Below are 57,671 nucleotides of genomic sequence, written 5' to 3' on the forward strand. Positions count from 1 at the left end.
TTGCTTCGGTGGTTCGAATCCACCTCCGCCCATTAAATAGGTATTGATTTTTCGATATTTATTTTGTATAATTAAAAAGCATCGTCGCGGGGTGGAGCAGTCTGGAAGCTCGTCGGGCTCATAACCCGAAGGTCGTAGGTTCAAATCCTGCCCCCGCAATTATGCCCAGATAGCTCAGTTGGTAGAGCAGAGGACTGAAAATCCTCGTGTCGCTGGTTCGATTCCAGCTTTGGGCATTACAACTTCATAGTTGTATGGGATATTAGCTCAGTCGGTAGAGCACTTGACTTTTAATCAAGTTGTCCGGGGTTCGAATCCCCGATGTCTCATTAAGTTGCGGAAGCCGAGAGGTTTCCGCTTTTTAGTATTCTAAAGTTTGCTAAAAAAGAGGTTGCTGCACATTCACACAGCAACCTCTTTTTAGGTTAAAGTATATGTTGTTGAAAGTCGAAGATCAGTTTGATTTTGTCGGAATGAACTGTGCAATGCGTCCGGCGAAATCAGCGATATTCTGAGTCTGAAGGATCACACGGCCAGGACCGGTAAGCTTTGTGAGGAAGAGACCTTCGCCGCCGAAGAAGATGTTTCCAAGGCCTTTGATCGTCTCAACTTCATATTTTACGGTTTTCTCGAACGCAACGATATTTCCTGTATCAACTTTGATCACTTCGCCCGGTGCAAGCTGTTTCTCGACAACATCGCCGTCGATTTCGAGAAAGGCCATTCCGGAACCGGAGATGGATTCAAGGATGAAGCCTTCGCCGCCAAACAGTCCGGAAGTAAATTTCTTTGTGAAGGTGACATCAAGATTTACAGAATCCTGTGCGCAGAGGAATGCACCTTTCTGGCAGATCATGCCGCCGTTTTCTGCCGCGTCGATCGGAAGAACCTGCCCAGGTACAGTTGACGCAAATGCGATCGTGGCACCCGGAGCATCCGCACGGTAGGTAGCCATAAACATGGATTCACCGGCAAACATGCGGCCAAGACCTTTCATAAATCCGCCGCGTGTGTTTGTGGACATGGAAATCCCTTCAGACATCCAGGACATTCCGCCGGACTGTGTGTACATAGTTTCGCCTGGAGCATCAAATTTGATCTCAACTGCAGGGATAGTTGTGCCAATAATTCTGTATTTCATAGGATCCTCTCTTTCTGGCGTATTGAACGATGAAAATACGCTTGTATTGCTGTATCCAAAAGATACACAAGGGTGAACAAATATATTATATCATACTCTGCCGATAGTTACAAAAGAGATACTGGAATGAAATTTACAGTGAAAAATCCTGTTTATGAAAATAACAAAATGATAACATGTTTACAGTTTCCTTAAATGTGGGGGTGCTCGCTTGTGTGAAAAAATTATGGATGATAAAATATCGGTAACAAGTTCAGTGACAGGCGAGTTCAGTTTTGGAAAAAGAAGGTGGCAAGGTGAAAAAGATTTGGATGATGACGGCAGCTTTAGGACTAGGAATCTGGCTGACAGGGTGTTCGCCGGCTTTTGTTCCGGTAGAAGATCCGAGTGAGCCACAGACAGAGGAACGAAATAGTCCTGAAACGGAAAAAGAAGATCAGAGGGAAAATCTGGCCTTTCAGCCACTTTCGGAGGAAGAACGTCGGTGGATCGTAACAGAATTGGAATCCTTTGATGGAGATCATAAATTTTCGGATATGGATCCGGAAAAGGCAGCATCCTGCGGCGGAGAGATCCGGGATGCGTATGATTTTGTTGGACGGGAGACGGAAAATGGTTGCGGGTATGTCCTGGGATTTCGAAAAGGCAAGGAGGATCCGCTGAAAGATCTCAGCATTTACAGCATTGATGATGTGATCGAGGCTGAAAAGTGGAACGAGGACGAAAGTATTTTTGAAAAAGTATATACTTTCGAAAATGTTTATGAAATGTATTACACGGAAGCAAAGGATGTTCTGTTTTTTGTTCCGAGCGGAATAGAAGGACCGGAAGAACTCAGAAAAGCGTTTACATATAGCCTCTGTGACGGTGACGAGGGGGTCCGGTATCTGGAGACTGTAAAGGAGCGCGGTGTGCGGATGTCACCACCGGAGGACGGCGGATATCTTACCGTCCGAAGATTTGAAGCTGCAGAGGTACTGGAGGAATATATTCCTTTGACTGAGGATCAGGAGAAAGAGATCACCGGCTTGAATGAGATCATTGATCCGGTAATGTATGGAATAGATGGGATCACATATGCGGCAAGCCAGGAAATTTATGAGTCAGAAAACCCGGATCCGGATGAGATCACGGTTCCGGCATTAAAAATTGCAGAGGAAAAATGTGAATTTCAGACGGTCGGAACGGAAGACATGAAAGAAATTACAAGTGCGGAACTTGAGGTGGTCCCGATTTCCAAAGAGCTGGAGAAAAACACCGATTTGGCGCGCAAAGATTCTGCTGACTCGGAGGTCGTAGGGATTTCCGAGATGCTGCAGGATCCGGAATTGTTAAAAAGGCTGGAGGAGATCCTGGCGGGGGCATCTTTTGATGAAGCGAAAGAATGTCCGTATAACGGGATCCTGACGCTGACAAAGGCGGATGGGACACAGGTAGTGGTGAGACTGGCATCGGACGGATGCGATTCGATGGTTTATGGCAGCTATAGCTTTTATCAGGCAGCCGGGGGTGAAGTCGCGGAAATTTGGGATATGTTTCCGGAGGTAAAAGCGGAGATTGTAAAGTAAGCCGGCGTTTGTAGTATTGACATTTCTTATGGAATACAGACAGATATTAGACTGGGTGAACAAAGAAGACTGGAGTGCATTATTGGATGTAGGACAGTCGCAGATTGAGAAACTTCTCTCGGAGCAAAAAGAAAAAAATATTTTATAACGAATGCGGATGCGAATTTGACGGACAACTCCCAGTTCATTTGCAGGCGGATGGGAAACAGGAGAATAAAAATTTTGAATTACAGAAAAGAAAAACAGCCGGGACTTTTAGAACGGCTGACAGAATATGCGGGATCGGATGCGTATCCATTTCATATGCCGGGACATAAAAGACGGGAGATTCCGGATGGGATCCCGGGGGGATTTCCGGACCCGTATGGGATCGATATCACGGAGATCGATGGGTTTGACAACCTGCATCATGCGGAAGGAATTTTGAAGGACGCCATGGATGAGGCGGCTGCGATCTACGGGGCGGACCGGTCCTGGTATCTTGTGAATGGGAGTACATGCGGGATTTTAAGTGCAGTTTTTGCGACTACGGAAAACGGCGGAAAGATCCTGACAGCGAGAAACTGTCATAAGGCGGTGTACCATGCGATCTACCTGAACCGGCTGGAGGCGGAGTATCTGTATCCGGAGGAGATCACGGAATTCGGGATCAATGGAGGAATCCGTGCGGAGGACGTGAGAAAAGCGCTTGAAAAGGATGCGATGCGCTGTGCGGGAAATTCGGGGGATGTGAGAGGAAAAAACACGAAAATCCAGGCAGTGCTCATCACATCCCCAACCTATGAAGGCGTGGTGTCGGATATCCGGGCGATCGCGGATGCGGCTCATGAATACGGGATCCCATTGATCGTCGATGAGGCGCATGGGGCACATCTGGAGTATGCAGATCAGTGTCACAGCTTTCCGAAATCGGCGTTGGAATACGGGGCTGATATCGTGATCCAGAGCCTTCATAAGACGTTGCCATGCTTTACACAGACGGCAATCCTGCATGTGAAGGGAAAGTTTGTGGATCAGGACAGAGTTTCGAGGTATTTGTCCATGTTTCAGACGTCCAGCCCGTCATACCTTTTTATGGCTGGGATGGAGCGGTGCATCCGGTATATGGATGGGGACGGAAGAAATGGGATGGTCCGGTATGAGGAAAGACTGGAGCACTTTATGGAGCGGATGGAAGGACTTCAGGTACTTGAGGTTCTGGACCGGGAAATCTGTGGGAAATATCGGACTGTGGCCGGATGGGATCCGTCGAAGATCGTGGTTTCCACGATGCGCGCAGAGGATTTTCACGGGGAAGAGCTGGCGGAGACACTGCGGAGAAAATACCATCTTGAGATGGAGATGACAGCGCCGGAGTATGTGATCGCGATGACGTCGCTGATGGACACGGAAGAAGGATTTGAGCGGCTTGGAACGGCGCTGCTGGAGATTGACGGGGCATTGAGACACTGCGTGGAGCCTGAACAGCAAAAAGAAAAAGGTGAGTCAAAGGAAAAAGAAAGATGTGAGACTCCAGAAGTCACGGAATCCAAAGTTTTGCACCCGGTCAGGAGAATGCTCATCTGCGAGGCGATGAATGGCGATACGGAGCGCACAGCGCTTCAGGATACGGTCGGGAAGGTATCTGCGGAGTTTGTGTATCTGTATCCGCCGGGAATCCCGATCATCGCGCCGGGAGAGGTCTTCACGGATGCGATCGTGGAGAAGATCATGGCGTATAAGGCAGCAGGGCTTCTTGTTCAGGGACCGGCTGATCCGGATGCGGACGTGATCTTAACATGTCAGACGCCAGGGCTTGTTCATAAAGGATGCTGATGAGTATGCTGCTGGGGAAGGAAATCGTTAGTGATTCAATTATTTTTCCAAGCAGGAACAGGAATTCTTACATCGTATAAGTGGAGACGCGGATCCCGTGAAATTATCGAGCGAGGATGGAAACAACGGTTGCACGGGACCTCTGATTTTGATACAATGAAAAGATAGAACCTGAAAAGTGGTTGTAAAAGTTCGATCGAAAAGTCTTATCTGACAGGGATAAAAATTATAATACAGAAGGCTGAGAGAAACAAATGGGCAGGATATATTATCTTCTTGGAAAGAGCGCGACAGGAAAAGATACACTGTATAAGGAAATCCTGAAACGGAGACCAAAGCTGCGGACGGTGACGATGTATACAACAAGACCGATCCGGGAAGGCGAGACGGACGGAGTGGAATATTTCTTTACCGGTCGAGAGGAGCTGGAGAGGCAGCTGGCTTCCGGAAAGGTGATCGAGTCGAGAACTTATCAGACGATCGCCGGTCCATGGACTTACTATACGGTGGATGACGGGCAGTTTGATGTTGCCGACGACGAGTCCTGTCTTATGATCGGGACACTGGAATCTTACGAGAAGATGTGTGCCTATTTTGAAGCGGGAAAGATGGTCCCGGTCTATATCGAGGTCCCGGACGGGATCCGGCTTCTCAGGGCCGTCAAACGCGAGGAAAACCAGAAAAAGCCGAATTATCGGGAAGTCTGCCGGAGATACCTTGCAGACGAAAAAGATTTTTCAGAGGAAAATCTGGAACGCTTGGGAATTACGAAGAGATATCAGAACACGGATATGGAAATGTGCCTGGAAGAAATCCTAAGGGATTTGGATAAATAACTTTTTATAGGCGTTATTTTGTGGTAAGATAAAATGGAAACACCGTTAGCGGGAACAGTTAAATGTTCTGTTCGAACCGGGAAGCTCCGGCGTAAAAAGCACTGCCGGAACCAACAGGATGAGGAGGGATGCGGCTATGTCAGAAGAAAAGATCATGGGATTTGAAGAGATCCTCGGGAATGAGATGGTGAAAGATCACTTTAAAAAGGCGATCCAGAACCATAAGATCTCACATGCTTATATCCTGACGGGAGAAGCCGGCATGGGAAGAAAATCGATCGCGAATGCGTTTGCGATGACACTCCTGTGCGAAAAAGGCGGAAGTGAGCCGTGTATGATGTGCCATTCCTGCAAGCAGGTGATGAGCGGAAATCATCCGGATCTCATCTATGTGACGCATGAAAAGCCGGGAAGTATCGGCGTGGATGATGTGCGGGAACAGATCAATGATACGATCATGATCCGTCCGTACAGCAGTTATTATAAGATCTATATCGTGGATGAGGCGGAAAAAATGACGGTCCAGGCGCAGAATGCCCTGTTAAAAACGATCGAGGAGCCGCCGTCCTACGCGGTCATCATTCTGATCACGACGAACCAGGAGGCGTTTCTTCCGACGATCCTCTCCAGATGTGTCCAGATGAAGTTAAAGCCGCTTAAGGATTTCACGATCAAGAGTTACCTGACCCAGAATCTCCATATCGCGGAGAAGGATGCGGATATCTGCGCTGCATTTGCGAGGGGAAATCTCGGAAAGGCGATTCATCTGGCTTCGTCGGATGAATTCAAGGAACTTTTCCAGAAGGTCATGGTTCTCGTGAAAAACGTGGGAACTATGGATATTTCGATGCTTCTGGATTGTATCCGGGAGATGAAAGAGCAGAACTTTGATATCGGCGAGGTGCTGGATCTGATGCAGCTCTGGTACCGGGACGTGCTCATGTTCAAGGTCACAAAGGACATGAACCTGCTGATCTTCAAAGATGAATATAAAATGATCAATGAGACGGGAGAAAAAGTCGACTATGCCGGTCTGGAAGCGATCCTTGCGGCGATCGACACAGCGAGAACACGTTTGAACGCAAACGTAAATATGGAATTGGCGATGGAATTACTCCTGCTGACCATGAAGAACCCGTCATAAGGAGCAAAGAATGACGAAAGTAATTGGAATCCGCTTCCGAAAAGCGGGAAAAGTGTATTATTTCAGCCCTGGTGAGAATGAGATCAAGACCGGCGACCATGTGATCGTCGAGACAGCCAGAGGTGTGGAATATGGATATGTGGTGCTTGGAACCCACGAGGTGGATGACAAGAAGGTGATCCAGCCGTTAAAGTGCGTGATCCGTATGGCGACACCGGCGGATGAGGAGACGGAGCGCCGCAACAAGGAGAAAGAAAAAGAGGCCTTCAAGGTATGCGTTGAGAAGATCAAGAAGCACAATCTCAGTATGAAGCTCATTGACACGGAGTATACCTTCGATAATAATAAGGTGCTGTTCTATTTTACGGCAGACGGAAGAATCGATTTCCGTGAGCTGGTAAAGGATCTGGCGTCCGTGTTTAAGACGAGGATCGAGCTTCGCCAGATCGGTGTCCGCGATGAGACAAAGATCGTGGGCGGAATCGGTATCTGCGGAAGACCGCTTTGCTGTGCGTCCTATCTTTCTGAGTTTATTCCGGTATCCATCAAAATGGCGAAGGAACAGAATCTTTCCCTGAACCCGACGAAGATCTCCGGTGTCTGCGGAAGACTGATGTGCTGCTTAAAGTACGAGGAAGATACTTATGAGGAATTAAACGGAAGACTTCCGAATATCGGCGACTATGTGACAACAGACGACGGTTTAAAGGGCGAGGTCCACAGTGTGAGCATTCTGCGCCAGCTTGTGAAGGTCATTGTGACTGTGAACAACGATGAGAAGGAGATCCGTGAATATAAAGTGGATCAGTTAAAATTCCGCCCGAAAAAGAGACGGGAAAAGCAGTCCACGAACGATGCGGAGCTTAAGCAGTTAGAGGCTCTTGAGAAAAAAGAAGGGAAATCAAAACTCGATGACGATTGAGTTAAAGGAAAATGAGCGTCTGGATGATCTTCAGAGAAATGGACTGCAGATCATCCAGAAGACAGATGGGTTCTGCTTTGGTATGGACGCGGTTCTGCTTTCTGGTTTTGCTGCTGTAAAGCCCGGGGAGCGGGTACTGGATCTTGGAACCGGGACGGGGATCATTCCGCTTCTTCTTTCCGCAAAGACGGAGGGAGAACATTTTTCAGCGCTTGAGATCCAGGATGAGATTGCCAGGATGGCGGAGCGGAGCGTAAAATTAAACCATCTGGAAAATAAAATTGAGATCGTACATGGAGATATCAAGGAAGCCAGCCGGATTTTCGGAGCGGCTTCCTTTGATGTCGTTACGACAAATCCACCGTATATGAATGACTCCCACGGGCTTAAGAATCCGACGGAAGTGAAGGCGATCTCGAGACATGAGGTCCTCTGCACGCTGGAGGATGTAGTGCGGGAAGGCGCAAAGGTGCTGAAGCCCGGCGGAAGAATGTATATGGTGCACCGCCCCCACAGGCTGATCGAGATCTTAGGGACGATGAAACAGTATAAGCTGGAACCGAAACGGATGAAACTGGTGCACCCGTTCCGGGATAAGGATGCGAATATGGTCCTTATTGAAGCGGTTCGCGGCGGCGGGGCCTGGATGAAGGTGGAAGCGCCGGTGATCGTTTATAAGGAGCCGGGAGTGTATACGGATGAGATCTATTCGATTTACGGGTATTAAATTGTTGAGGGGGGTTCTTTTGGCGGATGAGCCGGAAAATGTCAGAAATTTTCTAAACGAAAAGCTCCGGATAATGTAGGAATAGTCGCGGATCTTGCCAATCCGGAATGGAATCATCCGTAAACTCGCGTTACGGAAATATTGAGATAAAAAGCTGTCGGTGAAAAAGCAGCATCGGGCAGCAGGAGGAATTGGTCATGCAGGGAAAATTATATTTATGTGCAACGCCTATCGGGAACCTGGACGATATCACGCTGCGGGTGTTAAATACATTGAAAGAGGTAGATCTGATCGCTGCGGAAGATACGCGGCACAGCATCAAGCTTTTAAACCATTTTGACATCAAGACTCCGATGACCAGTTACCATGAGTTCAACAAGGTGGAAAAGGCGAGAGTTCTCGTTGAGAAGATGAAGGAAGGCACGAATATCGCACTGATCACGGACGCCGGGACACCGGGAATCTCGGATCCGGGCGAGGAGCTTGTAAAGCAGTGCTATGAGGCCGGAATCGAGCTGACTTCTCTTCCGGGACCGGCAGCGTGCATCACGGCGCTCACGATCTCCGGGATGGCGACAAGACGGTTTGCGTTTGAGGCGTTTCTGCCGTCCGATAAGAAGGAAAAGCAGAGAATTCTGGAAGAATTAAAGTCAGAGACCCGGACGATCATCCTCTATGAGGCGCCGCACCGTCTGGTACGGACCTTGGAAGAGCTTCTTGAGGCGTTAGGGGACCGGAGGATCACGATCTGCCGGGAACTCACAAAGAAGTACGAGACGGCATTCCGGACCACGTTTCAGGGGGCGTTAGATCATTTTGAGACGGAGGAACCGCGGGGCGAATGTGTCATCGTGATCGAGGGAAAGAGCCCGGAGGAGATCAAAAAAGAGAAGGAACAGACATGGGAAGCCATGTCGCTCACGGAACACATGGACGTCTACCTGTCACAGGGAATCGAGAAGAAAGAAGCGATGAAGCTTGTGGCAAAGGACCGCGGAATCGGGAAACGGGATGTGTACCAGATGTTGTTGGAAGAGCAGGAATAGGGATTTCGAGAAGAAGATGTGTCGCTGGTTATTGAGTGTGATGACGGGTGGTACGTCTTCTTTTTTACGAAAAAAATATAGACAAATAACGAAAAAATAACAAATATCTTAATAATGAAGCGAGAAAATAAATAGTGATTGAAAAAATGGGGGGGAATGATATAATTCAAGTAGATGAAACGGAAACAATCAGCATAGCGGGGGGCGATCTATATGAAGAAAAAAATGTGGTTAACATTATGTAACTTAGGCGTTTCAGTAGTATTTTTATTATCGTTATATAGCTATACAAAGGGTATGAGAATGTTTTCGCTGGGATTAGCAATGGCACTTCTTATAGAAATAGGTATCAGAGGGCTTATTGAGCAGAAATTTGCGCAGGAGGGCGCTGAGGTAAATGGAAATAAGATTTATCATGTATCTGAAATATTAAGATATGCCTGCGCTATTATTTTGGCAATAGCAGTGTGGCGCAGTTAGTTTAAATGACAGTGATTAAAATAATAGTTTTAATATAAAATGCTTCTTTTTCCCAAAGCAATAATGCAGTTGGGAAGAAGAAGCATTTTCTCATATTTATCTGTGGAGTTTTGTGTCGTTTCGGAGTATGATTTAAGAAAATGGTTCTTCTGAACGATAAAATCTGAGGTGTTTTATGCTTAAGATAACGATTCTTCTCTTAGGGCTTTTCTGGTGCCTGAGACTTTGGATAGAGGGGCGGGATGCGGCGAAAAGCCGCGCGACCCTGCGTCACGTGGTGCATGTAAACGGCACACGAGGGAAATCTACGGTCTGTCGGCTGATCGAGGCCGGCTTGCGGGCAGGCGGTTTGCGGGTATTCTGCAAAACTACAGGTACGGATCCGATGACAATAGATGTTTCCGGCAATGAAGAGCCTCTGCACCGCAGAGGCAAAGCCAATATTAAAGAACAGGTCGGCATTCTGTGCCGTGCTGCCGCCCAGAATGCGGAAGTTCTGGTGATCGAGTGCATGGCATTGCAGCCCGAATATCAAAGATGTGCGCAGCATCGCATTTTGCAGGCCGATGTGGGCGTGATTACGAACGTGCGGCACGATCATGCCGATGTGATGGGGGATAGTCTTCCGGAAATTGCGGATACGTTGAGCAACACGATTCCCAAGGGAGGCGTTTTATTTACGGCCGATGAGGTCATGGCAGCCCGTCTCAGGAGCCATGCGGAGGTGCTGGGCAGCCGCTTCGTTCTGGCACGTCCCACTGGGGATGAGCCGGATTTTGATTTTGCCGAAAATATTTCCCTGGCGCTAGCTGTATGTGAAGATCTGGGCGTTTCGCGGGAAACAGCTCTTGCGGGCATGGCACATTATAAGCGCGACCCTTATGCGCTGGCACTATATAAGATGGGGCAGGGGATTTTTGTGAATGCCGTTTCGGTAAATGATTCTGATTCCACCTGCATCGTATGGGAAGATCTGCAGAAAAAACTTGGAGAGAAGGCCGGAAAGCTTATTTTGATCGTATGCAACCGGGCTGATCGGGGAAGCCGCACCCGGGATATGCTGACTGTATGTGAGAGACTGGCTCCGGCCGAGGTCTGGCTGGCAGGTTCGCATAAAGACTATATGACTGCCAAACTGCACCGGTTCTTGCCTGATTGCGCCGTGCGCAGTTTTTCACAGGCTGACGATATGCCTCTAAACGATACAGAACCAGGTACAGTGCTGTTTGCAGTCGGCAATTTGTATGGAGCGGGGCGCAAACTGATCGCCCGTGTCCGCGAGGAGGGAGAGCCTTATGTATAATCAAATCATTCTGTTAGGTGTAGTGGTGAGTATGATCTTTACCGAGATTACCGGGCTTTCGGCTGGACTTATCGTACCCGGTTATCTGGTTCTGGCGTTACATAGCCCCGGTCGTATTGTTACTACGCTGATTATGGCATCCGTGAGTGTGCTTTTATGCCGTCTGGCATCGCAATGGCTGATTTTATTTGGTCGACGCCGGTTTGCCTTTCTGATCCTGCTGACCTTTGTGCTGAATTGTGTACTTTCCGCATGGAGACTGCTTCCCTTCAGTGTGATTGGCATTTTAATGCCAGGTATTCTGGCGCGGGAAATCGATAGACAGGGATTCTTCGATGCCTTTCTGGCAATTGCCGCCACTACGCTTTTTACGGCGCTGATCTTACTGCTTATCGGGCAAAAGCTGCCCGGCGTGTGAAAGGAGGCGTTTTCGCATGAAAAGTTTGCAAAAACGCCGAAGCACGGCACTTATCCTGGCTGTGGCCTGGCTGGCCGTCTGCCTTGTCCTTACATTGGCGATGGGACAGACGAAAGCCACGGAAGACTATGAGATCAAACTTTTGGCTGCCCAGAAGCTGCAGGGCTGGATGGATGATATCCGGGATTATAAGCTGGAAGCAGGACTTTCCCTCACTCCTTATGATACGCACAAGACCGGAATGATCGGCGATGAATATACGCCAATTACCACCAGCCTTGGCTCGGAGGAGGCGAAGCGGACCACAGCAAACCCGGACATGGGCGCACTGCTGGTGCAGATGCTCACCGAGGCCGGGGTAAAGTCCGGCGATACCATCGGCGCGGGCTTTTCGGGTTCCTTTCCAACGTTGAATCTGGCTGTGTTGGCCGCCGGTGAGGCGATGAATGTGAAGGTGATCTATATCGCTTCCATGGGAGCGAGCACTTTTGGTGCAAACCAGCCGCAGTTTACCTTCCCGGACATGGTCTGCCGCCTTTATCTTGACGGCAGGCTCCAGACACCTCCGGCTCTGATCACACCGGGCGGTGATTATGACTGCGGAGGTGAAATGTTTGAGGAGGAAAAAGAGGAGGCACTTGCCCGCATTGCGTCCTATGGCGTGGCAGATATCATGCAGGAGCGCGATTTCGCGGCAAACCTGAAGGCGCGTGAGGACCTGTATGAGACGTTAGGTCCCATAAGCTGTTTTGTCGGTGTGGGCGGAAACATTACGACCATCGGCCTGGAAGAGGACAAGATGAAGGCCGGTGTGATGGTTCCCTATACGGTTACCAGTGTGCGCAGTGATGACGGACTCTTGCAATATTATAATGCACATGGTCTGCCGGTTCTGCATCTTTTAAACATCAAGCAGCTGGCTGCCCAGTACGGTCTGCCGTTTGATCCAGAGATGATCGTCCCGCCAGGCCAGAGTGCCCTGTATTACCACACGGTATATCCACATCTTCCGGCTCTGGTCGGGGTCCTTGGGGCTGTGTGCATATTAGTTTTTGCCTTTAAAAGGAGATCCATGAGTGATGACAGGTAATATCAAACTGGCGGGTTTCGAGATCCGCAAAATAGACCGCAAAGAAATGATGATCGGTCTGGCGTTGATCGCGCTGAGTTTTTTAATGCCGGTTTTATTTACGGTACAGAACTTTCAGGTGCGGGAGTATATGCATCTTGCGTTGGAAAAGCAGGAGAAGACCGATCTGATGGTGGCTGCTTTACGCCTGGTGATGTTAAATGCCCTGCGCGCTGCTCCGCATTATATCGGAGCATATTATATTGCCGAGTCGGTGGAACTCTACCGGAGAGGGAAAAAAAGTTGGATACCCAATGCATGCATGATTTTACTGATCCTGCCGCTTGTATATGAGGGCATTGGTCTGGTGCACGGTATTCGTTACGACTTTGGTTTGCCGGCTCTGCTTCTGGGTTCATCCGTGGTGCTGTTTCGGCGTCTGGATTATCAATATATATCATTAACCAAAAAGAACCTGATGCTGCTGATTTTTACTATAGCTTTTCAGTTCCTGGACATCATGCCGCTGATGAGCGGTCTGCCCGTGGGACGCGGTGAGATGAGTTCTGATATCAAGCTATTTGCTGATGTGCTGGAGGCCAATTCTCTCTTAAATGCCATCGGTGCGGTGGGAATTTTAGTTGTGACCCTGTTTGCAACGATTATTCTCCTGCAGCTGCGGGATGAAAATAATCTTCTGCGTCTGTCGGAGGAAAAAGAAAAAATGCAGACCGTGCAGAGTCGTGCAGCACTGCTGGAAATGAAAAACCGTACCTACCGGGAAATGAAGTATCTGGTGCACGATTTAAAATCGCCTCTGACCAGTACTCAGACTTTGGTGGGAATTTTAAAAATGCAATGCGAGGTTGACGGAAGAAACAGGGAAATCGAATATCTGAGCCGCATTGAAAGCCAGATGGATCGGATGAGCAGCATGATCTCGGAAATCTTATATGAAAACAGATGCAGTCCCAGCGACACCAAGCACATTTTAGATATGGCACTTGCGCAGATATCGGTAGAGGATTACGCATCTAACGTGCATATTGACAATGAGGTACCGGAGCTTCAGGTAAGCGTAAACAGTATTTTGTTTACGCGCGTGTTAGTAAATCTGATCCACAATGCTGCACTGGCGGTTGAGAAGGGGCGGGAGCTTGCCATTTGGATCCATGTACGGGCCCGCCTGGTGGATGACTTGCCGTTTATCACCTTTTCTGTTTCAGATAACGGCTGCGGTATGACCGAGCAACAGCAGGCCACCATGTGGGAACAGGGAATTTCCGGCTTTGGCTCCAGCGGCCTGGGACTTGCCTTTGTGAAACAGACCGTGGAAGCCATGGACGGCTCGGTGATATCGGAAAGCCAGCCGGGCAAGGGCACACGGTTCATCATATTTTTACCGGAGGTAGTAAACCATGGAACGAAAGATCACGATACTTTCCATTGACGATGAAGAAAATATACGCTTTGCTTTAGGCGAGCTGTTTCATTTTCAGGGCTGGGAGGCCTGCAGTGCCCCAAATGTTAAAAAAGGCCTGGAGCAGTTTCGTTTACACAAACCTGACATTGTATTAATCGATTATCACATGCCCGGTATTAACGGCGTGGAAGGAGTGCAGATGTTGCGTGCACTTTCACATACTGTGCCAATTATCGTGTTTACAATCGATGAAAGTCAGGAGGTGGCCGACCAGTTTCTGCAGGCGGGTGCCAGTGATTTTGCCTTGAAGCCCATCAAGGCTCCGGATATTATCAGCCGCATCAAGCTGCATTTACGCCTTTTAGAACGAGAGCATCAAAAACAGGCACCTTTGGACAAAGGCTTAAGCGAGGCCACGATGCAGCTGGTGCTGGATTCGTTAAAAGAAGGTGAGGATTACATGACAGTAAATGAGGTGGCTCGCAGCAGCGGTCTTGCATATCAGACGGTATACCGTTACCTGCAGTATCTGATTCAGAATAAGAAAGTGGAAATGGTGAGCATTTACGGCAAAGTCGGCCGCCCGCGCCAGTTATTCCGCTGGGTTGAAAATATGTAAGCGATCTACAATAAAACGAAAAAAGTTTTACCTTGAGAAAACGAGGTAAAACTTTTTTCGTTTAATATGAAACCCAATTTAATTGATCAAAGGACATTATTACATTTTTGAGAAAAATATGAGAAAAAATAGACTTGAATAGAGTGATTTTGTATAATTTACACAGTTCCTACAGAACTTCGACACAGTTTCTACATAAATGTTACTATTATCCTGGGGATCAGCTTTCACCCCGACTTGAGATGTGATGGTAAAGCTTTCGCTTACTAATAAAAGACACCATAAAACAGAGAGGAGTTGCCGATGGGCGGCGAACCTCTCAAACAAAAGGAGGATGACAATGAAAAGATCAAATCGTCTGGTTGCAAGATCGGCAGTTGCACTCAGTCTGGCAGCTTCGTTGACTGCCTGCGGAACTGCTTCCTCAACGACAACGACAGCGGCGAGCAGTGAGGCTGCTACCGAGACAGCTTCCGAAGCAGAAGCTGCTTCTACGACCGAAACCGTTGGTGAGGATGTCTGGCTGCCTTACAACGAAAACCTCGAGAAGAAGCGTGATGACCGTGACGCTACCGGTAAAAACGGCGCGGTTGCTTCCTGTAACTGGTACGCCAGCAAGGCAGGTCTGGAAATTCTGAAGGAAGGCGGAAACGCCTTTGACGCAGCGGCTGCTGTAGCCTACACTCTGGGCGTGGCTGAGCCGTACTTCTCCGGTCTGGGCGGCGGCGGATTTATGACTATTTACAGTGCCAAAGATGACAAGGTGAGTGTCCTTGATTTCCGTGAGACTGCTCCTGCAGCTGCTAATGCACAGATGTGGTTGGATGAAAACGGAAAGATGGAGCAGTTCAGTCTGGACGGCGTGAATAATCTGGGTGACAAGAGCGTGATCGGCGGTCTGTCGGTAGCTGTACCTGGAGAAGTTGCTGGTTTTGAGTATCTTCTTGATAACTACGGTTCTGATGCCGTAAGCCGTCAGCAGATCTTCCAGCCTGCTATCGACACAGCCAACAACGGCTATGTAGTGGGAGTTACCTTTAAGGAAGAGCAGGACAGCGAGTATACCGGTATTGCCGCAAACGAGACTTTGAGCAATATCTACCTGGATGAGAGCGGACTGCCGTATGAGGTTGGTGATGTGATCAAAAACCCGGATCTGGCAAAGACCCTGCAGTTGATCGCTGATGGCGGTAAAGATGCTTTCTATACCGGCGATATGGCACAGGCTATGGTGGATGCTGTTGCGGCTTGGGGTGGCAATATGACCATGGAAGACCTTGCAAATTACGAAGTAAAGGTTCGTGAGCCTGTCGTTGGTCACTATAAAGATTACACTATCTACTCTTTACCACCGGCATCTTCCGGCGGTACACACCTGGTTGAGATCCTGAACATTCTCGAGAACTACGACGATATGGACAAGATTGGTGTAAACAGCACCGAGTATGTACATCGTTTCTCTGAGGCTTTTAAGATCGCCTTCGCAGACCGCGCGCAGTATATGGCAGATACTGACTTTGCTGATGTTCCGCTAGCTCAGCTGACAAGCAAAGACTATGCTGCAGAGCGTTATAGTGAGATCACTGACAAGAGCGGCAGCTATGTGGCTGTAGAGCCGGAAGAGTTAGAGCATTATGCAACTACAAGCTTTTCCGTTGTTGACCAGTGGGGCAACATGGTAGCCTGCACAAAGACTATCAACTACGGCTTTGGTTCCAAGGTTGGTGTTCCTGGCTATGGATTTATTATGAACGACGAGATGGATGATTTCTCAGCTGATCCTGAGAGCGTAAACTGCGCAGAAGGCGGAAAACGTCCGTTATCCAGCATGAGCCCGTCTATCGTTTTATATCCGGATGGATCTCCGTACATGACAATCGGAAGCCCGGGAGCTACCCGTATTTTCCCGACGATCGCTCAGGTTATCGAGCGCATGATTGACTACAATATGGATATTCAGGACGCGATCGATTGTGCACGTATCTACGACAACGCATCTGAAAATATCTGCTATGAGTCCGGCGGTGTGAACCCGATCACTCCTGAGGTTGCTAAAGAACTGCAGGATCGCGGACATGAAGTTACCGATAAGGGAGAATGGCAGCTGTTCTTCGGCGGTGTACAGGGAATCTCGATCGGTAAGGACGGAACACTGCGCGGTGGTGCGGATCCTCGCCGTGATGGTAAGGCTCTGGCATATTAATTTTCATTTCCAGTAATACATGAATTATCAGTGCTGCCCGCTTCCCGATAACGGGGCGGGCAGCCGTAAAATAAGAAAAGGAGATATACGATTATGAAGAAACTTGGTATTTTTATTGCGGCTAGTGCTTTGACATTATCTTTGGCTGCTTGCGGCTCCGGCGCTTCCAGCACAACAACTACCGCAGCGGCTGCAGAAACCACAGCAGCAGCTTCCGCAGAAACTACAGCGGCAGCAGGTGCTGCAACTGAACTGACTGAGATCAGCGCAGGTATGTGCTCTACTCCGGCTATCCTGACCAGTATTGGACAGAGTGCTGATGTAGACATTGCAAATACACTTTGCACAAAGGCTGGCATTGAAGTAACAATGAATAAGAACATCACAGGCGCAGATCTTCCGGATGACTGCAAAACTCTGATCCTTGCAGTCGGTGGATCTTCCAAGGGACTTGGTGCTGCCGGTATCGATGCTGACCAGGAGCTTGCACGTACTGACGCTCTGATTTCCGCTGCAAAGGAAAAAGGTATCATTGTTCTTGCTCTGCACACTGGCGGATCCGCTCGTCGCGGTACCTTATCTGACAGCTTTATCACTCCGGCTTTCCAGGGCTGCGATGCTGCTATCGTAGTTTCTGAGGGGGATTCCGATGGTCTGATGTCTGGTATCTTATCCGGCAACGGAACTCCTGCAATCTATGTAGATAACACTGCAGGTACTCTTGACGCTTTAAAAACTGCATTTGGTCTGTAAATCTGAGTTACTAAACAAACAAACAAACAAACTAACCTGCGGCCTGGCTGAACGGGCCGCAGTGATTTTGAAGAGGAGAACATCATTATGACACCTTACGTGATCACTTTTATTGTGATGGTCGGTGTTTTCATGATCGGCTGCTTTGCATTCAAACTGCCTGTTGGCGTATCAATGCTGATAGCAGCGCTCTGCGGTGCTCTTGAGGGCGGCCTCGGCACCGAGACTATCCGTATGATGGTAGAGGGCGAGTTCGGTTATGTAGATACCATTCTGACTATTGGCTGTGCCATGATTTTCATGAAGGTCATTGAGGGATCCGGTGCTCTGGATGCTTTAAGCAGCCTGATTATTGAGAAATTCCATCGTTTCCCTGCTGTTTTACTGGTTTTAATCATGCTCATCATCATGTTCCCCGGCATGATCACCGGTTCTTCCACTGCAGCAGTTCTTTCAGCAGGTTCCATTATGGCTCCGGTTCTTGCATTAATGGGAATTGATGCCGTTACCTCAGGCTCCATTATCGCTATGGGTGCTCTGCTTGGTATGATCGCACCTCCTGTAAATACCGCTGCATTAATTATCTGCGCAGGTATCGATGTTCCTTATGTTGGTTTTGAGGGTCCGCTGGCCTTAATCACTTTCCCGTTAGCGATTCTGTTCGTGCTTTTACTCGGCTACAAGCAGGCACGCCACATGGACTATGAAAAACTGAAACCTGCTCTTGAAAAGCAGGATGCGATCCGCAAGCAGTACGGTGTGCGCATCTACATTCCGTTACTGGTTCTGGTTGCTTTAATGGTTATCTTTAAGGTTCTGAAGTTAGGCGAAGACATCGGTATGCCACTCATGTTCCTTATCAGTGCTGCCGTTGGTCTGTTCACCGGAAAGAAGATCAATGTACTGACTGCTGTACCGGAAGCCATCCGTACCGCAGCACCTGTTATGGGTATTCTGATGGGTGTTGGTATGTTCATCGAAGTAATGACAGCGACCGGCGTTCGCGGTCTGGTAGTTATCAGCTGTCTGCGTCTTCCGAGCACATTGTGGCTCTTAGCCTGCGCGATCAGTATTCCGCTGTTTGGTGCAGTTTCCTCTTACGGCGCATGCTCGGTTTTAGGCGTTCCGTTCGCTTACATTTATGCTTCACTTTTAGGCGGAAATTCCGTTGTGGTCTTAGCTGCTATCAGCCTGATCGCTGCTGTGGGTGATATGATGCCTCCTACCGCTTTAGCGGGTCTGTTCGCTGCACAGGTTACAGGTGTAGAAAAATACACTAAGATCCTGAAGCGTTGTATTGTGCCTATCATCATTCTGCTGGTTTACGCTTGTTTCTTCCTGGCAAATTCAAAACTGATTGCCGGACTGTTTTAAAGGAGGGACTGAATTATGAGTATTATCACGATCATTTATTTAGCCATCGCCCTTCTGGTTTTTGTAAGCACACTGTACAACATGATTTTTAAGGAAGAACGCCTTGTTGATCAGATCAACGCAGCTATGATTTTAATTCCTCTGCTGCTGCGGATCTTCCTGATCAAGTAAGGAGGGTGAATGAAAATGAAGAAAACGTATCTGTCCGCCGTTGCCGTTCTGGTTTGCGCGGCTCTCGTTGGCGGTATTGCCGGTACGAGCTTTTATACCAAGCGCCATTTCAAGGAAGACATCGTGACTGGTCCGAATGTGACCGAGGTATTTAAGCTGAGCCGTTATAATCCAAACCTGGAAGGCACCATCGGCGATTCCGATGTATATGTACTGAAAGGTGAAAAAGAGGGAGGTTCCCTTGTTGTTCTGGGCAGCACTCATGCCAACGAACCTTCTGGTCATATGGCCGGCATTATTCTGGAAGAGAATGCAAAGGTTGAAGCGGGAACCATTTATGTGATCCCGAACATCAACAATTCCGCTTTGACCCACAATGACCCGCTGGATGGTTCCCCGCAGTACATGCACTTCACCACAAAAAATGGTGAGACCAGAACATTCCAGTATGGCTCCCGTGCAACCAACCCGATCGATCAGTGGCCGGATCCGGATATTTACACACATAAGTCTTCCGGTCAGACACTTTCCGGTTCAGAGACTCGTAACCTGAACCGCTGCTATCCGGGAGTTGAGGATGGTACTTTATCTGAGCAGGTTGCTTATGCGGTAACCAACATGATCAAGACCTTAGATATTGACATGGAGATCGACCTGCATGAGTCCAGCCCGGAGTATGCCGTAAACAATGCTACCGTAGCTCACGAGCGCGCTTCTGCTATTGCATCTGAGGGCGTTCTGAATCTGGAGTTAGAGGGCATTTCCATGAGTCTGGAGCCGTCTCCGGTTTCCTTGCATGGTCTGACTCACCGTGAGTTAGGTGATTATACCAATACTTATGCACTGTTAATGGAAACTGGTAACCCTAGTCAGGGTCGTCTTCGTGGCTATACAGATGAGGATCTGGTAAAGACAGGTGAAGATCCTTGCTATGTGATCGCCTATGATCTGGGGCTTCTGTATGTTGACTACAGTTCCGGCAACTTCCCAATCGAGCTGCGTGCTGGTCGTCATCTTGCTGGTATCAGCGCTTACATCGATGCGTTCAACAATAACAGCAGCGAAGATAAGCAGATCATTGTGAAAGGTATTCCGACCTATGACGAGATGATCAACAGCGATTTAGGTGATTTCCTTCTGTAAAAATTTTATACAGACCCAATGAAAACCCCGGTCTGCAGTGCATGAACATTGCGGACCGGGGTTTTTGTTACGCAAATTTTGCCTTTAATGTTCGGATCGCCGGGGACTGTACGAGGATCGTGTAGGCTACGCCGCCGAGGACGATCCCTGCGATGGTCTGCATGGACAGGGTGAACATTTCACCGAAGGCAACAACGGTGCCGTAGAGCGGGATCTTTACGAGCGTGTAGCCGATAATATGGGCGATGCCGCCGACGATAGCACCGACGAGCCAGGAATATTTAAAGTTCGGCAGAAGCTTGTAGGCAATCGTTCCGGCGATGAACGCCCAGAGACCTTTTAATACCATGGTCGGGAGAACCCATACCGCGTAGCCGCCGAGAAAATCGGAGAGACCTGCGCCGATGGCACCGGCGAGGACGCCGCGTCTTGTGCCAAATAAGCAGACGGTCAGGATGATCATGCAGTCGCCGAGGTGGGTGTAGCCAAAGGCGGAAGGAATTTTAAAGAAATAGGTTCCGACAAATACCAGAGCGCTCATTAAGCCAATGATGGAGATATCGAGGGTGGTGTCCTGGTGTGAGTGATTTTTCATAGGGGTGTCCTCCTTGAATACAATAATTTCAAATTTTTAATAAATTTAAATGATTCAAACACATGCAACAAAACTCTGTGATATGCAGATGAAAAACTTTTGGCAGGCATGAATGAAAACGATTTGGCTTTTCGAAGTCGAAATTTCAGTGACACAATTTAAAAAATTGCTGTAACATTTACCCCCTGTTTCTGCAGTGGATACAAAAACTTCTATTTCAATCCCATAAATTTAGCTGCGTTATGATAGAAAATGTTCTCCAGTCCTTCATCATCCACGCCGCAGGCCATGATCTTCTGGATCTCAACGGTCGGGGCATGGAACGGGGAGTCGATGCCGAACATGACTTTCTCATGGCCGACGGTGTTGTAGGCGTTGGCGATCTGGACACTCATGGAGGTTCCGGAGGTCTCAAGCCAGATATTGTCGTATTTTTTTGCCATGGTGATCGCTGCATCGACGTAAACACCGTGGGCATGTCCCATATGGATCATGACGATCGGGAGGTGCGGGTGGCGTTCAGCCAGAAGTCCGATCTGCCACGGAAGAGAGAATGGCGGATGACCGGAATGGATGAATAATGGTTTGCCGTATTTTTCACAGATCTCAGCCACCGGATCCACACACGGATCATCGGCACAGTAGCCGTCAAAGAGGGACTGGAGCTTCGCACCGGCGAAATGTTCGTCGCGGATATAGTGCTCTAAGGCATCGTAAGCCGGTTTTCCTTCGGCACAGTTGATCCACATGAGCGGGATGATCTTATCCGGGTGAGCCTTGAAGGCAGCAACGGTCTCTTCATTTGTGTGCGGGCCGTCGGAACAGAGGATCGTCTTTTCAATATTGAATTCTTCCATCTGTTTTAAGAGAAGGTCTGCATTAAAGTGGATATTGAACGGACTGCCGAAGGTGCCGATATGGCTGTGGGCATCGATTTTTTTAAATTTGCTGAAATCGCTTGTAATACTCATAATATCGCTCCTTTTATCTCAGTCAGATAAGACTCCCACTTTTTCTGGTGGTGAGCCATAGCAAATTGTCGGGAAAATTTCGCATGCGGTAAATATGTGATTATCATATCTGAGATATGGCATTGTTAAAATATCCAATTTTAAATAATTTGACCAGTCCAGATGCGGCAAATACTGAGCTTAAACAGGTGAAAAGGCGTCATTCCATCTTTTTTTGCGTGGAACCACAAGGGTACTGAATGGTTGCAGGTTTACTTAAGCAGCCGGCGGTGAGAAGGAAAAACAAAAATTCACTTGACAAAAAAGCAGACATCTATTACCATTAGAATCAAACATTTTGAATATCAAACTATTTGAAATTAAAAACTAATGCGGGGAAAAGAATTTCTTCGCATCAATGAAATGGCAGGATTTAGAAGATGATGACAGCCAGAATTGCTGGAATCGGCGCGTATGTGCCGGAGAATTTGATTACGAACGACGATCTGGCGAAGATCGTGGACACGAATGACGAGTGGATCCGGACACGGACCGGAATCCGGGAACGCCGGATCTCCTCCGGAGAGGGAACGCGCCATCTGGCGGCGAAGGCGGCTGAGCGGGCGCTTGCAGCAGCGGGAGTTGCCCCGGAAGAGCTGGATATCATCATTCTCGGGACTTCGTCCCCGGACCGGAATTATCCCAGCGATGCCTGCAGTGTTCAGGCGGCCATCGGGGCAGTGAATGCAGTTGCCTTCGATATCTCGGCGGCATGCGCAGGATTTATTTTCGCCATGAATATCGTGGAAGGATTTTTTAAAGCCGGAATTTACAAGACGGCGCTGATCATCGGGGCAGAAACCCTCAGCAAAGTGACAGACTGGAGTGACCGCGGCACCTGTGTCCTCTTCGGAGACGGAGCAGGGGCAGCCGTTTTAAAAGCGGAAGAGACCGGAATCATCGACATGATGATGGGAGCGGACGGAACAAAGGGTGATGTCCTCGCCTGCACGTCCAGAACCGTTGGAAACTTCCTCACAGGGACAAAGCCGGAGCTCGGGTTCATGACCATGGACGGACAGGAGGTCTTCAAGTTCGCGGTGCGGAAGGTGCCGGAGAGCGTCTTGGAGCTTCTTAACCGGACAGGGACAAAAAAGGAAGATATTAAATATTATGTCCTCCACCAGGCGAACGAGCGGATCATCGAGGCGGCAGCCAGACGCCTGAAGGAGCCAATGGAGAAATTCCCGATGACCATCGGTCAGTTTGGAAATACATCAACGGCATCGATTCCGTTACTGTTAGACGATATGATCCAGAAGGACATGTTGAAGCGGGGCGACAAGATCATCATGTCAGGCTTCGGAGCCGGAATGACCTGGGGTGCAGTGCTCATGGAGTGGTAGATATCTGATTAATCCGGAAAGTAGGAGAAGTTATCTACATAATAAGAAATAATTTAAAAAAACAAAAAAATGCAAAAACCCATAAAATACAAATAATAAGAACATTTAAAGGAGATCAAATCATGTTAGAAAAAATGAAAGAAATCATCGCAGAGCAGTTAAGCACAGACGCAGACAGCATCACAGAGGCAACCTCCTTCAAGGATGACCTTGGAGCAGATTCCCTTGACTTATTTGAGCTTGTTATGGCTCTTGAGGATGAGTATTCCGTAGAGATCCCAGCTGAGGACCTTCAGAACCTCGCAACGGTCGGCGATGTTATGAAGTACTTAAAAGATAAGGGTGTTGAGGAATAGTCAAACCGAATAAACCAGAGTCAAAACGCGTCTATGACGCGTTTTGCTGATATAAAGATAATTCCGGGCAATACCCGACAGATAGATTTCAGGAAGTGAGAGCAATAAAAATGAAGACAAGAATTACAGAAATGCTGGGAATCGAATATCCGATCATTCAGGGCGGTATGGCCTGGGTCGCTGAGCATCATCTTGCTGCCGCTGTTTCTGAGGCAGGAGGTCTTGGCCTCATCGGCGGCGCAAACGCGCCGGGAGAGGTTGTCCGTGAAGAGATCCGTAAGGCGAAAGCACTGACAAAGAAGCCGTTTGGCGTTAATGTCATGTTAATGAGCCCGTATGCGGATGATGTGGCGAAGGTGGTTGTTGAAGAGGGCGTGAAGGTCGTTACGACAGGAGCCGGAAATCCTGCAAAGTACATGAAGATGTGGAAGGAAGCAGGGATCATCGTGATACCGGTCGTTGCTTCTGTGGCTCTTGCGAAGCTTATGGAGCGCGGCGGCGCTGATGCTGTCGTTGCAGAGGGAACCGAATCCGGCGGACATATCGGTGAGGCGACCACCATGACTCTCGTTCCGCAGGTCGTTGATGCGGTATCCATCCCGGTCATTGCAGCAGGCGGCATCGGTGATGGAAGAGGAATTGCGGCGGCTTTCATGCTGGGCGCTGAGGCAGTCCAGATGGGAACAAGATTTGTTGTCGCAAAGGAATCCATCGTTCATGAAAATTATAAGCAGAGAATCATTAAAGCAAAGGACATCGATTCTGCGGTAACAGGAAGAACCCACGGACATCCGGTCCGCTGCCTGAGAAACCAGATGACAAGAGAGTATAACCGACTTGAGGCAGAAGGAAAATCCTTTGAGGAGCTTGAGTATCTGACACTTGGAACCCTCAGAAAAGCCGTTCAGGAAGGCGATACCACAAATGGAACCGTCATGGCAGGTCAGATCGCAGGTCTTGTAACGAAAGAGCAGACATGCAAGGAAATGATCGATGAGATGATGGAGCAGGCAGATAAGCTGCTTGGCGGATGTCAGAAGTAAGGAGAATCATGGGAAAGACAGCATTTATTTTTCCGGGACAGGGCGCGCAGGTATGCGGCATGGGCCAGGATTTTTATGAAAATTCGGAGACTGCAAAGGCAGTATTTGACCGTGCGACGGAGCTTTTAGGCTTTTCCGTTCCGGAGTTATGCTTTGAGAAAAATGACCGTCTGGACATCACGGAGTATACGCAGGCGGCAATGGTGACCACTAGCATTGCCATGATGAAGGTGATGGAGGAGCGGGGCATCCATGCGGATGTGGCGGCTGGCTTAAGCCTTGGCGAGTACTGCGCACTGGTGGCAGCAGGCGTTATGACGGCGGACGACGCGATCCGCACAGTCCGGGAGAGAGGAATTCTCATGCAGGAGGCAGTTCCGGCTGGAGTCGGCGGAATGAGCGCTGTTCTCGGCATGACGGCAGATGAGATCAATGCCGTTGTGGACGAGATTCCGAATGTGCAGGTCGCAAACTACAACTGCCCGGGTCAGATCGTGATCTCCGGTCTCAAGGAGGCGGTGGAGACCGCGGCGGTGAAGTTAAAAGAGGCAGGTGCAAGACGTGTGATCCCGCTTAATGTCAGTGGACCGTTCCACTCCTATCTTTTAGAGGAAGCCGGGGAGAAGCTTGGAAGGTTTCTGGAGAATATTCCGGTATCTGAGCCGGTGATCCCGTATGTGGCGAACGTGACAGCTGCTTATGTGACAAAGGCAGAGGACGTAAAGCCGCTTTTGACACGTCAGGTATCTTCTTCTGTCAGATGGCAGCAGAGCGTGGAGACCATGCTGGCGGACGGTGTTGACCGGTTTATCGAGATCGGACCGGGAAAGACGTTAGCTGGATTTATCAGAAAGATCAACAGGGAAGCGACGGTCATCAATATTGAGAAATTTGAGGATCTGGAGAAGCTGAGCTAAGTGATCGAAAGAGAAATTAGTAAATAATGTCGTCAGAGACAAAAATCTGGCGGCTGACTGATAGAAACACGGAGGGAAACATGAATTTAACAGGGAAGGTTACTCTTGTGACAGGCGCAAGCCGCGGAATCGGCCGTCAGATTGCTCTGACACTGGCTGGATACGGCGCGACCGTCATCGTCAACTATAACGGTTCCGCAGCAAAAGCAGAGGAAGTCGTAAACGAGATCACAGCAAACGGCGGAATGGCGGAGAGCATGCAGTGCAGCGTCAGTGATTTCGAAAAATCCAAAGAAATGATCGATGGGATCGTAAAGAAATACGGCCGTCTCGACATTCTTGTGAACAACGCCGGAATCACAAAAGACAACCTGATCATGAAGATGTCCGAGGACGATTTTGACGCAGTTATTGCCACAAACTTAAAGGGCGCATTCAACTGCATCAAACATGTCTCCCGCCAGATGTTAAAGCAGAGAGGCGGACGGATCATCAATATCTCTTCCGTTTCCGGAGTGATGGGAAATGCAGGTCAGGCAAACTACTGTGCCTCCAAGGCGGGCATCATCGGACTCACGAAATCCGTTGCAAGAGAGCTTGGAAGCCGTGGGATCACAGCAAACGCAGTCGCACCGGGATTTATCCGTACAGAGATGACGGATGTGCTGCCGGAGGACGTAAAGAAAGCCATGGGCGAGCAGATTCCGTTAAAGCATTTCGGTGAGACAAAAGACATTGCGGAGGCAGTCGCATTTCTTGCTTCCGATGAGGCAGCTTATATTACCGGCCAGGTTCTTCATGTGGACGGCGGCATGGCGATGTAAAAGACAGTTGGAAAAAGCGCCTGTTCCGGCCACACAGCCGGACAGCGGATGTTTCGGTTATCATCTGCGCGGGGCGTGGATGATAGCATAATTAGAACAGGAGAACGAAAAGCATGAGAAGAGTTGTAGTAACAGGAATGGGCGCGATCACCCCGATCGGAAACGATGTTGAGACATTTTGGAACGGATTAAAAGAGAAGAAACTCGGATTTGGACCGATCACCTATTTTGACACGACCGATTATAAAGCAAAGCTCGCGGCAGAGGTCAAGGACTTCGAGCCGAAGGACTATATGGATCCGAAGGCGGCAAGAAGAATGGAGCGTTTCGCACAGTTTGCGGTAGCGGCAGCCCGTCAGGCGCTGGAGGATTCTTCCCTCGACATGACAAAGGAAGATCCGTTCCGTGTCGGTGTCTGTGTGAGCTCCGGTATCGGAAGCTTACAGATCATCGAGAAGGAATATAAGAAGCTTCTGGAAAAAGGACCGAACCGCGTAAATCCGCTTCTGGTGCCGCTCATGATCAGCAACATGGCAGCAGGAAACGTGTCCATCCAGTTTGGCTTAAAGGGAAAGAACATCAACGTCGTGACAGCATGCGCGTCCGGTACGAACTCCATCGGTGAGGCGATGCGTGCGATCCAGCACGGCGAGGCGGAGGTCATGGTCGCAGGCGGAACTGAGAGCTGCATCACACCGTTAGGCGTTGCGGGATTCTCCGGACTTACCGCTCTTTCCACCTCTGAGGATCCGGAGCGCGCCTCCATTCCGTTCGATCTTGAGAGAAACGGTTTCGTCATGGGCGAGGGCGCAGGTGTCGTTGTATTAGAGGAATTAGAACATGCAAAAGCCCGCGGAGCGAAGATCTACGCGGAGTTAGCCGGATACGGCGCGACAGGCGATGCTTATCACATTACTTCTCCGGCGGAGGACGGAAGCGGTGCCGCAAAGGCAATGGAATACGCAATTGCTGACGCGGGAATGAAGCCGGAGGACATCGATTACATCAATGCCCACGGAACAGCGACCCACCACAACGATTTATTCGAGACAAAGGCCATCAAGCTTGCGCTTGGCGACCATGCATATAAAGTAAAGATCAACTCCACAAAATCCATGATCGGACACCTCTTAGGCGCTGCCGGCGGCGTTGAGTTCATCGACTGTGTAAAATCCATCGAGGACGGCTTCGTTCATGCCACAGCAGGCTTAAAAGTAGACGATCCGGAATGCGATCTTGACTACACAAAGGGCGACGGCGTTTCCATGGAAGTAAAGACAGTTTTGACGAACTCTCTGGGATTCGGCGGACACAATGCGTGCCTGCTTGTCAGAAAGTTTGAGGAGTAAGGAGAACGGCGATGGAAGTAAAAGAGATCATTGAATTAATGAAGGCAATGTCAGAGAACGGCATGACCGGCTTCGAGCTTGAGGAAGGCGACTGGAAACTGAGCATGAAGCGGGAAAAGAAAATCGTTGCGGCGGCGCAGACACCGGTCGTTATGCAGGTCCCGGGACAGGGTTCCATGATCCAGACCGCGGATGTGACCGCTATGGAGCAGGTCTCCGGTGAAAATGCGGAAAAGAAAATTTCCGGAATCTCCGAGAAAGTGATCACCTGTCCACTTGTGGGTACGTTCTATTCCTCCCCGGCACCGGACGCAGAGGACTATGTAAAAGTCGGAGATACCGTGAAAAAAGGTCAGGTCATCGGAATCGTGGAAGCCATGAAGCTGATGAATGAGATCGAGAGCGAGTATGACGGAATCGTAGAGGAGATCCTTGTGAAGAACGAGGAGACGGTTGAGTATGGTCAGCCGTTATTCCGGATTCGTTAATTATAAAGATAACCGTTTGGCGGCCCGCGCATTGCCGCGCGGGCTGTGAAAGATTGGATAGAGGATAAAAATTATGTTAGGAATCAAAGAAATTCAGGAAATCATTCCCCACAGACATCCGTTTCTTCTCGTGGATTGTGTGGAGGAGCTGGAGCCGGGCGTGAGAGCCGTCGGATATAAATCTGTGACATACAATGAGCCGTATTTCGCGGGCCATTTTCCGCAGGAGCCGGTCATGCCGGGCGTCCTGATCGTTGAGGCGCTGGCACAGACAGGTGCTGTCGCGATCTTAAGCGTTGAGGAAAACAAAGGAAAGACTGCGTATTTCGGCGCAATGAATAATGTAAAGTTTAAGAAGAAAGTAGTTCCGGGCGACAAGCTCCGTCTGGAATGCGAGATCATCAAGCAGAAAGGACCGGTCGGTGTTGGAAAGGCGGTCGCTACCGTGGACGGCAAAGTCGCGGTATCTGCGGAACTCACATTTATGATCGGTTAGGACTGGTGAAGAGATGTTTCAGAAGATTTTAATCGCAAACCGCGGCGAGATCGCCGTTCGGATCATCCGGGCATGCCGGGAGATGGGGATCAAGACGGTTGCCGTCTACTCCGAGGCGGACCGGGACGCACTGCACACACTTCTTGCGGACGAGGCGATCTGTATCGGACCGGCGCCGTCCACGGAGAGCTATCTCGATATGGAGCGGATCTTAACCGCATGCGTTGTCATGAAGGCAGATGCTATCCACCCGGGCTTCGGATTTTTGTCCGAGAATGCCCGCTTCGCGGAGCTCTGTGAAAAGTGCAATATCCGCTTTATCGGACCGTCAGCTGAGATCATTAACAAGATGGGAAATAAGTCCGAGGCGAGAAAAACTATGATGGCGGCGGGCGTTCCTGTGGTTCCGGGAAGCAAAGAGCCGGTCTACACTGTGGAGGAAGGCCTTAAGACCGCGAAAGAGGTCGGCTTTCCGGTGATGATCAAGGCGTCCAGCGGCGGCGGCGGAAAGGGAATGCGCGTTTCGAGGTCGGAGGAAGATTTCGAGGCGAACTTCTTAAATGCCCAGATGGAATCCGTCAAGGGATTTTCCGATAATACCATGTATATCGAGCGGTTTGTGGAGAATCCGCGCCACATCGAGTTCCAGATCTTAGGCGACCGTTACGGAAATGTGGTCCATCTCGGTGAGCGCGACTGCTCGATCCAGAGGAGACACCAGAAGGTTCTTGAGGAATCCCCGTCAGCGGCGATCTCCGGGGAGCTTCGGAAAAAGATGGGTGAGACGGCAGTCCGCGCGGCAAAGGCGGTCGGATATGAGAATGCGGGAACCATCGAGTTCCTTTTAGATAAAGATAAAAATTTCTATTTTATGGAAATGAATACGAGGATCCAGGTGGAGCATCCGGTGACGGAGGCTGTCACGGACATGGACCTCATCAAAGAGCAGATCCGGATCGCTGCGGGGGAACCGCTCTCCGTGAGCCAGGAGGACATCAAGATCTCTGGCCATGCTATCGAATGCAGGATCAACGCGGAGAATCCGGAGAAGAACTTTATGCCATGTCCGGGCATGATCACAGATATCCATCTCCCAGGTGGCAGGGGAGTCCGTGTGGACACGGCGGTCTACAACAATTACCGGATCCCGCCGAACTATGATTCCATGATCTTAAAGCTGATCGTGCGGGACAAGGACCGGGAGTCCGCCATCGCGAAGATGCGCAGCGCCCTCGGGGAGCTTGTCATTGAGGGAATCAATACGAATCTGGATTTCCAGTATGATATTTTAAGCGATCCGGATTTTCAGTCGGGAAATGTGGATACAAACTTCATTCCGTCGCATTTTCCGGAGTATACCAAAGAATAGGATTATACCAGTTCAGCCATGCACATAGTTAGGCATAGACGTGTGTTGCAAGCTTGCTTGCATAAGCACGTTTATGACTAACTATGTATATGCGGAACGCCACGAGCTTCTTGTTTTCATGGAACATGAAAACAAGAAGACTGCATGGCTGAACGTGCAATTTTCACAGTCTTGAAAGGAGCTTTTATATATGCTAAGGGATATGTTTAAAAAAACATATACGAAGATCGATATGAAATACCGTGCGGGAGAAAAGGAATCTGCCAGAACGGCAGAGGAGGACGCGCCGGTGATTCCTGCCGGGCTGTGGAAAAAGTGCAATAAATGCGGAAAGCCGATCTACACGGACGATGTAAGGGCGAACTTTTATATCTGCCCGAAGTGCGGCGGATACTTCCGTGTCCATGCGTACCGCCGGATCGAGATGATCGCGGATGAGGGAAGCTTTGAGGAGTGGGACAAGTTCATGCAGGTCTCCAATCCGTTAAGCTTCCCAGGATACGAGAAGAAGCTTGCAGCAGCCCGTGAAAAATCACAGCTCAATGAGGCCATCGTCACCGGATCCTGCACGATCCACGGACAGAAGACCGTTGTCGGTGTCTGCGATGCGAGATTTTTGATGAGCAGCATGGGCCACAACGTGGGTGAAAAGATCACGAGAGCCGTGGAGCGCGCCACGGAGGAAAAGCTTCCGGTGATCCTTTTCGCCTGCTCCGGAGGCGCGAGAATGCAGGAGGGCATGGTCTCCCTGATGCAGATGGCAAAGACTTCTGCGGCTTTAAAGAGACATCATGAGGCGGGACAGCTTTATGTGAGTGTCCTGACGGACCCGACAACGGGCGGCGTTACGGCAAGCTTCGCGATGTTAGGAGATATCATCCTCGCGGAGCCGGGGGCACTCATCGGTTTTGCGGGACCCCGTGTCATCGAGCAGACCATCGGGCAGAAGCTGCCGGAAGGTTTCCAGAGAGCGGAGTTCCTTGTGGAGCACGGCTTTGTCGATAAGATCGTGAAGCGTGAGGAATTAAAAGAGACGCTGGCGATGATCTTAAAGCTTCATAAGAAGCCGGAGAGCGGATGTCTTGCGGACTGGAAAACGGAAAACACAGTTGACAGGGCGGCTTTTGAGGAAAAAGAGCAGAATTCTTCTGCGAAGAGAGCGCATCATGGTTCCGGAAAGGCAGCAGGAGCAATCCGCAGCGCATGGGATTCTGTCCTGCTTTCCAGAAAGGCGGACCGTCCGGTGGCTACGGATTATATCCGTGCGATCTTTGATGATTTCATGGAATTTCACGGAGACCGTTACTGCAAAGATGATGGTGCCATCGTCGGCGGAATCGCTTCCTTCCACGGAATGCCTGTGACAGTGATCGGGCAGGAAAAGGGTAAGAATACAAAGGACAACATCAAGCGCAACTTCGGAATGCCGTCCCCGGACGGATACCGGAAGGCGCTGCGTCTCATGAAGCAGGCAGAGACCTTTGGACGCCCGGTAGTGTGCTTTGTAGATACCCCAGGAGCCTTCTGCGGACTGGAAGCCGAGGAGCGCGGACAGGGAGAGGCCATCGCGAGAAATCTCTTTGAGATGTCAGATCTCACCGTTCCGGTGCTCTCCATCGTGATCGGAGAGGGCGGAAGCGGCGGAGCGCTTGCCATGGCTGTGGCGAACGAGGTCTGGATGATGGAGAATGCGGTGTACTCTGTTCTCTCCCCGGAAGGTTTCGCATCGATCCTCTGGAAGGACAGCAAGCGTGCGGACGAGGCGGCGCGGGTCATGAAGATGACCGCGGCGGAATTAAAGGAACTCGGAATTATCGAGCGTGTGATCCCGGAGCCGGAACCGGCAGACCCTGAGACGCTTCCGGAGATCGCGAAGACTATGGAGAATGCCATGGAGGAGTTCATTGAAGCGTGGACACAGCTTGACGGGAAGACGTTAGCAGAGCGCCGGTATGAGAGATTCCGGAAATTTTAGGCAGCGCTCCAGCAGCGTGCGGACCAGCATATGGTCATGTTAGAGATGGAACAAATACGGGGAGTTATAATTTAGGAGGAAATATGGAGGCAGCAATCGGTCTGAAACCATTAAAAATAGGGAACCTCGTGGCGAAGCACCCGGTGATCCAGGGAGGAATGGGGGTCGGCGTGAGCCTTTCGTCCTTAGCCGGAGCAGTCGCGAAGGCGGGAGGAATCGGAATCATTTCCACAGCCCAGATTGGATTTAAGGATCAGGATTTCGGAAAAAATCCGATGGCGGCGAATCTGAGAGCGATCCATTCCGAGCTTAAGAAAGCCAGGGACAAAGCGCCCCAGGGAATTCTGGGCTTTAATATCATGGTCGCAACGAAGGAGTACGCGTCCTATGTGAAAGAGGCGGTGAAAGCCGGAGCGGACGTGATCATCTCCGGCGCCGGTCTCCCGATCGACATGCCGAAATTTGTCGCGGAGGCGGAGATTGAGAACGGAGGTTCTGAAAAGAAAGAGCGGCGTACCATGATCGCGCCCATCGTTTCCTCTGTGAAATCTGCTCTTGTGATCTGCAGGATGTGGGATAGAAAGTACCACACAGCACCGGATTTCGTCGTAGTGGAAGGACCGTGCGCGGGCGGTCATCTCGGATTTTCCAGGGAACAGCTCACTGAGCTTGGAGCCGACACAGACCATGTAGCCGAGACATTTAATGAAGCGGCTTATGATAAGGAGATCCGCGGAATCATCGAGACGGTGAAAAGCTTTGCGGAGAAGTACAAAAAACATATCCCGGTCATCACGGCGGGGGGAATTTTTGATCATAAGGACGTTCTGCACCAGTTTGAGCTTGGCGCGGAGGGCGTTCAGGCGGCGACGAGATTTGTGACGACTGAAGAATGTGACGCGGATATTGCATACAAAGAGGCATATATCAACGCGAAAGAGGAAGACATTGTGATCGTTAAGAGTCCGGTTGGAATGCCGGGCAGAGCGATCAAAAATAAGTTTTTAGAGCGTGTTGCTCAGGGACCGGTGAAGGTGGAGCGGTGCTTCCGGTGTCTGGAACACTGTAATCCGGCGGAAACACCGTATTGCATCACGAAAGCGCTGATCAACGCCGCAGAAGGAAAGATTGATGAGGCGCTGCTGTTCTGCGGAAGCAATGCATACCGTTGTGAGAAGATCGAGACGGTGCCGGAGGTTATGGCGGCGCTGTGCGGAGAGTAAATAATTCAGAGAGGCTGTTGTGCAGATCATGTGAATCAGCCAGAATATAAATTTTCAGGAAAGCAGTTTTATAAAGTTCATAGATCCCGTATTTCTGTCATAAGATAAAGAAATTCAGGTGGTGGTTTGGCGTATCTGCGCTTCGAGTGCAGGCAGCCGAAGCGTCGCCGACTTTGACAGAAATGCGGGATTTTTTATGTTAAATATGCTCTGGGCAGGAATGATGGCAGCCGGGATCTTCTGGGCGGCGTTTCATGGAAATATGGGGGCAGTGACGAATGGGTTGCTGGATTCGGCGAAAGAGGCAGTGACACTGGGCGTCACGATGCTTGGGATCATGTCGTTCTGGTGCGGGATCTTAAAGATCGGGGAGCGGGCTGGGCTCATCGAGGCGTTGACGGAGAAGATGCGTCCGGTGATCCGGTTTCTCTTTCCGAATCTCCCGGACGGACATCCGGCGGGGAAATATATCGCGACAAATATGATTGCGAACATGCTGGGACTCGGCTGGGCGGCGACACCGGCAGGGTTAAAGGCGATGGAAGAGTTGGGGAAACTGGAGGATGAGAGACGGGAGGAAAAAGCGCCGGATAAGAGGAAAAATACGGCAGGGCAGAGCAGTCTGGCGAGACAGTCGGGCACTGCCAGCAATGAGATGTGCACGTTCCTGATCGTAAATATTTCCTCACTCCAGCTCATTCCCATCAACATGATCGCCTACCGCAGCCAGTACGGCAGTGTCAGCCCGGCGGCTATCGCAGGACCGGCGCTCCTCGCGACCATCGCCAGCACGGTGGCAGGAATCGCGTTCTGCAAGGTCATGGACCGGAAAAACGTTGATTTTTGAAAAAAAGTCTACTATAATACTACTATTATGTGGCTGAAGCCCATACTCATAAAAGAGTCCCCCGCCCAAGGCGGTTTAAACCGAGAAATATTTACTGACGCAGGCATCGGAGCCAGATGCACAGTCTATAGAGACAAATAATACAATACCAGGAAGGTTGATGCATACAGAAAGTATGCCTCTTTCTGGTATTTTTAGTTGTGTGAGGCTTTGGATATTTTTAGGTACTAAAAAACATAGAAACGGGGATAAATTCATGAAAAAACAAACAATAAAGACAATAGTGACGGCTTTGACCGCTGCTGCTATGGTATGTTCCCTGGCGGGCTGCGCCGGAAATAGTTCGGGAACAACAGAAACCTCCAACGCGGAAAAGTCGTCTGAGGCGGAGAAAACAGAAGCAGCTGCCGGGATAGAGCAGGATAATGAAAAAGATTCTGTTATCGTTGTAATGGGACCATCATCTGAGCCTGAGGTTGGATTTGACCCGGCATACGGATGGGGCGCGGGAGAGCATGTCCATGAGCCGCTGATCCAGAGTACGCTGACGGTAACAAAGGCAGATATGACGATCGGTTATGATCTGGCGACAGATATGAACGTCAGTGATGATGGCATGACATGGACCGTGACGATCAGGGACGATGTAAAATTTACGGACGGGGAACCGCTGACAGCGGAGGATGTGGCATTTACCTACAATACACTGCGGGATACCAGTTCTGTCAATGACTTTACGATGTTAGAAGAGGCAAAAGCCCTCGACAATACCACTGTGGAATTTGATATGACCCGCCCGTATTCCATATGGCCATATACGATGGCAATTACCGGAATCGTCCCGGAACATGCTTATGGACCGGACTATGGTTCCAATCCGATCGGCTCCGGCCGCTACATCATGAAACAGTGGGATAAGGGGCAGCAGGTGATCCTCACGGCAAACCCGGACTACTACGGGGATGAGCCGGAGATGAAGACGGTGACAGTTTTATTTATGGATGAGGACGCCGCCTACGCGGCAGCGCTCTCCGGGCAGGTGGATCTCGCCTACACTTCCGCGGCGTACTCGGATCAGACCGTAGACGGATTTTCCCTGTTGGCCTGCAAGACCGTGGACAACCGCGGCTTCAACCTGCCGGCGATCCCGGCGGGGGAGACGGATGAGAACGGAGTGCCGCTGGGAAATGATTTCACCAGCGATATCAATGTGCGCCGGGCCATCAACCTGGCGATCGACCGGGATGAGATGATCGAGCATGTGTTGAACGGATACGGAACAGCGGCCTACAGTGTCTGTGATCAGATGCCGTGGTACAATGAGGCAGCGGAGGTGGATTATGATCCGGATATGGCGGCAGCAATCTTAAAGGAAGCCGGATGGCTTGCCGGAAGTGATGGAATATTGGAGAAAAACGGTGTCCGCGCCGAGTTCAACATGCTCTATCCGACCGGGGATTCCGTCCGCCAGGCACTTGCGGAGGACACCGCAAACCAGTTGAAAGAGATCGGAATCAAGGTGACGACAGAGGGCGTCGGCTGGGATACGGCCTATGACCGGGCACAGTCCACACCGCTTATGTGGGGATGGGGCGCCCACACACCGATGGAACTTTACAATATTTACCACACGGCACCGGGAAAGGAATACGCGGAGTATTCCCCTTATGCAAACGAAAAGGTGAACGGATATATGGACGAGGCCCTGGCGGAGAGCGACCTGGAAAAGTCCTATGAACTCTGGAAAAACGCCCAGTGGGACGGAACATCTGGAATTACCCAGGATGGTGACCTTCCGTGGATCTGGCTTGTAAATATTGATCATTTATACTGGGTGAAGGATGGTCTGCAGGTGGCAGAGCAGAAGCTTCACCCACATGGACATGGCTGGTCGATCGTAAACAATGTCGACCAGTGGACATGGAAATAAAGAAAACGGGTCTGTGGATTGGCAGACAGGCAGTGCGGATGTGTCTGATGGTGCTTCTGGTGAGCATTCTGGCGTTTGGGCTCCTGGCGGTCTCACCCATAGATCCGCTTCAGACAAATGTCGGACAGACAGCTCTGGGCTCTATGAGCCCGGAGCAGATCGCAAAGCTGAAAAGCTACTGGGGAACAGATCTGCCTCCGGTGGAGCGGTATCTGAACTGGCTGAAAGACTTTCTCTACGGAAATATGGGAACATCCCTTTTATATCGCCGTCCGGTGGCAGAGATCATCGGGGATAAGGTCATGAATTCCATCTGGCTTTTATTCACGGCATGGTTGTTTTCTGGTATTCTTGGCTTTTTCCTCGGCGTTCTCGCAGGAAAAAAGCGCGGTGGGATCATGGACCGGATCGTGACGGGATATTCCCTGTTTGTGGCCAGCACCCCGGCATTCTGGGTGGCAATGGTGCTGCTTATGGTATTTGCGGTGAAGCTTCACTGGTTTCCCATCGGATTCAGTGTGCCCATCGGCATGGATGCCGGGCAGATCTCCATTGCGGACAGGATTCGCCATGCGCTTCTCCCGGTGGTGGCTCTCAGCATCACGGGAATTTCCTCCATCGCCCTGCACACGAGGGAAAAGCTCATCGAGGTCATGGAGAGCGACTATGTGCTGTTCGCGAGAGCCAGAGGCGAGTCGGACTGGTCGATCTTACGTCGTCATGGACTTCGGAACATTCTTCTGCCGGCCATGACGCTGCAGTTCGCGTCGGTGAGTGAGATCATCGGCGGCTCCGTCCTTGTAGAACAGGTATTTTCCTATCCGGGATTGGGCCAGGCGGCTGTGACGGCAGGACTTGGAAGCGATGTGCCGCTTCTTCTGGGGATCACGGTGGTTACAGCGGTGATCGTCGCGGCGGGAAACCTTGCGGCGAATGTTCTCTACGGCGTGATCGACCCGCGGATCAGAGAGGGGGCGAAGCGCTGATGAAGAAAAACCGCAGAATACAGAGCTTCGCGCTTCTGATCCTGGCGGCTGTGCTGTTAGCGGTCATTGCGGTGCTCGGAAGTTTCTGGCAGGAAGCTGCCATCAGGACGGATTTTACGAGAAAAAATCTGGCACCGTGTATACAATATCCTTTTGGAACGGACTGGATGGGACGTGACATGTTCGTGCGGACAGTTGCGGGACTTTCTTTGAGTATCCGGATCGGACTTCTGACGGCGGCAGTCAGCGCGGTGATGGCCTTTATATTGGGACTCAGCGCGGCGGTCTTCGGAAAGTTCGTGGACAGTGCGGTGCGGCTGCTTATCGATATCGTCATGGGAATTCCCCATATGCTGCTTCTGATCCTGATCTCCTTTGCCTGCGGGCGTGGATTCTGGGGTGTTGTCTGCGGAATCGCGTTTACCCACTGGGCATCCCTGGCGCGGCTGATCCGCGGGGAGGTCTTGCAGCTGAAGCAGAGTCAGTATGTGAAGATCGCGGAAAAGCTTGGAAAAGGGAAATTTTACATCGCGTTTTCCCATATGGCACCGAATCTTGTTCCGCAGTTTATCACGGGCCTGGTGCTCATGTTTCCCCATGCGATCCTGCATGAAGCCAGCATCACGTTCCTGGGCTTCGGTCTGTCTTCCGAGAGTCCGGCCGTCGGAGTTATCCTTTCGGAAAGCATGAAATATCTGGCTATGGGAAAATGGTGGCTGGCGCTGTTCCCGGGACTTTTCCTCGTTGGGACCGTGCTTCTGTTTCATTATATCGGACAGGAACTCTGCAGACTTTTGGATCCGGGCAGTGTTCATGAGTAAGGAGGCGGGGAAGATGAATGATACAATTTTGGAAGTTAAGGACCTCTCCGTCACCTTCACCCAGTATGAACGGGGATTTTCCAGGCGGACGATCCACGCGGTGGAGAAGATGGACCTGGAAATAAAAAGTGGTGAGATCGTCGCGGTGGTGGGATCCAGCGGTTCGGGAAAAAGTCTGCTGGCCCATGCGATCATGGGAATTCTTCCATACAACAGTGAAATGGACGGAGAGATACGGTTTCTTGGGGAGCCGCTTACGGAAAAAAAGGTCAAAAGCCTCCGGGGACATGAGATCGTTCTGGTGCCCCAGAGCGTTTCTTACCTGGATCCGCTTATGAAGATCGGGGATCAGATCCAGAACGGGAAAAAGGATGTTTCTGTGAAGGAAAAATGCCTGGCGGTGCTGAAGCGCTATGGCTTAGCCCCGGATATCCGGGGAAAATACCCATTTCAGCTCTCCGGCGGCATGACGCGGCGTGTCCTGATCTCCACGGCGGTGATGGAGAAGCCAAAGCTCGTCATCGCGGATGAGCCGACACCGGGACTTCACCTGGAGGCGGCAACCCGCGTCATGGGACATTTCCGGGAGATGGCGGACGATGGGGCAGGCGTGCTGCTGATCACCCACGACCTGGAGCTGGCGCTCCTGACAGCTGACCGGGTCATCGTGCTCTACGGCGGCAGAGTCGTCGAGGAGACAGATGCGGCGGCATTTCAGGATGAGAGGAATCTCAAACATCCGTACACGAAGGCGCTGTTTCGGTCCATGCCGAAGAACTGGAAGAAGGATGGGGAACAGCTCTGCGATATGGGGGAGATCTTAGAGGACATGCGAAAGGAATACGGCAGATGAGGCTGGAAGCGAGAGATATTTCTTTTAAATATGGAAAAGGGACGAGACAGATCCTGGATCATGTGAACCTTACGGTGGAACCCGGAGAGAGTGTGGGGATCATGGCGCCCAGCGGATACGGGAAGACGACGCTCTGCAAGATTCTGGCGGGGTACGAGAGGCCGGATTCGGGGGAGGTTCTTGTGGACGGGATGACGGTTCTTGAGCTTCGTGGCTACTGCCCGGTGCAGATGGTATGGCAGCATCCGGAACTCTCGGTGAATCCGAAGAGACGGTTGAGTACGGTTCTGGAGGAAGGCGACTGGACCTTTGAGAATCCCAGCGAGCGGGCACGGATCGAGGCGGGACTTGGGATCCGGGACGAGTGGAAAGACCGGTTCCCAGTGGAGGTCTCCGGCGGCGAGCTTCAGAGATTCTGTATTGCGAGAGCGTTGGGGCGACGGACGGAACTTCTGATCGCGGACGAGATGACGACGATGCTGGACCTTATTACACAGGGACAGATCTGGGATTTTGTCTTGAAGGAACTGAAGCGCCGGGAGATGGGGATGATTGCGGTGAGCCATTCGCCGGAGCTTCTGGAGAAGGTGTGTGACCGGGTGGTGCGGCTATGAGTCGTACAATACAGTGGTGGTAGTGGATTTGCCGATTTGGAATGCGAAACAACGGCGAAGATATTGAAAGTAGACCGTCTGCGGACAATACATTGACAAGTTTTGTAAGATTCCGTAAAATAACATTATAAAAATATTGAATAACATCATAAAAATATTGATTTTACACGGTGCAGTGGATAACTGCGCCGTTTTGTTTTACCGCAGGCGACTACGCCCAGCACGGAAATAGGGGGGAAAGCTTTGTATGAAAAAGCGTAAAAAGCTTGGAGCAGAAAGGCTGTCGGAGTTTTTCAGGCAGTTTTCTGTCCTGGTGGAGTCGGGATTATCAATTCCGGAAACATTGGAGATCATGAAGCAGGATGATACCGACCGGGAGTTCTGCCTGGCGTGTCGAAAACTGGGAGCGTTCATGACCGAGGGGAAGACCGTCGGGGATGCCATGGAAGAAACCGGGCGGTTTCCGGAACCGGCGATCCAGATGATCCGGGCAGCGGAGATGAGCGGCCAGCTTGTCAGGACGACGGCACGGCTGGCGGTCCATTATGAGAAAGAACACAGGACAGAGGGAAAAATCCGCAGCGCGGTTTTGTATCCGAAGATCCTGGTTCTGATGATGATCTTTCTAATGCTGTTCGTATTTCTGGAGATCCTGCCGACGTTAGAGCCGCTCCTGGTGGATGTGACGCTGCCGCTTCTTACAAGAATCCTCATGGGGATCAGCCATTTTCTGTATGCGTACCGCTATTTCCTGCCAGTGGCGGCTGTTATGATCCTGGCAGGATGGAAGATCCTGACGGAAAGAGTATGGTTTCGTTACAGCTATGACCGGGTAATCTGCAAATTTCCGGTGGTCGGACGGCAGATAAGGATCATCTGTACGGCAAGATTCTGTGAGAACATGTCCAGCCTTTATTCCAGTGGACTTCCGATCACATCCTGCCTGAAATATACGGAAGGAACGATCGGAAACAGGTATCTGGACCGGGAGATCAGGACGATCATGGCGCGTGTGAGCAGCGGAATGCTTTTGAGCGAGGCAATCCGGGAGAGTGGTGGATTTGAAAAGAAACTGGCGGCGGTGATCGTTACGGGAGAAGAGGCGGGTCACCTGGATAAAATGCTGGAGCGGATCGCGGGAAGCTATGAACATGAGTCAGATCTGGCGCTGAATAAGCTGGTGAACCTGCTGGAACCGGTAATGATCCTGCTGATCGGGATCTTTACCGGAATCCTGATCCTTGGAATCATGGAGCCGATGTGGAACATGTATGGAAGTATTCGATAAGGAGGGAGTGGCGGTGAGAAAGAACCGGAGCGAAGGATTTGTGATGGCGGAGGTTCTGGTGACCGTGCTGTTTGTCACGGTATTTACCTCACTTCTCTTTTCGTCTGGGGCAAGGCGCTATCGTTCAGCATTGATCTTTGCTGCTGGAACGGAAGCGAGGCTGGCAGCCGAGGCGGTGGTGCAGATCCTTGTGGAGAATATGTGTCAGGAGGAGCCGACAGGAATCCTTGAAAAATTACAGGGACCGGAGGGACTTCCGGAGACGGAGGCGGCAGTGTGGGCAGAGACTGGAAATGGGGAGAAAAAGAGGATCGAGACAGTCATCTCCTCCTATTGGAAAGAGGACGGTTCAGGACTTGTGTTACAGGCGGTCTGTACTGTAAATGACCGGAAGGAAGGTGCGTCGAGACTGATCCCCATGGCACCTGTTTTCGTGAGTACGCCGTCTTCGGCGGAACGGAGTGGGGAGGAAAAGCCATGAAAAAGAGATGGAAACGGAATGAGAATGGCTCAACACTGGTGGAGCTGATGACGGCGTTTCTGATCCTTCTTCTGGTAGCTGAGGCGATGCTTCTCAGTGTCTCCGGCTATTCAAAGACCGTGAAACGGTATCGGGAGATTTATGAGGCAGGAAACAGACTGGAACGCCATATGGGAGATGCAGAATACGGGGAACCGGCAGAGATCCATCTGGCGGTTGATGGAGAAGAATTTCTGGAATCGGGATATTTCGCGGAAGAAACGTCGGATACCGGAACCGTCCAGGTCTCGGGATTCTGGGTGTCCATGACTTCGGAAGAAGAGACAGGTGAAAGGAAAGATTAAAGATGGAGAAGGGTCATAGACGGGGGTTTACACTGGTTGAGGTTATGATCGTCATGCTGCTTTTCAGTATGCTGCTCCTTATGATCTTTCCGATGCGGCGGATGGCGGTGTGGGTACTGGATCACGCAAGGACACAGGAGCAGGCAGAAATGCTTGGGGACGCGGCATGGAGATATGTGGCGGACCGGCTGGAGACAGGTGCTGTGGAAGTGGAAGAACTGGACGGACTGTCCATGGACGCGTTTCATATCGATACGCTGAAACCGGAAATTGAGGTGGAAGAGAGCCGGTCTGGCCGCGTCCTTGTCACGGTACGGGTGATGGATGGAAAAAAGGACCTGTATGAGAGGAATGGCAGTGTGCAGACCGGAGATGGTGCTGGATACAATCCCCGGCAGCCGCGGATCCGAAGTACAGACAGCAACTCACGAACCGTCTGCGTCAGCGAGGGGGGAATGAGTTATGATAGAAAGAGGAAAATGGGATGTTGGGCATATTAGGCGGAGAAGGAAAACAGGAAAATAAGAATGAGGTCCAGGAGATGGAGAACTATGGGGCAGAGGCCGGATCTGCGGTGAAGCTCCTTGAGGAACTTTTAAATCTGGGATACCGGAAAAATGCCAGTGACATTCATCTGGAACCGCAGGAAGACCGGATGGTTGTCCGGATGAGGCTGGACGGCATGCTGCTCCATGTGCGGGAATATGACAAGGAAATGCATCAGCCGTTGGTGACGAGGGCGAAGGTCCTCAGCGGAATGGACATTGCGAAAAAGAGAGTGCCGCAGGACGGGCATTTTAAGGAGATGATCGACGGGATCTGCCTGGATGTGAGGACCAGCGTGGTCCCGACGATCTTTGGCGAGAAGATGGTGCTGAGACTCCTGAATATGAAAACGGAGATCGATCATGGCAAAACCTTTGGAATGCGTGAGAAAAATTATGAGAAGATGAAGAGGATCCTCAGAAGTCCGGGCGGGATCCTGTATCTTACAGGACCGACAGGATGCGGAAAGACTACCACATTATATATGATCCTGGAATATCTCGCGAAACAGCCGGTGAATATCGTGACCATCGAGGATCCTGTGGAGCGATATCTTCCGGGGACCAGCCAGATGCAGGTGAATGAACAGGCGGGGATTACTTTTGAAGCAGGACTCCGTGCCGTTTTGAGACAGGATCCTGATATTATCATGGTCGGCGAGACGAGGGATCCGGAGACAGCGAAAATCAGTGTCCGCGCGGCAATCACCGGTCATCTGGTGCTCTCGACTCTGCACACGAAAAGCGCGGCGGGCGGAATCACGAGAATGGCAGATATGGGTGTCGAGCCGTATCTCACGGCGGACAGTTTATGCGGCATGGCGGCACAGAGACTGGTGAGAAAGGTATGTCCGCACTGTGCGGAGACGGTGGAACTTACGGATGAGGAGCAGAAGCTGTTTGGAAGAAAGATCCGGAGCGCAAGGCGCGGACGCGGATGTGAATTCTGTCGGAATACAGGATACAAAGGGAGAACTGCGGTTCATGAGATATTTGTGATGGACCGGGAACTGAAGAAGATGACTGCGGAAAACCGGCCGGAGTGGGAGATCGAGGATTATGTGGTGAAGACACAGGGGATGCGGACCATGCGGGAAGAGCTGGCGGATCTTGTGTGCGCCGGCGTGATTTCGATGGAGGAATTTTTGCGGACGGTGGAGACGTGGTAAGACAGGTGAAAGGCAGGACGTGCGCGGCATGTCCTGTCTTTTTTGACATCGGAAAATGCTTATAAATAATGCTTTTATTGGCATCGGTGAAAAAATGGTATGGTAAAAGTGACGAAAATGCAAAAATATTTTCGTGAAACTGGCTAAATAATGGGGCTTTGGTTTTACGGATCCGATATGGATTCCGGGTATGGCCTGTGATATAGTTATGGACAAACGGAGGAACGAACCGGTTGGGGAGTTCCAGTCAAATCATAATAGATCTTTTGGAAGTCTTAAAAATCTTTGGAGGCAGATATTATCTGCTTTATCGTAAAGCCGCCGGCGGCTTTAGCCGGAATATCCAGGAGGAAAAATGAATCGAAAGAAAGTGGCGAAGTGGCTTGCTGCTGCCGGTTCTTTTGCTGTACTCACAAGCTGTCGGGGAGAACTCGTTCCCTACGCGGCGGAGAGAACGGCAGAATTTCTGACAGCAGAACCTGTGATCCTGAGGGATCGGGAAGCGGGCAGGCGGTTTCTGATGGAGACGGTATCTGCCGCAGAACGGGAAGGGCGGCAGGAAATTGTGGTAACGGGAAAAGACAGCTCGTTCGATACGCTGGTGATCGCGCAGATGTTTCCCGGAGTGGTAAATATTTCAAAGCTGGATCTGGGGACCAGGAATGTGAACGGTGAGACGGTTACGGACTGCCGGATCGGCTTTGAATGGCGGGGGCGGGCGCCGGATTCCGGGGAAAATACCGTTCCAGGAACGGGAGACAAGTTCGGGGAGAAGGAAGACCGGGCCGCATGGAGGACCGGGGATGTGGTCTCGCGGGAGATTGCGGGAAAAATATGCCGGTTTCGATGTATCGATGATGATTACCAGGACGGCAGAGGCAGTTATGGGAAACGTGCGCTGTTTCTGGCGGAAAATGTGATTCGGTCCGATGTGGACAGTACTTATGAGGAGCGGATCTTACTTCCGTTTGGAGAAAACAATAACTATAAGAAATCCCGGGTGAGAGAATGGCTGGGGGAACAGGCAGAGACTGCGGTTCCAGATGCATCTTTTGTATACACGGGAGCTTTGACGGCATTTACAGGGAAAACAGTGGATGGTGATTTTGCTGACAGCCGTCTGGATGGTCTTGAGAGCCATTTGCTGCCATACCAGGAGTGCCGGGACAGATTCTTTCTGCTGTCTTTGGAGGAAGCATACCGGTATCGGGATGAGATCTGGAATCCGGAAGGAAAGGGAAGTTCTTACAGCCGCGGGTTCTGGCTTCGGACACCGGCTTATGAGGTGGATGAAAGAGGCAGTTTTGTATATGGAAACAGGGAGTATGTTGTAGATCTTGAAAATGGATGCTTCAGACAGGCGGATGTGTCAGATGTTGGGATCGGGATCTGCCCGGCATTCTGTCTGCCGCAGGCATAGAGGGGAGAAAAGAAATGAAGAAGAGCAGAAAAAACAGAGGCAGAAAGAGCCAGATGATGTTAGCAGGGTTAGGACTCTGCATGGCGCTTGGAACGCCGGTAAGAGGAATGGCAGTTTTGAGAAGTGTGGAAACAGCGGCGGAGAGAACGGCGACGGCATCGGATGCCGTGGAAAATATTGCTGTGCTCGCTGCGGATGAGGAGATCTGGGGCGCTGATGTGGGCGATATGAGCTTTTTAAGTGGAAGAACTGGGGATGGAACAAAGGAAAAGCCGTACCAGATCACAACGAAGGAGCACCTCATTGGGCTCGCTGCCCTTGCGTCCATGGGAATGGAGGTTGGAAGGGGAGAGGGCACTTATCCGGGAAATTATAAAGGTGCCTGGTTTGAGTTAGGGAAAAATATTGATCTCGGTGGAATGAACTGGATCCCTATCGGATTCTATCACACTGGGGCGGATATGCGGGCCGGAAGAGTATCGCCGTTTGAGGGGCATTTTAGCGGAAACGGAAAAACTGTGTCCAATTTCCGCATGTACCAGCCGTCCTGGGACTTTGGGGGACTGTTCGGCGCAGTGGAGAACGCGGAGATCACAGAGCTCAAGGTAAAGCCGGGGCATGTGATCACGGTAAAGGAGAATGGGGGAATTCTCGCGGGCCGTGCGAAACATTCAGTGATCCGGAACGTGACAGTAAACGGCACATTGAGGACTACCGGTACAGCCGGTGGAGTTATTGCGGATGTCCTGGAAGACTCTGTGGTGGAAAACTGTGTTTCCGACCATGTGGCTATCGATACGGGAAGCGGAAAGGAGATCTTTGCCGGGGGAATTGCCGGACGGGCGGCAGAGTCTTTGATCGCGGATTGTGAGGTGAATACAGGGGACAGTCTGAGTGCCAGGATCCAGGGCGGCGGCTATGTGGGCGGAATCGTGGGGTTCCAGAATTCCGCGGATATTTTCAATACGCATGTGATGGGAACCATCGGCGGAAGCGGCTCTCAGTCCATCGGCGGTATCACGGGAAAATACGCTTCCGGAAAGATGAAGGTGGCACGGTTTGAGGGGACCATCGCATCTTCCGGGCTTGGAAGTGCGGCGCGCGAGGGAACTTTTATTGGAACTCATGATACTGGCTTCCACTTCCGTTATGGGGTTGAGGACGGAGCGGATGTGGCGTACCTGTTCGCGGATACGGAGGAGAAGATTGCAGCCGGTGTCTGCGGCTCAGGTGTCTTGGATGACAATCGGTTCACCTATGATGCTCATATTGGCTTCTGGAACAAAGGAGATAATTTCTACACATTGGTGCAGGGACAGAACACGAAGAAGGAGGACGAACTCTATTTCTATGAGGAACTCGAGAATGGCGTTCTCCATGTAGTGGATACCGAGTCTGCGGCGAGACAGGATCTCTATACTCCAGATCATTTCGCACCGAATTCCGTGGGACGACCGGTGAGGGGATATCTGCTGTCGGTCCTTCAGGTGGATACAGCGGCAAATTCAGGGAATTTCTATGATGTGGCGGTGTTGACGGCGAGAGGTCCGTCTGCCTACAGCAAGGAATTCCACAAAGCATACCGGGGCGCGGTGGCTGCCGGAGATACCGTTGCAGTCCTCACGGCTCCGAAGAACACGGAGACAGAAAAGTTCCAGATGGATGGTGTGCCGACCTATACAGATTCCCTGGGACGTAGAAGGAAGATGACCTATCAGACAGGCGGTTCCTACCAGTTTGTGATGCCGGAACATGATACGGAGGTCTCTGCGTTCTATAAGAAAGTGGCAGCAGGTGTGCGGGTAGAGCCCCAGGAACTTGGTTTCCGGGTGATTGAGGAGCGCACCGGGGACCGGATGAACCCGTCGATCACCACGGAAGTGAGGGATACCGCGGGGAAATTGCTGGCGAGATATTTAAACGGAAAGCTGGAGTCGGGAACGAAGGTCCAGGACGTGAAGATCCATGCTGTGGTCGATAAGAACAACGATGTCGCCGATGAGGCGGTGAGATGGAGTGTGGATGACGATGAGTTGATCATCTTAAAGAAAAATGATGATGAGGACGAGTCCGGATATACGAAAAAGAGCGCATCCATCGAGTTGAACCTGAATGCAGGATTCTTTAAGGATATTGTGGAGAAAGCGGAGACAGAACAGGCGAAGAAACAGTACCGGTACCCCATTGAGGATACGGTCTACGGAAACGGTACCCAGGGCGGACTTGCGGTTCTGACAGCAAAGACGAGACCGGCATCCAGCTTTGAGGAGAAGTCTGTGACCGCAAACTGCAGGATCCCGGTGACATTCCAGATCAAGGACCGGACGAAGATCGCAGCGGAAGGCGCGACTCTCGACAAAGCGGCATTGAATTTTATGGTGACAAGAACATTGACCGGTGACAGGAAAAAGCCGCAGGAAACGATCACGGTATCCGCGCCGCAGATCCTGTCAGGATCCTTTGCACCGGACTATTTCGATAAAAAAGATATCAGCTGGACCGTCGGCGATAATGCCATTATCCAGGTGGACGCCGGTTTTGTGGAAGAGGGAATCGCGGACGGAGATTACCGGAACGCAAAGGTGATGGCGAAAAAGGATACGAGATGGATCCTGGATCTCATAGAGGCGGATGAAGCGGCTCATAAGGAACATATCTATGAGAAACGTACTGGGTGTGGAACAAGAAGCACGGAGGTAGTGATGGCGGCAAAGGATGCCCTTGGAAATATCCAGTCGGCAGTCTGCAGCGTGAAAGTGGATTTTGTGACAGATGACAGGACTGTGGTGATGCCGGAGGAGATCAAGGTGGATCAGGGAGAGCTGGTGTTTGACCTGATACTCACGAAAACGGGATCGAGATATAACCCGGCGGTCATATGGCAGGGCGCGGATGCACAGAAGATTACGGCAAAGCTGATACCGCAGGAAGCGTTAAAAGGAAATGGGGACGGTAGCTTCGAATTTAACTGGAACGTAAAAAATGGTGCTGTAAAGGTAGAAAACGGTGCGGTATCAGTAAATACGGAGGCATTCTGGATTGCGGAGGGGATGAAGAAATATCCGTATACGGCGGAATATGAGGACGAGATCACGGTCAGAGCTGGGGCTTTGGAGATAAAGATTCCTGTGAAATTAAAGTTTAAGCTTGTGGATAAGACCTGGTCCGGCAGCTCAGGAGGACGTTCTTCCGGCGGCGGAAGAACGGGAAGTGTGCTGAAAAAGGACCAGAACACAGGGGAACAGCCAAAGGGCAGTGTCACCGGTGAGTGGAGAAAGCAGGAGGATGGAAGCTGGAAATTTGTTTCCGGCGGAAGAACGTATGCCAATGAGTGGGCCTGGATCTACAACCCATATGCGAAAGAAGGACAGGAAAAGACTTCCTGGTTCCATTTTGCGGCTGACGGCAGGATGCAGACAGGGTGGTTTCTCGATGAAAAAGATGGAAGCTGGTATTATCTCCAGAAGACAAATGACGGAAGCCAGGGGAAAATGCAGACTGGTTGGATAAAAGAAGGAGAAGCGTGGTATTACCTGGGACCGACCGGGCGGATGACGAAAGGCTGGAACTGGATCAATGGAAAATGCTACTATATGGACCAGAAAAACGGACATATGCTGGCGGACTGTGTGACGCCGGACGGCTACACTGTGGATGAGACAGGCGCATGGTGTGTCAGAGGTGCGGTACAGACGATTGGAAAGAAATGATGGCGGGGGATCAGTATGGAAGAGAAAAAAAGAAGGCGATGGTTGGCTGGATTTCTGGCAGTCATTATGACGATCACGGGAGTGGGGATTCCACTCCCGTTCCCGTCCGAGGCATCGGATGTGTGGCCGCAGAAATCGACGGCCCCGTATTACTGCCTCGATGGGGGAAAAGGCTGGAAGAAGGTCGACCGGTATGATATGTATAAGTTTGATACGATGCCGTCTCCGCTTACGGAAACGCAGGCGAAACGGTTATTCTGGGCATATCCGGACAACTGGTCGGCACTGAAGGACGCGGCAAAAAAGTTTGATCCGGGTCTTTATGCGGAGATCGCGTCTACGACGTCCAGTGCCAATATCGTAAAGTATGTGAAAGACGATGCAGGGACAAAATTTGCCTGGGTGGCTGACAATCCGGAAATTGAAGACCGCGCGATCGCTGTTATGGAGCAGGCGTCCTCCGTCGGGCTGGCGGCGGGAAAAGAAGCTCCGGATGCGATCAGGGGAGCAACTTCGGAAGATACGGCAGTGCCATTTCAGGTACTGCCTTTTTCTGACGGACCTGGCGCCCTGGATACGGAGTTTGTTCTTGGAAAAGAGTTTATCCGGGATATCGCGAAGATCGAGCCCCAGAGTGTGTGGGACAATGGATCCACAGGGGGAAACGTGGGATGGCTTGACGCATCCCAGGATAAAAATATCGCGAAATCGGTGATGGGACAAAATCTGTATGAGGTGACCTGGAGCGGAGATGCGATCCAGATCCACAATAATGGTTCGGTGACCGCAAATGAGAATGCTGTCGGAAGCAATATGACAGATGAAGAGAAATACAACAAGACAACGGTGCGGTATAAGATCACTATGAAAGGCAATTCCGGCTGGTATACGGAAGGCAGCTGGAATCCGGAATATCTCAGGGAGTGGATGGACTTTAAGGTCTGCATCAACGCGCCGGAACATCAGAGACTCTATAAGGCGGATATGAGGATCATTCCCTCTGATATGGTGTTTTATCTGGTGATTAGCCAAGATGGGGAAAGCGGAGAACCAGGAGGCGCGGGAGACGGGGAAATACCGGAATACGGCGTGGAACCCCCGACTCTCGAATTTCAGATCTATCGTCACAAGGAGACCTTTTCGGCGGATTACAATGTCAGGCTTGTAAAACATGACGATGAGACTGGAATGCCACTCAAGGGAAGCCAGTTCTATCTGTATGAAAGATTTGAGGACGGAGGAAAGATCTCAAAGACAGACGGCGAGGGAAGACTTGCGGAAAAGAACCTGAGCTTTCGTCCATGGAGCGGATTTCAGGTGTTTTCGGAAGGAACCACGAACGGAAAAGGGGAGATAACCTACAAAGATACCAGAAAGTATGCGTATGAAAAGACATACTGTGACGGACATGCCGCGCCGTCATGGGCAAATATGCCGGAGGACCAGGAAGATGGGGATTCCGGCGATGAGGACGGGAAAAAGAGTGATGCCTATGAGGAGGCCGCAGAACAGACCAGGGATAATAACAGGGCTGCGGCAAAGCAGTGGATGGAACTGGTGGAGGCCTGTGAGGCAGAGGCGGAAGGAGGCTGCCATTTTCACTGGCTGGCGGATGAGAGTGTCTACGATGAGGTACAGGAAGTATTGGAAAGCGGAGAACCGGATGGGAGAAGCCGAAAAAATGCTGGAAATGAGCGAAAGCTCCGGGCTGCATCCGAAGCCGCATTTGAGGAATCCGGCTGCAAGGCGGACTGTGAGGAGACATACCGGAAGTTTATCGGACTGCGGTTTACCTATACATGGAGGGAGATCCAGGCAAGAAACGGGTATATCCTCCACGATCTGCACTTGGATGATATCCCTGTGGAGATGATCACGACGGATTCTTCCCAGGCGGGAGCAGACGCGGAAAAGCGATCCGGAAGCAGCCGTGAGATCACGGAAAACATCTGGTATTCGGGAAATGGAATGACAGGCGGGAGTACTGTTTCGGAGAGAAAAATACCGGTGGTAAAAAGCCGCGCGGAAACAATTATGAAGAGAACGGCGTCTAACGCGGAAGCGGATACGAAAGAAGCTGCGGTTAAAGCAACGGCGTCCAATGCAGAAAAGAAAAGTATTTTTGATCGGTTTTATGGCTGGTTTATGGGAAGAAGCCGGGAAGAAGCTGATGATGGTGAAGAATCTGATGACTGGGGAGAGTTTGAAGGCGTCGGGGACTTTGAGGATATTCTGGCGGATGCAGAGGAGGACGGAATCCGGCATCTGGATCTCGGGGATTCCGAGAGGTATTCGCACTGTAATGGCGCTGAGGACTGCGGGGATGCCTGGCATGTGTATGACCATCGAACTGAGGGGCGGATCCATATCACGAAAAAAGACAGAGATCTTTTTCGGGGAGAATCGGATGATTATTCGTCCTACGGGGATGCGGAAGGAGATGGAACACTTGAAGGGGCCGTGTATGGCCTTTTTGCGGCGGAAGACATCGTTCATCCGGATGCGGAGGTGACAGGAAACGGAATTCTGACCAATACTGGCGTTGTCTATAAGAAAAATGATCTTGTGGCAGCGGCAGCAACAGATCAGGATGGAAATGCGGATTTCCTGTGTTATACGGAAGCACCGGGAGTGGAGTACGATTATACGGCCGGAAAGATCAGAAAAAGGACGGATATCTCCTGGAACGGGCCAGGAAACCTGTATCAGGAGAACATGGAGAAGAACGGAAACTGGTGGATCGGGAGACCGCTGATTCTGGGAAAATATTATATAAAAGAACTTTCCAGAAGTGAGGGATACGAGCTTTCAGTAAACGGAATGGATCAGGAGATCACCAACCGGGGAGCAGGCTTTGAAACTCCAGGATCTGTGACGGACGCAAATGGAACGGCTGTGGTCACGATGCCGGAACTCGCAGCGGCAATGGAAGGCGATGACGGAAGAGGAAAAGGATATGATGAACTTCCATTTTCGGTCACATCAGCGGGGGCAGCAGGGGAAAATGGAGATGGAGGTTATGAGATCTTTGCCTATGGTTTTCCGGAAGGAACGAAATTCTACCGCGTTGATACAGGGGAGGAGCTGGTGACAGGACCTCACGTGACGGGAACAGAAGAGGTGATTGTAAAAGATGGGGCCGGGAGAACCGTATGGAAACGGGCGGAGAGCGATACCAGTGATCTTCTCTATCAGCCGGAGCGGGATGCGGCGGGAAATATTACCGGACAGGAACCGGTGAGCCGGATAGAACCGCAGATCTTAGAGGCAGAACAGATTCCGGAAAAGATACCGATGAGCCTTTCAAATCTGTCTGTCAATGAGGAAGATGAGCGGTTTCAGGTGAAACTGGAGGACTGTGACCTTTCAGACGAAACGTCGGAGAGCTTTCTCTTCTTGAAGGCTCAGACAGAGGAGATCCTTGGAAGAAACGGGTATGAAGTTCCGGTTACGGCCGGAGGTATCCGCTCGCTGGAGGATGTGCCGGTCTATAGCCGGGGAGTAAAAAAGGGCCAGAAAGATCTCTGGGGAATGACAACAGATCCGGGAGAGCCGGCAAAAAAGACCGTGTATGGTGCAGCGGTGCAGGAAATTACAGTGCCTGTCGAAAAGAATTCCTGTGTTCTGGATCTTATGAGAAGCATTTTCACCTGGTATCAGGAACATCCCCAGTGGAACTTTTGCGGAATCGATGGGATCAGAAAAGAGGATGCTGGTTATCAGGTAACGCTGTATGCAGGTGCATCTTCTATTGGAAACCGCAGATTTTTTACCTCAAAAGTGGAAAATGGGAAAAAGACGACGGACAGTGTCTATGCGGTGTACGAGGATCCGGTAAATCTCCGCTGGGTGTATCAGGAATATAAAAATAGCGGAAACTTCCGGTTCCAGATCGACAGACAGTATGTGATGGGGTCCGCCGGAAACAGAAGATATTATCTCGATGCGACTCTGACACCGGCTCTGATGCCGGGAACAGATGGAAAGCTGACAGAGATCATGCATCAGGTCATGGTTTATCATAAAGAGGGAGAAGAGGTGATCGATTATCTGTCGGGAGATCCGGCACATGGATACCGTGTTCCGCTGACGAGAACGGAAGATAAGATCGAGGTCACAACAGAAAAAGAGCTCGTGGAAAAAGATGTGGAGATTCAAAGCGTAGTGAGGGAGAAGACTGGTGTATACAGAATTCAGGTTCGGACTTCCGGAAAAGATTCGTTCGGAAAGGACTTTACCGATGGAAAGACGAGTCTCACCTTAAACTTTATCGTAAAACTTCCGGAAAAAGATCATGTCCTGACGGAAAAGGAGATCCAGACGATCGGAAACGCGAATGTCTGGGGATATCAGGAAGGAGACCGGATCGGTTATGCGGAATACCTTGTGAAATTCTCGGGGGCAGCGCTTGCTGTGTCAGTCTCAAAAAATCAGGACCTTTCAGACACTTACATCACTGCGAAGCGGTTGGTATACCGCGGTCAGGATAAGATCAGCGAGGATGGAGATACGGGGCTCACGCCTGTTCTTGTACTGGAACGGCCGGTAAAGCAGAAGATACGGGTAGAGAAAAAGACGGATGACGAGAAAAACATCGGAAATTTCCGGTTTAAGATCTATCTGAAGTCCAATCTGGAACGGATCTTTTGCACAAGAGACGGAGAGATCTTCTGGGTGGATAAAAACGGGAAAACGGTGCAGATCGAAGAATACCAGAAAAATTTCCCGGAGCTGGTCCAGAAGGTCTATACGAAAAAGACGGACCGCCAGGTACTGGAGACAGTGGGGCGGAAGATAGATCCGGACCATGGGGAAGCCGGGACAGTTAAAGGGTATAACTATGAGAAATTCTTTGCAGCTATCCGGACGGCAGACACGGATTGCTGGAAGAGAAGGGGATTCCTGTGGAATACATCATTTAAACCGTTTGTGGCCAGCCTCATTACCGGAAAGCAAAATGAGATCAATACCTCGGAATACGCGAAGGAGAATGCAAAGCGCTCGGACGCAGTCCGGCAGTTTGCCATTGACTGGTATCTGAAAGCGGAGCAGGAACAGATGAAACAGGGAGAAAACTCATATTCGGATGAACAGTATGATCATGCGCTCTATCTTGCGATCCAGAAAGCGGAGGACTATCTGCAGCCGTTTTTCAAGTATGATCTGGGAAAAATCTATGCGATCGCCTGGGACAGCGAGGAAAAGGGCGGGCTTGACGGGGATAGGACAACTCTGGCGGTCCGGAAGGAAAACGGACAGGCACAGGAAGAGGCAGCGTCAGCGGTGTCGAAGTATCTTCCTTACGGCGAATATGTAATCGTGGAGGAGCAGCCCCATGCACCGGAGCTGTTTGACTTTAAGAATAGGCATTATGAGATCGATGCGCCGAAGGAGATATTTCTTCCGGTGGCAGGCGGACAGATTGAGGCTGGAGATGACTGGAAGGAGAAGTATGTATACAGGGCTGCAGATTCTGCGTGGGATCTTGCAAAAAAATATCTGATACGTTTTAACGAGGAGTGGGCGGAAAATCAGAAACAGGAACTTCGGGAGTATGTGATATGTGCCCACAGCAATGATGGGGATTTTGAAGTCTATCCGTATGGACTTTCTGAGAAAAAGAGAGCAGGTCATTACGAACCTTACGGGAATGAGACGGTAAAGCAGTACTATCATTATCGGTCGGACAGTGAAAATGGAGCGAAGAGAGAGGGAAAGGAGACGATGACAGGTGTAAAGACTGCCTATGACGGGGAATATGCGCCGATGCTTATTCCATGGAGTATTGTGGATCCGAATCAGGAAAAAGAGGGTACGCTCTGGACCGGTTATGGGGAAAAGACATTTTTGAACCGAAAGTATTTCTCAAATCTGAGAATTGAGAAGCTTGACGCAGAAACTGGAGAGCCGATCCTTCATGATGACGCGGTATTTGGAGTCTATCGGGCGGAAAGAAATGAGGCGGACGACGGGGATGGTGCCGTGCGATGTTATACGGCGGATACGATGATCCTTGGAAGCCAGTATTTTCTTGAGGCGATGGGGGCAAAGGAGATCCGGCCATTTGCGAGAAAGGCAGCCGGGGCCGGAGAGCTGTTCTATGGAACGGTCCCTGCCGGAACACCGATCTGCCAGGAGAGTGATCTGGTAAGCTTTACGGATAAAAATGGGCTGCAGACAGGAACACTCATGGCGATCCCGACGATCCGGGATATCGAGGAAAAGGGGATTCTCCAGGCAGTTGGATACGCAAAAACACCGAATCCGCTTCCCGCGGGGGTTTATGTGCTGGCAGAGGTGAAGCCGCCGGCCGGGTATGTGCGTTCAGGACCTGTGGCAGTAGAGATTTACAGTGACCGGATCCTGTATTCCGGAGGCTGGACAGAAGGAAAAACGGCGGCAGCAGTTTACGGGTACGAACAGGATCCGGATGGAATCCACCCGGAAAATGTCACGGATACTGCCAGAATATATGCGGAAAATACCGCAACAATTCTGGAAATTTCAAAAACAAAGACAATAGACTTAACTCGTGGAATGAAAGTATCAGGGCGAGTGGAAGGAACGATATCGGAACTTCGTGCACAGTACGGGCTTGAGAACCTTGATCTTGCCTATAATCATGCAGGTACATACCAGGGATTTGGCTGGAAAAAGGGGACTCTGGAGATGCTGGAGCAGAGGAAACGCGACGGAGAACGGGTGGAGATTGTCTATGAGAATGGAATCTTTCAGGGTTACGGTTATGTGACGAGAAAACTGGAGACGACAGATCATCAGAATCCGTATGTAACAGGAGCCAAGCTTGCACTTTATGATGCGATCCGGGTCAAGCAGACCGGGGATTCACAGGATCATGCATTTGAAGGTGTTGAGGTCACGAGGGACAGAAACGGAAATGTGACAGATATTGTCGTAAAAGAGGGATATGCCGGAGAAAAGCTGGAATTTTCCCGGGACAGAGCGTCAGTAGATGAGATGCGGGGAGAAGATACCTGGGAAATCAAGACAGTGAAGCGAAGGGATACACCGGTCTTATTCTATGATCTTGGAAATCTTGATGTGATAAAAAAGGGAAAAGACGGGACTTTCTACGGCTATGACCGGGAAGGACGGCAACAGAAGATCACCTTTGATACAGAATCGATCTATGCGTTGAAAAACGGACAGCCGGTATTTGAAATATCGGGAGGCGATTTTACAAAACTTGTGTATGACCGGAAATCGAAGGTATTTACTGCAACGGATCCGGAGACCACACTGTTTCATCTCGATGGATCTTTGTGCAGGGATGCGGAGGTTGATGCCTACACAGGCCTGGCATATGTGAAGAAGACAGAAATCGGATCGAATGGAAGAGAACAGCAGGTATTCTATGTATGGCCCGTGGTAAAGGAAACAGACACCGCGGGAAATCTGACTGGAAGAAGAAAAATACTGACGGGAAGACCGGCGGAGATCATGGAAGGAAGTGAGAATGCCTATATTACGGGAACATGGAACACGGAAACAGGGGTTTTTGAAAAATGGATGGAACCGGTTCTCGATGAGTTTGGCCTGGTGAAATATTATCCGGAGAGCGGAGCTCTGTATAAAAAGGGTGAGCCGGTCTATGACCGGGATGGGGACTATGTGACATACCGGTATGAGGAGCTTCTGGAGATGGAAAACCGGGCTGCGTATCATTTAAATGAGAGAGAAAAGCTGCTTGATGTGGGAGATCCGGAGAATGAGGCGGATGACGTGCCGCTAAAGCACAGGAAAGGAGAGTCCTATCTGATTCCAAATGTGTGGATCAGCGGCGAAAAAACGATTCAGGATGGACGGATGGATGAAAGTACGGACGGACAGCCGGACCTTTTAAGGCGGGTGATCCCGGGCAGCTATATCCTGGAAGAACTGGAAGCGCCGGATGGCTATGTCCGCACATTTCCGTCAGCAGTGGAAGTGAAGGAGACGAATGAGGTCCAGAGAGTACTCCTGTCGGATGAAAAAACAAAGGTGGAGATCGCAAAAATCGACGGAACAGAAGATTACCGTCAGAAGGTAGAAAACCGCACAGATATGGAGACAAGTGAAACAAGCACAGAGATCCGGGGCACATACAGCCAGACCTTTGTAACAGGGGCGAAGCTTGCGCTGTTTAAGGCAAAGCGGGTAAATACTGCCGATCAGGATAAATATCCTAAAGGATATTATTTCGTGAAGACAGAGGAGACACCGGCTGTGTGGAACTCGGAAGATCCTGTGGATAATCATAAAGTTTCAGTCACTGCAATGTGGATAACGGATGGAAAACCGAAATATTTCGAAGGAATTCCTGTGGGTGATTATATTCTGGAGGAACTGGAAACGCCGGATGGTTACCTTCCTGCATCCATGGAGATTACAGTGGAGGAAACAGGAAATCTGCAGAGCTTTGTGTTGAAAGACGATCATACGAAGCTGGAGGTCTTTAAGCTTGAGAGAAATGCATCCGGGGAGAAAGAGCCGTTATCCTGGCCTGCCGCAGCAGAGTTTGTCCTCTGTGAGGCAGTTCTGGATGAGAATGGGGGAGCAAAGACGGAAAACGGCGCTTATCTGTACCGGAAAGACCGAATCGTGGACAGTTGGAAGGCGGATGATCTGTCGGAATATGTTCCGGCGATTCCAGAGGCGTATGAAAAGATGTTTGGACAGTATGGAAATGAATTCCGGCAGTTCTCGTGGAAAAAGGAATCTCAGGGAAGAGTCACTTCAGGAGATGCCAGACTTCTGGAGGATATGGCGACGGAAAACAGAAAAATCATCACACAGATCTGGGAATTATCGGATGGAAGCAGAATGCGGGTCTCAGTCACAGTTGATGGAGATCCGAAAAGATTAACATCCGACGGTCAGCTGTCACCGCGGTTTGAATACCAGTTCCGCTATCATGACAGATCATCCGAGAGGTATCCGGGAATGACCAGTTATGATATGAGAGCCGGTCTGCACCGAATTGACCGGATTCCGGAAGGAAAATATGTACTTCTTGAGACGAGAGTTCCGGACGGTTATCAGGGAGCGGAACCGATCCTTATCACGGTAGACCAGACGGAGAATATCGTCCGTTATGAGGTGGAAAACAGACGGGAACCGGAAGAAAAGATAGCATGTGGCAGGATCAGAATCCGAAAGACAGATGCGGAAGATAAAGAATTGAAACTTTCCGGGGCATGGTTTGAGGCGGTCTGCGTACAGACGGGAGAAAAGACGGTATTTATGACAGGTGCGGACGGAATTGCGCTGTCACCGGAGCTACCGATCGGTTATCTGAAAAATGGTGCCTGGGTCATGTACGAGTATGAGGTTCAGGAGATCCAGTCTCCACCCGGATATGGGTGTTCTGAAGAGACGTTTTCTATCGTATTTGACAGGGAAAAAGAAGCGGTGATCCAGTTGTATGAACTTTCGATTACGAATAAAAAGACGAGAGCACAGTTCAGCAAGTTAGATATGGCGACGGGAGAAGAACTGCCTGGAGCGTCCCTGGAGT

The 57,671-nt window shown here is 50.5% G+C and carries 46 protein-coding genes and 3 tRNA genes (1 of these 49 running past the window's edge); 46 read left to right on the top strand and 3 right to left on the bottom strand.

Annotation, left to right across the window (positions count from 1 at the left end; translation table 11 throughout):
- Positions 1–85 precede the first annotated feature (85 nt).
- The 3 genes from DXA87_RS07650 to DXA87_RS07660 all read left to right on the top strand — a co-directional run bounded on the left by DXA87_RS07650 (position 86) and on the right by DXA87_RS07660 (position 329).
- A tRNA-Met gene (locus DXA87_RS07650) sits at positions 86–159 on the top strand.
- 4 nt (positions 160–163) lie between these two features.
- Positions 164–236: transfer RNA gene (locus tag DXA87_RS07655), tRNA-Phe, on the top strand.
- A 20-nt stretch (positions 237–256) separates the two neighbouring features.
- A tRNA-Lys gene (locus DXA87_RS07660) sits at positions 257–329 on the top strand.
- Between the two features lie 125 nt (positions 330–454).
- Here DXA87_RS07660 and DXA87_RS07665 read toward each other — a convergent pair.
- Positions 455–1,141, bottom strand: a complete 687-nt coding sequence (locus DXA87_RS07665) for a TIGR00266 family protein (protein ID WP_015553911.1) — start codon at positions 1,139–1,141, stop codon at positions 455–457.
- Between the two features lie 296 nt (positions 1,142–1,437).
- Between DXA87_RS07665 and DXA87_RS07670 the strand changes: the two genes are divergently transcribed.
- From DXA87_RS07670 to DXA87_RS07750, 18 genes are all read left to right on the top strand, one after another.
- Positions 1,438–2,709 (top strand): hypothetical protein, encoded by a 1,272-nt coding sequence (locus DXA87_RS07670; protein ID WP_147324193.1) that lies wholly within the window; start codon positions 1,438–1,440, stop codon positions 2,707–2,709.
- Between the two features lie 222 nt (positions 2,710–2,931).
- Positions 2,932–4,524: an aminotransferase class I/II-fold pyridoxal phosphate-dependent enzyme gene (locus tag DXA87_RS07675; protein ID WP_282433263.1), complete on the top strand. Its 1,593-nt coding sequence runs from the start codon at positions 2,932–2,934 to the stop codon at positions 4,522–4,524.
- A gap of 254 nt (positions 4,525–4,778) precedes the next feature.
- Positions 4,779–5,360 carry a guanylate kinase gene (locus DXA87_RS07680; RefSeq protein ID WP_117503742.1) on the top strand — a complete coding sequence of 194 codons (582 nt, stop codon included), beginning with the start codon at positions 4,779–4,781 and terminating at the stop codon, positions 5,358–5,360.
- Positions 5,361–5,511: 151 nt separating this feature from the next.
- Positions 5,512–6,504: a DNA polymerase III subunit delta' gene (gene holB, locus DXA87_RS07685; protein WP_117503822.1), complete on the top strand. Its 993-nt coding sequence runs from the start codon at positions 5,512–5,514 to the stop codon at positions 6,502–6,504.
- Positions 6,505–6,514: 10 nt separating this feature from the next.
- Positions 6,515–7,426: a stage 0 sporulation family protein gene (locus tag DXA87_RS07690; RefSeq protein ID WP_015553914.1), complete on the top strand. Its 912-nt coding sequence runs from the start codon at positions 6,515–6,517 to the stop codon at positions 7,424–7,426.
- Positions 7,416–8,153 (top strand): tRNA1(Val) (adenine(37)-N6)-methyltransferase, encoded by a 738-nt coding sequence (locus tag DXA87_RS07695; RefSeq protein ID WP_117503743.1) that lies wholly within the window; start codon positions 7,416–7,418, stop codon positions 8,151–8,153. The genes DXA87_RS07690 and DXA87_RS07695 overlap by 11 nt, the downstream gene beginning before the upstream one ends.
- A gap of 197 nt (positions 8,154–8,350) precedes the next feature.
- Positions 8,351–9,199, top strand: a complete 849-nt coding sequence (gene rsmI, locus DXA87_RS07700) for a 16S rRNA (cytidine(1402)-2'-O)-methyltransferase (RefSeq protein WP_117503744.1) — start codon at positions 8,351–8,353, stop codon at positions 9,197–9,199.
- 213 nt (positions 9,200–9,412) lie between these two features.
- Entirely contained in the window at positions 9,413–9,679 is a 267-nt protein-coding gene (locus DXA87_RS07705) for a hypothetical protein (RefSeq protein ID WP_117503745.1), read from the top strand.
- A 175-nt stretch (positions 9,680–9,854) separates the two neighbouring features.
- On the top strand, positions 9,855–10,982 hold the full coding sequence (pgsB, locus tag DXA87_RS07710; protein WP_117503746.1) for a poly-gamma-glutamate synthase PgsB: 1,128 nt from the start codon (positions 9,855–9,857) through the stop codon (positions 10,980–10,982).
- A complete protein-coding gene (gene pgsC / locus DXA87_RS07715; protein ID WP_117472162.1) occupies positions 10,975–11,400 on the top strand; it encodes a poly-gamma-glutamate biosynthesis protein PgsC in 426 nt (141 codons plus the stop codon). The genes pgsB and pgsC overlap by 8 nt, the downstream gene beginning before the upstream one ends.
- A 16-nt stretch (positions 11,401–11,416) precedes the next feature.
- Positions 11,417–12,490: a poly-gamma-glutamate system protein gene (gene pgsW / locus DXA87_RS07720; protein WP_117503747.1), complete on the top strand. Its 1,074-nt coding sequence runs from the start codon at positions 11,417–11,419 to the stop codon at positions 12,488–12,490.
- The gene (locus DXA87_RS07725) at positions 12,480–13,919 is read left to right on the top strand and encodes a HAMP domain-containing sensor histidine kinase (RefSeq protein ID WP_117503748.1); all 1,440 of its coding nucleotides are present in this window, start codon (positions 12,480–12,482) and stop codon (positions 13,917–13,919) included. The genes pgsW and DXA87_RS07725 overlap by 11 nt, the downstream gene beginning before the upstream one ends.
- Positions 13,888–14,511 (top strand): response regulator, encoded by a 624-nt coding sequence (locus DXA87_RS07730; protein WP_117483873.1) that lies wholly within the window; start codon positions 13,888–13,890, stop codon positions 14,509–14,511. The genes DXA87_RS07725 and DXA87_RS07730 overlap by 32 nt, the downstream gene beginning before the upstream one ends.
- 340 nt (positions 14,512–14,851) lie before the next feature.
- Positions 14,852–16,714 (top strand): gamma-glutamyltransferase, encoded by a 1,863-nt coding sequence (gene ggt / locus DXA87_RS07735; protein ID WP_158553049.1) that lies wholly within the window; start codon positions 14,852–14,854, stop codon positions 16,712–16,714.
- A 93-nt stretch (positions 16,715–16,807) separates the two neighbouring features.
- On the top strand, positions 16,808–17,467 hold the full coding sequence (locus tag DXA87_RS07740) for a DUF6305 family protein (RefSeq protein WP_015553924.1): 660 nt from the start codon (positions 16,808–16,810) through the stop codon (positions 17,465–17,467).
- An 87-nt stretch (positions 17,468–17,554) separates the two neighbouring features.
- Positions 17,555–18,841: a TRAP transporter large permease subunit gene (locus DXA87_RS07745; protein WP_015553925.1), complete on the top strand. Its 1,287-nt coding sequence runs from the start codon at positions 17,555–17,557 to the stop codon at positions 18,839–18,841.
- A 15-nt stretch (positions 18,842–18,856) separates the two neighbouring features.
- Positions 18,857–19,012, top strand: a complete 156-nt coding sequence (locus DXA87_RS17950; RefSeq protein ID WP_015553926.1) for a hypothetical protein — start codon at positions 18,857–18,859, stop codon at positions 19,010–19,012.
- Between the two features lie 15 nt (positions 19,013–19,027).
- Complete coding sequence (locus DXA87_RS07750) at positions 19,028–20,155, top strand: succinylglutamate desuccinylase (protein ID WP_242998022.1); 1,128 nt, start codon at positions 19,028–19,030, stop codon at positions 20,153–20,155.
- 67 nt (positions 20,156–20,222) lie between these two features.
- Here the strand turns inward: DXA87_RS07750 and DXA87_RS07755 are convergent, their stop codons facing one another.
- Both DXA87_RS07755 and DXA87_RS07760 read right to left on the bottom strand, forming a co-directional pair.
- A complete protein-coding gene (locus DXA87_RS07755) occupies positions 20,223–20,750 on the bottom strand; it encodes an ECF transporter S component (RefSeq protein ID WP_117469939.1) in 528 nt (175 codons plus the stop codon).
- Positions 20,751–20,962: 212 nt separating this feature from the next.
- The gene (locus DXA87_RS07760) at positions 20,963–21,721 is read right to left on the bottom strand and encodes an amidohydrolase family protein (protein WP_015553930.1); all 759 of its coding nucleotides are present in this window, start codon (positions 21,719–21,721) and stop codon (positions 20,963–20,965) included.
- 422 nt (positions 21,722–22,143) lie between these two features.
- Between DXA87_RS07760 and DXA87_RS07765 the strand changes: the two genes are divergently transcribed.
- The 25 genes from DXA87_RS07765 to DXA87_RS07885 all read left to right on the top strand — a co-directional run.
- Positions 22,144–23,106 carry a beta-ketoacyl-ACP synthase III gene (locus DXA87_RS07765; RefSeq protein ID WP_117503823.1) on the top strand — a complete coding sequence of 321 codons (963 nt, stop codon included), beginning with the start codon at positions 22,144–22,146 and terminating at the stop codon, positions 23,104–23,106.
- A 122-nt stretch (positions 23,107–23,228) separates the two neighbouring features.
- Positions 23,229–23,462, top strand: a complete 234-nt coding sequence (gene acpP / locus DXA87_RS07770; protein ID WP_015553932.1) for an acyl carrier protein — start codon at positions 23,229–23,231, stop codon at positions 23,460–23,462.
- 104 nt (positions 23,463–23,566) lie between these two features.
- A complete protein-coding gene (gene fabK / locus DXA87_RS07775; RefSeq protein ID WP_278286476.1) occupies positions 23,567–24,505 on the top strand; it encodes an enoyl-[acyl-carrier-protein] reductase FabK in 939 nt (312 codons plus the stop codon).
- An 8-nt stretch (positions 24,506–24,513) separates the two neighbouring features.
- Positions 24,514–25,422: an ACP S-malonyltransferase gene (gene fabD / locus DXA87_RS07780; RefSeq protein WP_117503751.1), complete on the top strand. Its 909-nt coding sequence runs from the start codon at positions 24,514–24,516 to the stop codon at positions 25,420–25,422.
- An 80-nt stretch (positions 25,423–25,502) separates the two neighbouring features.
- Positions 25,503–26,246, top strand: coding sequence for a 3-oxoacyl-[acyl-carrier-protein] reductase (gene fabG, locus DXA87_RS07785; RefSeq protein ID WP_117483945.1), 744 nt, complete (start codon positions 25,503–25,505; stop codon positions 26,244–26,246).
- 113 nt (positions 26,247–26,359) lie between these two features.
- Entirely contained in the window at positions 26,360–27,595 is a 1,236-nt protein-coding gene (fabF, locus tag DXA87_RS07790; protein ID WP_117472176.1) for a beta-ketoacyl-ACP synthase II, read from the top strand.
- An 11-nt stretch (positions 27,596–27,606) separates the two neighbouring features.
- Positions 27,607–28,083, top strand: a complete 477-nt coding sequence (accB, locus tag DXA87_RS07795; RefSeq protein ID WP_015553937.1) for an acetyl-CoA carboxylase biotin carboxyl carrier protein — start codon at positions 27,607–27,609, stop codon at positions 28,081–28,083.
- A gap of 73 nt (positions 28,084–28,156) precedes the next feature.
- Entirely contained in the window at positions 28,157–28,579 is a 423-nt protein-coding gene (gene fabZ, locus DXA87_RS07800) for a 3-hydroxyacyl-ACP dehydratase FabZ (RefSeq protein WP_015553938.1), read from the top strand.
- 13 nt (positions 28,580–28,592) lie between these two features.
- Positions 28,593–29,948 (top strand): acetyl-CoA carboxylase biotin carboxylase subunit, encoded by a 1,356-nt coding sequence (locus DXA87_RS07805; protein WP_117503752.1) that lies wholly within the window; start codon positions 28,593–28,595, stop codon positions 29,946–29,948.
- A 190-nt stretch (positions 29,949–30,138) separates the two neighbouring features.
- The gene (locus DXA87_RS07810) at positions 30,139–31,923 is read left to right on the top strand and encodes an acetyl-CoA carboxylase carboxyltransferase subunit alpha (protein ID WP_117503753.1); all 1,785 of its coding nucleotides are present in this window, start codon (positions 30,139–30,141) and stop codon (positions 31,921–31,923) included.
- An 83-nt stretch (positions 31,924–32,006) separates the two neighbouring features.
- A complete protein-coding gene (locus DXA87_RS07815) occupies positions 32,007–33,146 on the top strand; it encodes a nitronate monooxygenase family protein (protein ID WP_117483880.1) in 1,140 nt (379 codons plus the stop codon).
- 196 nt (positions 33,147–33,342) lie between these two features.
- On the top strand, positions 33,343–33,993 hold the full coding sequence (locus tag DXA87_RS07820; RefSeq protein ID WP_117483946.1) for a nucleoside recognition protein: 651 nt from the start codon (positions 33,343–33,345) through the stop codon (positions 33,991–33,993).
- A 256-nt stretch (positions 33,994–34,249) separates the two neighbouring features.
- Positions 34,250–35,923, top strand: a complete 1,674-nt coding sequence (locus DXA87_RS07825) for an ABC transporter substrate-binding protein (protein WP_117503754.1) — start codon at positions 34,250–34,252, stop codon at positions 35,921–35,923.
- Positions 35,914–36,909 (top strand): ABC transporter permease, encoded by a 996-nt coding sequence (locus tag DXA87_RS07830; RefSeq protein ID WP_117503755.1) that lies wholly within the window; start codon positions 35,914–35,916, stop codon positions 36,907–36,909. Before DXA87_RS07825 ends, DXA87_RS07830 begins: the two co-directional genes overlap by 10 nt.
- Positions 36,909–37,730, top strand: a complete 822-nt coding sequence (locus DXA87_RS07835) for an ABC transporter permease (RefSeq protein WP_117469946.1) — start codon at positions 36,909–36,911, stop codon at positions 37,728–37,730. Before DXA87_RS07830 ends, DXA87_RS07835 begins: the two co-directional genes overlap by 1 nt.
- 13 nt (positions 37,731–37,743) lie before the next feature.
- A complete protein-coding gene (locus DXA87_RS07840) occupies positions 37,744–38,583 on the top strand; it encodes an ABC transporter ATP-binding protein (protein ID WP_117503756.1) in 840 nt (279 codons plus the stop codon).
- Complete coding sequence (locus DXA87_RS07845) at positions 38,580–39,197, top strand: ATP-binding cassette domain-containing protein (protein WP_117503757.1); 618 nt, start codon at positions 38,580–38,582, stop codon at positions 39,195–39,197. The genes DXA87_RS07840 and DXA87_RS07845 overlap by 4 nt, the downstream gene beginning before the upstream one ends.
- A gap of 247 nt (positions 39,198–39,444) precedes the next feature.
- Positions 39,445–40,485 carry a type II secretion system F family protein gene (locus DXA87_RS07850; RefSeq protein WP_117503758.1) on the top strand — a complete coding sequence of 347 codons (1,041 nt, stop codon included), beginning with the start codon at positions 39,445–39,447 and terminating at the stop codon, positions 40,483–40,485.
- Positions 40,486–40,498: 13 nt separating this feature from the next.
- On the top strand, positions 40,499–40,966 hold the full coding sequence (locus DXA87_RS07855; RefSeq protein ID WP_147326519.1) for a hypothetical protein: 468 nt from the start codon (positions 40,499–40,501) through the stop codon (positions 40,964–40,966).
- The gene (locus DXA87_RS07860; protein WP_117503760.1) at positions 40,963–41,310 is read left to right on the top strand and encodes a type II secretion system protein; all 348 of its coding nucleotides are present in this window, start codon (positions 40,963–40,965) and stop codon (positions 41,308–41,310) included. The genes DXA87_RS07855 and DXA87_RS07860 overlap by 4 nt, the downstream gene beginning before the upstream one ends.
- 2 nt (positions 41,311–41,312) lie before the next feature.
- Positions 41,313–41,810 (top strand): prepilin-type N-terminal cleavage/methylation domain-containing protein, encoded by a 498-nt coding sequence (locus DXA87_RS07865; protein ID WP_117483886.1) that lies wholly within the window; start codon positions 41,313–41,315, stop codon positions 41,808–41,810.
- On the top strand, positions 41,795–43,024 hold the full coding sequence (locus DXA87_RS07870) for a GspE/PulE family protein (RefSeq protein WP_117503761.1): 1,230 nt from the start codon (positions 41,795–41,797) through the stop codon (positions 43,022–43,024). The genes DXA87_RS07865 and DXA87_RS07870 overlap by 16 nt, the downstream gene beginning before the upstream one ends.
- Positions 43,025–43,379: 355 nt before the next feature.
- Positions 43,380–44,444 carry a hypothetical protein gene (locus DXA87_RS07875; RefSeq protein ID WP_117503762.1) on the top strand — a complete coding sequence of 355 codons (1,065 nt, stop codon included), beginning with the start codon at positions 43,380–43,382 and terminating at the stop codon, positions 44,442–44,444.
- A gap of 14 nt (positions 44,445–44,458) precedes the next feature.
- Positions 44,459–48,154 (top strand): peptidase A26, encoded by a 3,696-nt coding sequence (locus DXA87_RS07880; protein WP_158553050.1) that lies wholly within the window; start codon positions 44,459–44,461, stop codon positions 48,152–48,154.
- A 15-nt stretch (positions 48,155–48,169) separates the two neighbouring features.
- A protein-coding gene (locus tag DXA87_RS07885; RefSeq protein WP_117503764.1) for a SpaA isopeptide-forming pilin-related protein crosses the window boundary here: on the top strand, positions 48,170–57,671 show its 5' portion. Its footprint extends 671 nt past the window's final position; only the first 9,502 of its 10,173 coding nucleotides appear in the window; the start codon lies at positions 48,170–48,172; its stop codon lies off the right edge, out of view.

Source organism: Desulfotomaculum sp. OF05-3, assembly GCF_003435535.1.
Lineage (GTDB): Bacteria > Bacillota > Clostridia > Lachnospirales > Lachnospiraceae > Pilosibacter > Pilosibacter fragilis.

Bases quoted from the DNA above. Each gene is read 5' to 3' on its own strand.
- DXA87_RS07665 (WP_015553911.1), bottom strand. From the start codon at position 1,141: ATGAAATACAGAATTATTGGCACAACTATCCCTGCAGTTGAGATCAAA.
- DXA87_RS07680 (WP_117503742.1), top strand. From the start codon at position 4,779: ATGGGCAGGATATATTATCTTCTTGGAAAGAGCGCGACAGGAAAAGAT.
- DXA87_RS07690 (WP_015553914.1), top strand. From the start codon at position 6,515: ATGACGAAAGTAATTGGAATCCGCTTCCGAAAAGCGGGAAAAGTGTAT.
- DXA87_RS07695 (WP_117503743.1), top strand. From the start codon at position 7,416: ATGACGATTGAGTTAAAGGAAAATGAGCGTCTGGATGATCTTCAGAGA.
- rsmI (WP_117503744.1), top strand. From the start codon at position 8,351: ATGCAGGGAAAATTATATTTATGTGCAACGCCTATCGGGAACCTGGAC.
- DXA87_RS07705 (WP_117503745.1), top strand. From the start codon at position 9,413: ATGAAGAAAAAAATGTGGTTAACATTATGTAACTTAGGCGTTTCAGTA.
- pgsB (WP_117503746.1), top strand. From the start codon at position 9,855: ATGCTTAAGATAACGATTCTTCTCTTAGGGCTTTTCTGGTGCCTGAGA.
- pgsC (WP_117472162.1), top strand. From the start codon at position 10,975: ATGTATAATCAAATCATTCTGTTAGGTGTAGTGGTGAGTATGATCTTT.
- pgsW (WP_117503747.1), top strand. From the start codon at position 11,417: ATGAAAAGTTTGCAAAAACGCCGAAGCACGGCACTTATCCTGGCTGTG.
- DXA87_RS07725 (WP_117503748.1), top strand. From the start codon at position 12,480: ATGACAGGTAATATCAAACTGGCGGGTTTCGAGATCCGCAAAATAGAC.
- DXA87_RS07730 (WP_117483873.1), top strand. From the start codon at position 13,888: ATGGAACGAAAGATCACGATACTTTCCATTGACGATGAAGAAAATATA.
- ggt (WP_158553049.1), top strand. From the start codon at position 14,852: ATGAAAAGATCAAATCGTCTGGTTGCAAGATCGGCAGTTGCACTCAGT.
- DXA87_RS07740 (WP_015553924.1), top strand. From the start codon at position 16,808: ATGAAGAAACTTGGTATTTTTATTGCGGCTAGTGCTTTGACATTATCT.
- DXA87_RS07745 (WP_015553925.1), top strand. From the start codon at position 17,555: ATGACACCTTACGTGATCACTTTTATTGTGATGGTCGGTGTTTTCATG.
- DXA87_RS17950 (WP_015553926.1), top strand. From the start codon at position 18,857: ATGAGTATTATCACGATCATTTATTTAGCCATCGCCCTTCTGGTTTTT.
- DXA87_RS07750 (WP_242998022.1), top strand. From the start codon at position 19,028: ATGAAGAAAACGTATCTGTCCGCCGTTGCCGTTCTGGTTTGCGCGGCT.
- DXA87_RS07755 (WP_117469939.1), bottom strand. From the start codon at position 20,750: ATGAAAAATCACTCACACCAGGACACCACCCTCGATATCTCCATCATT.
- DXA87_RS07760 (WP_015553930.1), bottom strand. From the start codon at position 21,721: ATGAGTATTACAAGCGATTTCAGCAAATTTAAAAAAATCGATGCCCAC.
- DXA87_RS07765 (WP_117503823.1), top strand. From the start codon at position 22,144: ATGACAGCCAGAATTGCTGGAATCGGCGCGTATGTGCCGGAGAATTTG.
- acpP (WP_015553932.1), top strand. From the start codon at position 23,229: ATGTTAGAAAAAATGAAAGAAATCATCGCAGAGCAGTTAAGCACAGAC.
- fabD (WP_117503751.1), top strand. From the start codon at position 24,514: ATGGGAAAGACAGCATTTATTTTTCCGGGACAGGGCGCGCAGGTATGC.
- fabG (WP_117483945.1), top strand. From the start codon at position 25,503: ATGAATTTAACAGGGAAGGTTACTCTTGTGACAGGCGCAAGCCGCGGA.
- fabF (WP_117472176.1), top strand. From the start codon at position 26,360: ATGAGAAGAGTTGTAGTAACAGGAATGGGCGCGATCACCCCGATCGGA.
- accB (WP_015553937.1), top strand. From the start codon at position 27,607: ATGGAAGTAAAAGAGATCATTGAATTAATGAAGGCAATGTCAGAGAAC.
- fabZ (WP_015553938.1), top strand. From the start codon at position 28,157: ATGTTAGGAATCAAAGAAATTCAGGAAATCATTCCCCACAGACATCCG.
- DXA87_RS07805 (WP_117503752.1), top strand. From the start codon at position 28,593: ATGTTTCAGAAGATTTTAATCGCAAACCGCGGCGAGATCGCCGTTCGG.
- DXA87_RS07810 (WP_117503753.1), top strand. From the start codon at position 30,139: ATGCTAAGGGATATGTTTAAAAAAACATATACGAAGATCGATATGAAA.
- DXA87_RS07815 (WP_117483880.1), top strand. From the start codon at position 32,007: ATGGAGGCAGCAATCGGTCTGAAACCATTAAAAATAGGGAACCTCGTG.
- DXA87_RS07820 (WP_117483946.1), top strand. From the start codon at position 33,343: ATGTTAAATATGCTCTGGGCAGGAATGATGGCAGCCGGGATCTTCTGG.
- DXA87_RS07825 (WP_117503754.1), top strand. From the start codon at position 34,250: ATGAAAAAACAAACAATAAAGACAATAGTGACGGCTTTGACCGCTGCT.
- DXA87_RS07830 (WP_117503755.1), top strand. From the start codon at position 35,914: ATGGAAATAAAGAAAACGGGTCTGTGGATTGGCAGACAGGCAGTGCGG.
- DXA87_RS07835 (WP_117469946.1), top strand. From the start codon at position 36,909: ATGAAGAAAAACCGCAGAATACAGAGCTTCGCGCTTCTGATCCTGGCG.
- DXA87_RS07840 (WP_117503756.1), top strand. From the start codon at position 37,744: ATGAATGATACAATTTTGGAAGTTAAGGACCTCTCCGTCACCTTCACC.
- DXA87_RS07845 (WP_117503757.1), top strand. From the start codon at position 38,580: ATGAGGCTGGAAGCGAGAGATATTTCTTTTAAATATGGAAAAGGGACG.
- DXA87_RS07850 (WP_117503758.1), top strand. From the start codon at position 39,445: ATGAAAAAGCGTAAAAAGCTTGGAGCAGAAAGGCTGTCGGAGTTTTTC.
- DXA87_RS07860 (WP_117503760.1), top strand. From the start codon at position 40,963: ATGAAAAAGAGATGGAAACGGAATGAGAATGGCTCAACACTGGTGGAG.
- DXA87_RS07865 (WP_117483886.1), top strand. From the start codon at position 41,313: ATGGAGAAGGGTCATAGACGGGGGTTTACACTGGTTGAGGTTATGATC.
- DXA87_RS07870 (WP_117503761.1), top strand. From the start codon at position 41,795: ATGTTGGGCATATTAGGCGGAGAAGGAAAACAGGAAAATAAGAATGAG.
- DXA87_RS07875 (WP_117503762.1), top strand. From the start codon at position 43,380: ATGAATCGAAAGAAAGTGGCGAAGTGGCTTGCTGCTGCCGGTTCTTTT.
- DXA87_RS07880 (WP_158553050.1), top strand. From the start codon at position 44,459: ATGAAGAAGAGCAGAAAAAACAGAGGCAGAAAGAGCCAGATGATGTTA.